This window comes from Streptomyces sp. CHD11 (genome assembly GCF_018638295.1).
Lineage (GTDB): Bacteria > Actinomycetota > Actinomycetes > Streptomycetales > Streptomycetaceae > Streptomyces.
In genome coordinates, this window is record NZ_JABTTS010000013.1 from 1 (window position 1) to 57,671 (window position 57,671).

The window sequence follows — 57,671 nt, forward strand, 5'->3', positions numbered from 1 at the left end:
GGCCCGCCACCTCCCGCAACGCCCCCGCCGAACGCCCCGACACCACCACCGGCACCACCGGAAGCGACCCACCAACCACACCGGCCACACCGGAGGACGCCGGTGCCTGCTCAGCACCCGGCTCCGACGCCGCCACGGACGCCGGTGCCTGCTCCAGGACGACATGGGCGTTGGTCCCGCTGACACCGAAGGAGGACACCGCGGCCCGCCGGGGCCGGCCGGTCACCGGCCACGGCCGCTCCTGGGTGACCAGTTCGACCGCCCCGGCGGACCAGTCCACCGCCGGCGACGGCTCGTCCACATGCAGCGTCCTGGGCACCACACCGTGCCGCATCGCCATGACCATCTTGATCACACCGGCCACACCGGCGGCTGCCTGCGTATGCCCGATGTTCGACTTCAGCGACCCCAGCAGCAGCGGCTGATCGTCCGGCCGGGACTGCCCGTACGTCGCCAGCAGCGCCTGCGCCTCGATCGGGTCGCCCAGCGCGGTGCCGGTGCCGTGCGCGTCGATGACGTCCACCTCGGCCGGGGACAGGCCCGCGTTGGCCAGCGCGGACCGGATCACCCGCTGCTGCGAGGGACCGTTGGGCGCGGTCAGCCCGTTGGACGCCCCGTCGGAGTTCACCGCACTGCCCCGGATGACCCCGAGTACCGGCAGTCCGCGCTCCTGCGCCACCGACAGCCGGGCCAGCACCAGCATCCCCACGCCCTCGGAGAACCCGGTCCCGTCCGCCGCGGCCGCGAACGCCTTGCACCGCCCGTCCCGCGACAGCCCGCGCAGCCGCGAGAACTCCACGAAACAGTCCGGCACCGGTATGGCCATCGCCCCGCCGGCCAGCGCCAGCGAGCACTCGCCGCCCCGCAGGGCCGCCACGGCGTGGTGGACCGACACCAGCGACGCCGAGCACGCCGTGTCCATGCTGACCGTGGGACCCTCCAGTCCGAGGGCGTAGGAGATCCGGCCGGACGCGACGCTGGTCAGCATCCCGGTCATCGCGTAGCCCTCGATGCCCGTCGCCGTGGCGCTGACGGTGGAGGCGTAGCCGGTGTACATCACGCCGACGAACACACCGGTGTCACTGCCCCGCAGCGAGCGCGGATCCATGCGAGCGCCCTCGATGGCCTCCCACGAGGTCTCCAGCAGCAGCCGCTGCTGCGGGTCCATCGCCAGGGCCTCGCGCGGCGAGATCCCGAAGAACGCCGCGTCGAAGCCCTTGATGTCGCTGAGGAATCCGCCTTCACGCGCGTAGAACTTGCCGGACGCGTCGGGGTCCGGGTCGTACATCCCCTCGACGTCCCAGTCGCGGTCGAGGGGGAAACCGGTGATCGCGTCCACACCGTCGGCGGCCACGCGCCACAGTTCGTCGGGCGTCGACACGCCTCCGGGGTAGCGGCAGCTCATGCCCACGATGGCGATGGGCTCGGACCGGCTCGACTCGAGTTCCTCGACCCGGGCCCGGGCCTTGTGCAGGTCCGCGGTGACCCACTTGAGGTAGTCGAGGAGCTTCTCGTCCTTGTTCTGGTTGCCACTCACTTTGAGACCGCCCGATTCGAGTGCTCCGGTCCCGCCGTGGGACCTTGTGTGGTCAGTACCGATGAGCCGAGCCGCTCCGCCAGGTACAGCGCGAGATGCAGGCGCAGGCGGTCCTCGCGCAAGGAGCGCCCGAGCAGTTGTTCCGCCTTCTTGACCCGGTACACGACGGTGTTCTTCGCGATGTGCAGGTGCTTGGCGGTGACGGCGACGGCCCGTTCGTTGTCCAGCAGGCACCGCACGGTCTCCCGCAGGGCAGCCATGGACCTGGTGTCCTCGGTGAGCGGACCGAGCTCGCGGCGGACGAAGTCGGCGGTGGCCTCCGCGTCGTTGCCGAGCAGTATCACGAGCTCCAGGTCGCCGTAGTCGTACAGTGTGGACGCTCTGGGCTCGGTGAGACGACTGACCCGCTCCGCGGTGATCGCCTGTTCGTGCGAGCGCTGGAAGCCGGCCACGCCGTCGCCCGGCAGCCCGGACGCGACGTGGATGTGCGCGGGCACGTCCACCGGTTTGTCCGAGCGCCGCAGCTCGGCCGCGCGGTCGGTGGCGCGGCCGCCCCAGGCCCACAGCCGTCCCGGACCCGCGGGGAGCAGCAGCATCGAGGAGCAGCCGACCTGGTCCAGCAGGCGCAGCGCCGTGGTCTCCAGTTCGCGGCCGCTGTCCGGGGTGATCTCGTCCTGCCACAGGACCAGCGCGACGTGGTGGAGCGTCAGGTCGTACCGCAGCTGGTTCAGCGCCTGCAGGGTGTCGACCGGCTTGTCCTTGAGGATCGCGGAGACCAGTTCGAAGCGCTCGCCCACGGAACCGGCGAACCAGCGGCTGCGTTCGGCGGTGAACTTCTCGGTCACCGCGGCGGAGAGAATCTCCATGCCTTCGAAGAGATCGGCCGAAATGGTCCGCATCATCGCGGGCTGGTCCTCGGCGGGAATCATCGTATTGCGGAATTCGAACAGCTCGCGGGTAAAACTCGCGTGCACTGCCCGGACGTAGCGGAGCAGGAGATCGACGGTCGTATTGTCCGCGATGCGTTCGCGTATGGCGTTCGTGATCTCCGCGGAGAGCAGTCCGGTGATTTCTTTCACGCCGCCGAGCCTCAGGGCGATCCAGAGCGCGATCGCTTCGACCAGCCGTGCTTCACTGTAGGAATTCTGGTCGAAGCGGACGAACGGTTCCCCGGCCATCTCGGCCATTAACAGGCGGCTTCTTTCGATCGCCCAGCCGGTGGTGCCCGCACCCGCCCTGAGGATTACTTCCTCGACGAGTTGTGGGTTTGTTGCGGGCGATTGGAGTACAGAGGCGTCGGCGGGGTGCAATAGACGCAGGAGCGAGTGCGTCGAGGTGATCTCTGCTTGTGCGGGAATAGTGACCCTTATTATGGGGTAGCCTGACAACGAGTAGCCTCCGTATAGTGAAGCGGACGCGACCGGATGTCATCAGTTTCGCATGGTTTCACTTGAGGCCGGTAACTGTCCGGTAATTGCGGCCCGACGGCGGAATTACCGCGTGGTATGCAGCATTCATCGGTGCCTGTCGCGGGAAGCGCGGAGCGATATGGGCGCGGGTGGTCCGGAAGGTGCCGCCGAGACCGGAAAAAATGATGAAAATCATCAGAGAAAGGGACGTCTCCACGCCCGTGCGGAGAAGGGTCGCACGAGCGTGGAGGAGTCCGGACCCACCTGCCGTGCGGGAGGCGCCGGATGCGGGCGGTCCCCGCCCGGACCCGCGGCGGGCCGGGGCCGGGACCGCGGCGGTGTTCGGCGTCCCGGCCGGCCTGGGACCCGCCGGTCGGTGCCTAAGTAGCCGCGGCAGGGCTGAGGGAGAGCCGGGCCGACACCTCACGCAGTACGGCATCGGTGTGCTGGAGCAGGTAGAAATGGCCGCCGGAGAACACCGTGGCCGTGAAACCCCCGGTGGTGTGCTCTTCCCAGAGCATCACGCGGTCCACGTCCGCCTTGGGATCGCTGTCGCCGGTGAAGGCGGTCACCGGGCAGCGGAGCGCGGGACCGGGTTCGTACGCGTACGTCTCGACGGCCTGGTAGTCGCTGCGGACGGAGGGCAGGATCATCTCGAGCAGCTCGGGGTCGTCGAGGAGAGCGCCGTCCGTGCCGCCGAGAGAAGTGACCTCCGTGACGAGTTCCCTGTCGGTGGCGAGGTGCCAGCGGTCCTTGGTGGTGACGGACGGTGCCATCCGTCCGGACACGAACAGGTGGACCGGCTGTGTCCCGGCCGCCTCCAGGCGACGTGCCACCTCGAACCCGATCAGCGCGCCCATGCTGTGGCCGAAGAGCGCGAGCGGTTTGTCGTCGTACGGCGCGAGTGTTTCCGCGATCCGGTCGGCGAGCAGTCCGATGTCGGGGACCAGCGGTTCGCGCCGCCGGTCCTGGCGACCTGGATACTGCACGGCCACCACGTCGGCGCCGGGTGACAGCGCGCGGGCGACGGGGACGTAGAAGGTGGCCGAGCCCCCCGCGTGGGGCAGGCAGACGAGGCGGACGGGGGCGTCGGCGGCAGGGCGGAAATTCCGCAGCCAGGGAGATTCGCCGGGGAGGGTGTTCATGAAGGTGCCTCTCGAAGTAGGTGAACCAGGATTGGGAACGGCTGTTCCGGGCAGTCGCAACATCCCCCGATCGCCTTGCGCGAAGAAAAGTAATGGCTCCGGGTTGCCGGGGGATCCTCGCCGTTGGTGGCCGTTTCCGTCGCGACGACGGACTCGCTCGTCCTGAGCCCGAAGCCGCTCGACGCGTATCCGCTCGGTCAACCCGAATCGCCGCGGGACGGCTCCGGGGTGAGGCCGTAGGTGCCTTGTTCTCGGCCGCCGCCGCATCGCGGGATGTGACGGGTCCGCCCTTTCGGAGTTCTACCGGGCAACATCGTACGTCGCGCAGGCGCTTCGGTGTTCGAGAACGTGGTCGCGGACGAGAGTAATTCACACAAGCACCTGCGGTCGCGGAAGATTCCTGTTCAGGATCCGGGTCCGCGGGAGGAAGGCCGGGCCGACGAAAGGCAGGCGGCCGGCGGTGACGCGGGCAAGCGGGACGGGAAGCCGGAACGGCTGCGGAAGTTCACCGAGGAGCAGGTGACGATCGGGATCCCACGGAAGCCGGTGGTTTTCTTCGCGTCGATATCAGGGTGTTGGGGATTGGTGGGCGTGATGTCCCGGTTCATCCACGGGAGAAGGTAAACCTGACGGTCGTTCACTTTTGCCGGCACCGAAGTCGACCCGTCACGGCACGGATGAACCCCCGAGGCGGGCCGGCCCGTTGAAGTCCGAAGCCCCCGGAGAACCGCACCCCCGGCCCCGCGGCCGGGGGCGGTGTCGATCGGGCCGAAACGGGTGGGTCGACAGCGCGCTTCGGCCGTTGACCTCGGGGACGGGCGCGCGAGCGACCGCTGGGAGGAAACCAGTTGATCTCGGCACGCACCGGCAGTTCTCTGCTCCGTCGTCCGGGGCCGTGCTGTCTGTCGTCCGGCGGACCGGTACGGCGCCGGACGCCGCGAGGGCGGCAGGGCCGACTACCCGCTCCTCTGGTGCCGGCCGGCGCCGGAGCCGCGGAAGCGGCGCGCCTTCACTTCCGCTCCACCGGTGCCGTCGTCGCCGAAGGCGGCGGCGAGCGCCTTCGCGATCAGGTCGGACAGCTCGGTCCGGCCGTCCTCCTCGGTCCAGCGCACCAGTGCCGTGTGCATGGCGGCCAGAGAGGCACTGGCCACCACCTCGGTGTGGAACACAGTTTCGGGATCGGTTCCGTCGTCGGTGAGGGCACCGACGATCGCCTTCTGCAGGGCGTAGTGGTTGTCCAGGTACTTGGCCCGCAGGGCCGGCGTCACGATCATGAGCCGGAGGAGGGCGAGCAGGAACTGCGCCTCGGTCGTCAGCCCGGGACCCCGGCTGCTGCCGGTCACCGTCCCGGCCCAGTCGATGAGCGCACCGCCGATGCGGCCGACCGGGGACTGCCCGGCGGGCGACGCGCCGATGCGCTCGGCGATGAACCTGCCGTGCTGGTCGAGGAGCACGAGGTGTTCCTTGGTCGGGAAGTGCCGGTAGACGGTCATCGAAGACACCCCCGCGGCGTCGGCGACATCGTTCACGGTCGTGGCGTCGTATCCGTGCTCGGTGAACAGCCGTACGGCGTGTGCCTGGATCGCGCGCTGCGTCTCGACGCGGCGCTGAGCGCGCAGGGTTGAGTGCCTGTCAGTCATGTGGTAAACACTATCGTGTAGGTAGTCACTACCACTTTGATAGCGACTACCATTTCTGCGTGATCAACGGATTGCGATGGCCGGCGTGAGTGGCCTGGCCGACGGGACGGCCCTGGCGACCGGAGCGTCGAGGGGCATCGGGCGGGCGATCGCGGTCCGGCCGGCGGCGGAGGGCGCGGAAGCCGGTCGTGCGCCTCGGCAGGGACGAGGGTGGCGCGGCGGTGACGGTCGAGGAGATCGAACGGGAAGGCGGGACCGCGTTCAGGGTCGAGACCATGAGCATGACGCCGGTGACGAACTCGGGAGCCGGGGGGATCACGGTGAACGCGGTCGTTCCCGGCGCCACCCGGACGGCGGTCGACGGGGCGTCTTCGAAGTGCCGCCCCTGATCGCCTGTTCCCCGGTCCGCTTCTCTGGCCGCTGACCACCGGCGGAACATTTCCTCGCCGGTGGTCAGCGGAAGGAAACTCCACCGTCGTGCCCGGCGGCGAAGAGCGGCGATGTCCGTATGTCATTCATGCCCGGCCGCATCAGGATCGTCGAAATAATTCGTCTCGCAGAGGGCGAACCAGAAAGGTCATACGCTGATACGATTGAGCTGATATCGCGGACAAGGGATCTGGGAAGGATTTTGAATGGTGGACAAAACCAATGGCCAATAGTTCTCGGACTCAGACTCTGACGCTCGGCCCTGGCTGTTTCTGGTCCTTTGATGCGGTGATGCGCCGGACGCCTGGAGTCACGTCAAGCGTCTCGGGGTTCGCGGGGGACGACGGACCCCCGCCGGACTATGCGGCCTATCAGCGCCGGGGGCTCAACCCGCAGAAATTCGTGGAAGCCGTGCAGGTGACATTCCGGCCGGAGGAAACATCTGTCGAAGAAATATTGATCCTGTTCTTCCAGAGTCATGATCCGACCACGCCGAACCAGAGTGGAGCGGATCGCGGCTCCATCTACCATTCGACGATCTTCTACGCCGACGAGTACCAGCGCGCGGCCGCGGAGAAGGTGATGGATCTGGTGCAGCAGAAACTCGACAACGAGATCGTGACCGATCTGCGACCGTACCAGCAGTTCATCACGGCGGACGTCGATCAGCAGGACTTCTACAACAGGAATCGTTTCGAGCCGTACTGCCGGGCGGTCATCGAACCGAAGCTGCGCACACTGGGACTGGAAGTCGACTGAGGGACCGTCCTGTCCGGCCGGCCGGTGGTGACAGCGGCCCAGACGTTCGCAGGGGTGGACCTCGGATGTCCGTGACGGCCCGCCCGTTGTCCTGGCGGGCCGTCACGGTACGGGAGGCGAGGGACCCTTACCCGAACGCGGCCGTCCAGTCCACTGCGACCCCGTGCACGTAGGATTCCGCCAGCGCGGCCAGGAACCGGCCCATTCCACCGTCTTCGTTGCGCAGGGTCCCCATCAGTACGGCCGAACTGCCGAGTCCGTCGACGATGTCCTGCATGCCGACCGTGAGCACCGGTTGCGCGCTGCACTCCACGAAGATCGTGTGTCCGTCCTCGGCCAGCGAACGGACGGCGTCGTCGAACCTGACCGTCTGGCGCAGGTTCCGGTACCAGTACTCCGCGTCCAGTGCGTCGGTCTCGATGCGCTGTCCGGTGACCGTCGAGCAGAACGGCACGTCGCTCCGTACCGGTGTGGCTCCGGCCGCCAGGTCGAGCAGGGTGTCCCGCAGGTCCTCGACGTGCGCCGAGTGCGCGGCGAAGTCCACGCCCGGCAGCCGCCAGCGCATCATCCGGGCCGCGGACAGCGCCGCACCGAACTCGGCCATCGCGGCCGTGTCACCCGACACCGTGATGGTGGCCGGCCCGTTCACCGCGGCCACCGACAGGACTCCGTCCCAGTCGGCCAGCATGGTCCGCACCTGGTCGTTGGGGGCCAGCACGGTCAGCATCTCGCCGCGGCCAGAGATTTTCATCAGGGCCTGGCTGCGCAGCGCGACGATCCGTGCCGCGTCCTCCAGCGACAACGCGCCGACGACATGCGCGGCCACGATCTCGCCCTGCGAATGGCCGACCACCGCTCCCGGTTCGACGCCGAAGGAGCGCCACAGCCGGGCCAGTGACAGCATCATCGAGAACAGCACCGGCTGCACGACGTCCACGCGGTCCAGCGGCGGAGTCCCGGGCACACCCCGCAGCACGTCCTGAAGGGACCAGTTCACGTGGGGCGACAACGCTCGCTCGCAGTCCTGCACCGACCTGGCGAACACGGGCGAGGTCTCCAGCAGTTCCACCGCCATGCCGACCCACTGGGTGCCCTGTCCCGGGAACACGAACACCGGCCGGGTGTCCGCCGTCCGCGCCTGTCGCGGCGCCCGTCCGCCGATCACGTTCGGCGCGGCCCGTCCCTCGGCGAGCGCGCGTACCCCGGCGACCAGTTCCGCACGGTCGCGTCCCAGCACCACGGCCCGGCACGCGTTGGCCGCGCCGGCCGCCACCAGCGATCGACCCACCTCGGCCACGTCGTCCAGGACGTCGCGCGCCGAGTCGGACTCGAGCCGGGCCAGCAGACGGGCGGCCTGGCTGCGCAGGCCCGCCTCGCTCCGCCCGGACAGCACCCACGGCACCGTGCCGGGTGCAGCACCGACGTGAATGTCTTGTGTGGCCGGATCGGTCACGAGAACTCCTCATCACTGCCAATGAGTCGACTGCGAGCGCACAATATCCCGGCTTCAAGTCGCTCCGCCCACCGCGCGGTAATCCAACTCGCAGAACGCGGTTACCGGATAATTACCGGCCGCGGTCGAATCGTGTAAAACTGCTCATCCCCAGTCATCTCCGTTTGCGACAGGGAGGTTACTCGTTGTCGGTCCCTGCCGTGCCGTGCCGTGACGAGTTACCATCCCTGCGTTCTCGTCAGTCGCGTCCATCAATGCTCCACCGGGACCGCCGTGCCCTGACGTCGGCAATATCGCAGTCACGGCATCTTCTGCCGCCGGGCGTGAAATCACCAGATCCCGCTGAATACCCCAGCCGGCGAACGCCCGTGGGCCCTTCGAACTCGTCGCACGAGCGCGGGTCCGCACATGGGAATCATCGACGAGAACCTGTACTCGCTCATGGTCGTCAAGACCGTGGTGACAACGACGACGGCAAGGAGATGGGATGAATCACCGAGATGACTGCCGGTGCGGGTGCGCCCTCGCATCCTGGGCGGTGGGCGATCCCTCGGACGAGGTGGCTCCGAGCGCGACGTCGACGCCCCTCTTCTACCGGGACGCGAGCCGTGGAACAGCGGCCAATGGAATTCTGGGCTGCGGTGCGTACTTGCCCGAACGGGTGGTCGACAATGAAGAGGCCGGCGCCTCGGCCGGAGTGACCGGGGAATGGATAGCGGCCAGGACCGGTATTCTCGCCCGGCGGTACGCGCATCCGGACCAGGCCGCGTCCGATCTCGCGGAACAGGCCGCACACGACGCGCTGGAGGACGCCGGCCTGCGGGCCGACCAGCTCTCCCTGATCATCGTGGCCACCTCCACACCCGACTCGCCCCAGCCGCCGACAGCATGTCTGCTGCAGGACAGGATCGGAGCGCTGCACGCCGCGGCCTTCGACGTCAACGCCGTCTGCAGCGGCTTCGTCTACGCGGTGGAGGCGGCCTGCCGCATGGTGCCGCCCGGAGAGTTCGCGCTGGTCGTGGGCGTGGACCTCTACTCCCGGATCATAGACCCGGCCGACCGGCGCACCGTTTCCCTGTTCGGTGACGGCGCCGGAGCGGTGGTCATCGGTCCCGTGCCGGAGGGCCGGGGGGTCATCGCCACACAACTGACCAGCCATGGCGACCAGCACGACCTGATCAAGGTGCCGGCGGGAGGCAGCCGCATCCCCGCGTCCAAGGAGTCCCTCCAAGAAGGACTGCACTACTTCACCATGAACGGCTACGGAGTGCGGATGTTCGTCAGGGACAGGCTGCCGGGCGAGGTGCACCGCCTGCTGGCGAACGCCGGGGTCGGGCAGGCGGCGGTACGCCACTTCATCCCGCACCAGGCGAACGGCCGGATGATCGACGAACTGCTGCCCGAGCTGGATCTGTCCCGTGCCGTCGTCCACCGTACGCTGGACCGCTACGGCAACACCGGTGCGGCGTCCCTCCCGGTGACACTGGCCGCCACGCGCGGGGAGATCGCCCAGGGCGATCTCGTCCTGCTCGCCGGCTTCGGCGGGGGCATGAGCACAGGGCTCATGCTGCTGCGGTGGTGACCGGCCGCAGGGAAGCAGTCGCCGCCGCACCCGATGCCGCAGTCCGCGTCGCCCGGAGGCCATGACGGGGAAGGAGGCCCCCCGACGCCAGGGCCGGGAAGGAACACGGGCCGGCAGGATCCGCTGCCGACGCCGTCGTGGGCAGCCCGGCCCGGACCGTGCGACCTGCCCACGACCCGCTCCCCGACATGCGGCGGTCACGTGCGGGGCGCGTGGACACGTCCGGTCCGTTGCCGTGTCCGTAGGTGCGGAAGCCGGCGTGGAGCGGTGAGTGAGATGAAGCCCCCGCCCTCCCGTGCCGCTGCGACACCTGCCCGCCGAGGACACCTGCGTAGTCAGCCATCCGGAGAGCTGACCGGGGCGCGACCGCACGGTGGTGGAGAAGGACACCAAGAGCATGGCGGGCGAACGCGTGCCGCCGCTCCCGGGGCTCGTGCGTGAGGCGCTGAAGGCGTTCACGGCGCAGCGGGCGAAGGTCGTGGACGAACTGGGGCCCCGCTGAACGGTCGGCAGCTCCGGGTGCGGGCCTGCAAGGTCATGGACGAGAACGGCCTTCGCAGGCTCCGTCTGTACGATGCTCGGGCGTTGTGCTTGACCTTCCTGGCGAACAACGGAGTGCCGGATCACCTGCTCGCCATGCGGGCCGGGCACACCAACGTGAAGACAACGAAGAAGTGGTACGTGAAGCCGGACGTGGCGGACCTGCTTCCAGCGGCGGAGGCATGGGGAGGTCTCGCAGGGGGCGTGTGACAGATCGTGACAGACGAAGGTGTGAACCCGTGAGCGAGACCAAGATCAGTACGCTGCAATACCGCTTTGACGGGCCAGAAGACGCCCCGGTCCTGATCTTGGGGCCGTCCCTCGGTACCACATGGCACATGTGGGACCGGCAGGTGCCCGAACTGATGAAGCAGTGGCGTGTGTTCCGGTTCGACATGCCGGGACACGGGGGCGCCCCCGCGCATCCCGCGGGCTCGGTCGCCGATCTCACCGCGCGGCTGCTCGCCACCCTCGACGGTCTCGGGGTGCAGCGCTTCGGGTACGCGGGCTGCGCGCTCGGCGGCGCCGTCGGCATCGAGCTGGCGCTGCGCCGTCCCGAGCGGCTCGCGTCGCTCGCGGTGATCGCCGCCTCGCCCCGCTTCGGCACGGCGGACGAGTTCCGCCGGCGCGGGGTGGTCGTACGGACGAACGGGCTCGATCCCGTGGCCCGCTCCGCGCCCGAGCGCTGGTTCACCGGCGGATTCGCCGCCGCCCAGCCGGCGATCACCGAGTGGGCCGTGCAGATGGTGCGCACCACCGACCCCGGGTGCTACATCGCCGCCTGTGAGGCACTCGCCTCGTTCGACGTGCGCGCCGAACTGGGCAGCGTCGGTGTGCCGACCCTGGTGCTGGTCGGCTCCGACGACCAGGTCACCGGCCCCGCCGAGGCCCGCACCCTGGTCGCCGGTGTCCCGGACGCCCGGCTCGCCGTCGTGCCCGGCGCCTCCCACCTGGTGCCCGTCGAGCAGCCGGCCGCCGTCACCGACCTGCTGGTACGGCACTTCTCCACCGCCTGGCAGCCCGCCTTCGACTCCGCCACCGGCCACACCGCGCTGCCCGCGGCGGCCCTGGAGGGCCGGCCGGCCCCCGTCGCCACCCCGGCGCCGTCCGCCCCCATGGCCGAGATCGCCCCGGCCCCGGTGCAGCAGCAGACGCCGGGGGGCCGGGCCGATCCCTACGACACCGGGCTCAAGGTCCGCCGGGACGTGCTGGGCGACGCGCACGTCGACCGGGTCCTGGCGGGGACCGACGAGTTCTCCGGCGACTTCCAGGAGCTGCTCACCCGGTATGCCTGGGGCGAGGTCTGGGACCGGCCCGGGCTCGACCGGCGCACCCGCAGCTGTGTCGCGCTGACCGCCCTCGTCGCCGGCGGCCATGTGGAGGAGCTGCCCGTTCACATCCGGGCGGCGCTGCGCAACGGGCTCACGCCGGCCGAGATCAAGGAGGTGCTGCTCCAGACGGCCGTCTACTGCGGCGTTCCGGCGGCGAACCGGGCCTTCCGGGTGGCGCAGCAGGTCGTCCGCGAGGAGACCACACCCCAGGAGTGAGCCGGGAGCGCTCCGCGCGGGCGTGTACGCGGGGGCACGATGGAACCATGAAGCTCACGAAGAAGTCGCACTCCTGCGTCCGGCTGGAGAAGAACGGTCATGTCCTCGTCCTGGACCCCGGCGGGTTCAGCGAGGAGGACGCCGCCCTCGGCGCGGACGCCGTCCTGGTCACGCACGAGCACCCCGACCACTTCGACGAGGGCCGGCTGCGCGCGGCGATGGAAGCGAATCCGGCGGCCGGGATCTGGACGCTGAAGTCCGTCGCGGACCGGATCTCGGCCGCCTTCCCGGGCCGCGTGCACACCGTCGGCCACGGCGACGCCTTCACGGCGGCCGGTTTCGACATCCAGGTCCACGGCGAGCTGCACGCGGTGATCCACCCGGACATCCCGCGCGTCACCAACGTCGGCTACCTCGTCGACGGCGGAAAGCTCTTCCACCCCGGCGACGCGCTCACCGTCCCCGATCACCCGGTCGAGACGCTGATGCTGCCGGTCATGGCGCCCTGGAACAAGATCTCCGAGGTCATCGACTACCTCCGCGAGGTGCGTCCGCGGCGCGCCTACGACATCCACGACGCCCTGCTCACCGACCTGGCCCGGCCGGTCTACGACCGCCAGATCGGCGCCCTCGGCGGCGCGGAACACCTGCGGCTCGCACCCGGCGGCGCGGCCGAGCTGTGAGGCCGGCGGGGCGCGCCGGTGGGCCGCGGGAGGAGGGCGACGGGCCGCGGGAAGGCGTTGTCGGACCCTGCGGGTAGGTTGTGGGACATGCGCATCGCGACCTGGAACGTGAACTCGATCACCGCCCGCCTGCCGAGGCTCCTGGCCTGGCTGGAGAGCAGCGGCACGGACGTGCTGTGCCTCCAGGAGGCCAAGGTCGCCGAGGAGAAGTTCCCGGTGGAGGAGCTGCGCGAACTGGGCTACGAGTCGGCGGTGCACGCGACCGGCCGGTGGAACGGTGTGGCGGTGCTCTCGAAAGCCGGCCTGGCGGACGTCGTCAAGGGTCTGCCGGGCGATCCCGGCTACGACGGTTCGGTGGAGCCCCGCGCCATCTCCGCGACCTGTGGCCCGGTCCGCGTCTGGTCGGTGTACGTGCCGAACGGGCGGGAGGTCGACCACCCGCACTTCGCCTACAAACTCCAGTGGTTCGAGGCGCTGAAGGCCGCCGTGGCCGGTGACGCGGCGGGCGGCCGCCCGTTCGCGGTGCTGGGCGACTACAACGTGGCACCGACCGACGACGACGTGTACGACCGGGCCGCCTTCGAGGGCTCCACCCACGTCACCCCCGCCGAGCGTGCCGCTCTCGCCTCCCTGCGCGAGGCCGGCCTGTCGGACATCGTCCCGCGTCCGCTCAAGTACGAGCACCCGTTCACGTACTGGGACTACCGCCAGCTGTGCTTCCCCAAGAACCGGGGGATGCGCATCGACCTGGTGTACGGCAACGCGCCGTTCGCGAAGGCGGTCGAGGACTCCTACGTCGACCGCGAGGAGCGCAAGGGCAAGGGCGCCTCGGACCACGCTCCGGTCGTGGTGGACCTCGACGTGTAGACGTCCGTCGGGGTGCCGCCGGCCGTCGGCCGACCCCCGCGCGCCTGTGGTGCCCGGGGCGATACGAATGACAGGCTGTCGGTATGAAGATCCCTTTCCTGGGCAGCCGACGCCGCAAGGGCCGGCTGCCCGACCCCGAGGGCATCGCCGAACTCCTGGCCGAGTGTGAACTGTTGCGCTCCCAGGCGTACCGGGCGGGGGTCCGACTCGACGACTCCCCGGCCTCGTTGGCGGCACTGGACCAGCTGGTACCGGGCTGGCGGGACGACGAGGAGGCGTCGGACTGGCTGGGCAACGACGCGGGACTGTATCTGGGCACCGTCATCGTGCGTACCGTCGCGGGAGCCGCGTGGGAGATCCGCTCCGACGGGCAGCCGGTCGTACGGCTTGCATCCGGCCGGGAGTTCGACGTCGTGGACTCGGGACACGAGTGGGCGGCCAGCGGGGCGCCCGAGCTCTCCCAGTTGTACGCGGAGGTCGCGGAGGCGTGAATCCCGGACCGGCCGCCTCGCCCCTCCCCACCACCCGGTGTAAATACGGCTAATGCCCGGAAAGTGCGTGTCGCGTGCGTCCGGTGATCCCGCCTGGATACGTTGCGGCGACCACCGCACGGCTGAGAACGGACAAGGGTGGGTATGACCGTCGAACCGCTGGACGAACCGCGAGAAGGCGCTGCGTACTTCGGGGACCGGGAGGCGCTGAGGAACATCGCCCTGACCATGGGCGGCGCGCCGGCCCGGCTGCCACGCGCCGATGCCGACGAAGAATCCCCCGCACTGAGCGGGTGACGCCGACGGGCTCGTTCGTCCGGACCTCGACTACGATGTTCCCTCCGTCCCGGTGGGAGAGGGGACTTCGCGGCAGGAGCGCGGACGCCGCCGCCGGGAGGGGCCCACCGCGGAGCTCGCCCGCGGGGGCGGCGGTCACATCGGCCAGTCCCGTCCGGCGGCAGCCGGAGATCACTGCTCGCGCGGCGAACCGACAGTACGACGGTCCGTCCGCCGACGAGGAGAAGGTCAGCTGCGCGCCGGACGGGGAGAGCCGGTGGACGTTCCGGGCCGAGGGCAGGTGTGAGGGTCCGTGCGAGGGCGAACGGGAACGCCGGCCGGGTTCACTCCGCCCGGTGGGTCTTGCGCGGGGCGGGAGCGGGCAGCGGAGTCTGCGCCGACTTGGTCACGTCCCCGACCAGTTCGACCACATCGGGGCCGTAGGCCTGGGAGTTGATCACCTTCAGCAGCAGGACGAAGGAGTTCGACCCGTGCTTGCGGGCCAGCCGCTCGTGGTGGCGGGCGAGATAGCGGGTCGCCGCCTGGTTGGTGATCGCGCGCTGGCCGCAGAAGAGGAACACCGGCCGTGTCTCGTGCCGTTCGCCCGCGGTCAGCCGGGCCAGCAGAACGTACTCGGTGATGCCCGGGTCCATGCGGTAGCGCTCGGAGCCGATCTGGAACGCGCCCCGGTCCGGTCCCGGCTCCGGGTCGACATTGACCCGCACCCCCGGCAGCATGGCCGCCATATGGGCCACCATCCGCCGGTTCGGACGCATTCCAAGAGTCCCACCTTGAACTCACCTTCATGACAGGCGCTTGACCTGCGCATACGAAAGGCCCTCGTTGCGGCGACGGCCTTCGCAGGGAGAATGCAGGAGCCACGGGGGCCGGTAGCTGGGGTTCGGCAGGTGTACGGCCTGCACGGCGCTGGGGTGAGTGGGGTGGGTGTCGAGGGAGGGAGTCTCGTTCATGTCGGGTCTCGTCACTTGTCCCGGAAGAGACTAGCCAGCTTTGTGACCTGCGGCGATGGGTGGTCAGGGGGTGCTGACCTGCGGGAATGGCCTTTCGGTTGTTTCACGCTCTTGCCTGTTGATGCAGCCGAAAGTCCCAGAAAAGTCCCAGGAGACCCCAGCGTCAGCGGATGATCTTTGCGCCTTGTATGAGTTGTGCAGACGCGTGCACTCCGGTCTTGCGACGGCTACGCGGGACGGAGGCCCGACGCAGGGGGTTTCACGCATGCAGTCAAGTGCTGCCGCACTCGTCTTCACTCAGACCCGAACTTACGCGGGTGGCCGGACGGCCATCTTGGGGCGAGCATGATGGTCAGGGTGACTGCGTTGTGGACGTGTAGCTGGTCGGCTCCGCTCTGTTGTGCGATCGAGCGCGCGTCGGTGGCGAGCTGCGTGTAGATACGGGGGGCGGGGTCCTGGTCGAGAGCGAGGGCGAGCGGGCGAGCGATCTCCCGGGCGACCCATCCGAGGAAGACACCCTGGTGCTGAACCTGGATGGCGTTCGGGTCGGCCTCGTTGCCGGGGTCGCGAACGAGGTCGAGGGGAGCGCCAGCCGGCAGCTGTGCGAGGGTTGCGTCGTTGCCGCTGTGGCGGACACCGCGCAGGGGGCAGGTGAAGGTCCCGGCGCCGCTCAGAATCGCGGCCTGGGTGGCGCGGGGGCTTCGACGTTCGGTGCTGCGGATTAGGAGGCGGGCGGTGTCCGGGTCGGTGAGCGTGGTGATCTCGTCGGTGGTGAGCTGGCTGAGCCAGTCGAGGAACTGTCGGAAGGTCGGCTCCGGGTAGGGGCAGTTCGCGGCGAGGTTGGTTGCGGTGGCGCGGTCGCGGATGCCGATGCTCGAGGCGTAGCAGGCGGCGGGGCTGCCCACCCCGTATTTGATCATGGCGGGGAGTGCGGCCATGTGGCCCTCGGCGGGAACGCCGCGCCGGAGTTCAAGGAGTTGGAGGAGCGCGGAGACGACCCAGGCGAGGTCCTGGACGATGATCTTGTCGATCGCGCTGGTTGTCGCGGTGATGTCGGGAGTGAGCAGGTCCCCGTGATGCCTCTGGTGGAGGTCGGCTGCTGGGAGACCGGCGATCCAGTCGGTGGCCAGCGATATGAGCGCGGGGCCGGCGACCTTCTTCTGTCGGATGCCGCGCTGGACTTCGTACACGTCCGTGGCGAGGGACAGGATGAGGCGCTGCAAGGCGGGCCAGAGCTCGACGGTGAGCAGTTCGGGGCGTACGTCGAGGACGGTCTGGATCTGCTCGGCGGCGGCGAGCGCGTCGATCCCGCCCTGCACGCTGAGGCCGGAGCGGACGATCGCGGCGCGGGCGAGTCGGTCGGGCAGACGGTGAGCGATGGCAGCCACGCGGCGGGCGGAGAAACGTGCCAGCGGGGCCAGTGACCAATCCTGGGCCCCGAGTTGGTGTCCGCCGAGGGTGTCACCGAGGAGTGCCTCGGCAGCCTGCTCGAGGAACTGCTGGTCGGGCGTTTCGACAACCTCCTCGGCGAGCAGGGCCAGGAGCTGGATGTCCAGTCCCTCGGCCCACTCGGCCAGTTTCCCGCCGGCAGGGTCGTTCAGGTCCAGGGCCGTGAGATCCTCGCCGCCGCCGGGCCGACGGCCGAGACGTGCGGTGACCAGCTCGTAGTAGAGCCAGCCGAGCGTGGAGACGACCGGTTCGATCTTGTCCCTGTCCAGATAGCGGCGGCGTAGTTCCTGGGCGGCACTGGAGTCCTTGGCGATCAGGACGACGTGGCCTTCGGTCTCCTGGCCGGCGCGGCCGGCCCGCCCGGCGGTGTTCCAGAAGTCGCGGACACTGACCCGCTCGCCCTGGCCGCGCCAGGTGTCGGGGACGAGGACCGTCTTGGTGGGCAGGTTCATGCCCTGGGACAGGGTGCTGGTCGCGCACAGGACCCGCAGCGCGCCGTTGCGGTAGGCCCGCTCGAGGCAGGTGCGGACGGCTTGGGGGACTTCGGAGTGGTGGTAGGCATATCCGCCGAGGACCATGAGGGCCAGCTCGTGGCTGTTTCCGATGTGCCGGCCGATCTCGGCGGATGCTTCGAGGCGCCGGCGGGCGACCTCGGCGCTGAAAGAACCGTCCGCGGTGCCGAGTTTGGGTGCGCCCTGTTTCTTCAGGGCCTCGCCCAGAGCCTTGGCGGCGGCCCGGGCCTTGACCTTGGTGGGCTGCGCAATGAGGACGGGGCCGAGCCGGTCGAAGTGCAGCGCGAGGGCCGCGGCGACGTCCTTGGGCGCGCTGGGGAAGAGGTTGACACGCTTTTTGTACCGGGTCAGGACGCGAGGGAGGAAGAACTCGCCGTTGCTGCCGTTGCCGTAGTCGATGGCGCCTTGTTGTCCGTCGGCGTTGCGGCCGCGCCAGGAGAAGACCCCCACCCTCAGCCGGGAGGGTGACCAGTTGATCTTTGCGAGGTTGGTGGCATCCGCGTCGGGGTCGAGCCATCGGGCTAGGTCCTCGCCGTTGGGCAGGACCGCTGAGAGCAGCAGGAGACGGGAGTCCGGGGCGGTGCGGCGGATACGGGTCAGCAGCATCTCCAGGCGCAGTCCGCGTTCGGAGCGATCGATGGCGTGACTCTCATCGACCAGGACCAGAGCGAGGCGTGCCGCCAGTTCGGGCATGTTGCGCAGCAGCAGGTCGAGCTTTTCGCTGGTGACGACGAGGACGTCGGTGAAGTCCAGGAGCTGTATCTCGTAGCGGACGTGTTCGGCGCCGCCGAAGAGGGAGGAGACCCTCAAGCCGAGCAGTTCGAGGCTCTCGGCCAGGTGCCGCTCGACTTGTGCGGCGAGAGCACGGGTGGGGACGACGTAGACGGCGAGTCGGGAGACGAGCCACCAGCGGTTCTCGTCGCCGGGCCGAGGGGCCAGAGCGTGCAGGATGGCCCACTCGGCGATGTGGGTCTTGCCCGCCGAGGTGGGCATAGTCACCGCCATGTTCCGCGCTGCGGCGTCGAGCAGGCCGGCGTCCAGGGCGGCGCGTTGAGAAGGCCACACCTGGATGACGGGCCGCTCGGCAACGATCAGAGCCTTGAGGTAGCGCTCCCACAGGCGACCCCAGGTGGCCGCGCGGCGCAGCAGCAGCCAGGGTGAGGTGGCGACAATGTCCTCGGTGACGTGGGCGAGGGAGTCGATCAGGGTCCAGGTGTCGGCCACCGAGGCATCCAGCAGGATGGAGGATGCCTTGCGCAGACCAGCGACGGCGGCCCGGCCGGCGTCCCGGTTGCCGGTACGCCAAAGGATGGCGAGGTTGCGCGCGGCGCGTCCGGTGAGCCCGTAGGCGGCGAGCACGGCGGCGTCCGCCACGTCGGCCTGTCCCTCGGCGGTTTCCCCGAGGAGCCGCCGCCCTAGGGTGGGAAGGTCGTCGGCAGTCTGCTGGCCCAGGCGTGAGACCTCGTCGAGGTCACGGCGAAGGACGGCTCCGGTCAGTTCGGCGATCCGGAACGGGGCGGCCGTGGTGGGCGTCTCGAAGACCTCGTTCTCGCCGCGGGCGAATAGAGAGCGTGCCTCGTGGGTGAAGGCGGCGGCGAGGGTGGCGGCGTTGGCCTGGTAGCCGGCCAGGCTCCACATCGTCGCGGCGATCGCCAGCAGCTCCACGCGCCGGGGGTGCGCGATCTCGTATCGGTCGGCAAGGTCGGCGTACGCCTCGGCGATCTCGGTCAGCGGGCCGGGATCGGCTCGGCGTTCGCGCGGGGTGCGGGTGAGCTGGCCCAACCGGGCGAGGGCCAGGCCGTTGCGTATGCCGTCGAGGTCGTAGGTGTAGGCGACGGGGGCGCCTTCAAGGCTGATCTGATCGCCCAGGACGTGCGAGCGCAGCTGGGCTCGCAGGCCGGGGGCGGCTTCGCCGTTGGTGAGGACTTCCTCGCCGAGCCGGTGGATGGTGCCGTTGTAGTCCTTCACGCCGCGGTGCCCCTGTTGGTCTCGGTACGGCGGGGTCCGGCGCCGGTTTCGGCGGCCCGGTAGACGCGTGCCACAAAGTCCTGCAACCCGCTGATCTTGACGACCGTCAGCTCGGTGCGCTGGGTCACCACGTCGGCCAGGAGGGCTACGACGTCGTCTTTCCAGACGAGGGCTTCATGGACGAAGACCATGTGCCGCTCCACCACCCGCTCCTCGGGGCGCCGCAGCAGCGCTGCGAGGTGCCGGACGAGGAACTGGTGGTCACGCTCGGCGCAGCGGACCAGGGCGAAGTGGAGGCTCTCGTCAAGGCGACCGAGGACCTTCTCCAGACTGTCGTGCGCCTCTGTTCCCAGGGCACGTTTGCGCGTGGCGCGGGTCTTGACCTCGGGCACAGCGATCACTGGCGGCGTCTGGCGGAAGCGGAAGGCCAGCACGTCCGTGCCCTGCACGGCTTGGTTCGGGGTCTGCTTGTAGCGCAGCTTCAGGATCGGCACACACCAGCGGCGCACCCTCCGGTATAGGCCGGCGGTGACGATCTCGCCGAAGTCGCCGTGACGGACCTTGATGTCGGCCGGGAACTTGTTGGCGCGCAGATAATCCGCGACCTCCGGGGACCCCAGATCGTCGAACACGAGTGCGAGTTCACTCGGATTGAGGTAGTTGCGGGCCACATCGCGGCCGAGCTGGTCCACCAGCTCCTCGTCATCGAGCTCTCCGGACTCGACGAGGGCCTCATAGTGCAGCTCGCTCTCCAGCTGCTCCACCGGCTCCTGCTCCAGCCACTTGCCGAACATACGCACCCCCGAACTCGCTGGTTCTCCCTCCGTCCTCATTGTCACGTATGCCACCCGAGCACGAGACCCGCTTATGCGCAGCCGGAAGCAGAAGCCCGATGCCTGCCTCGACCCCATGGGAGCGCGAACCACGGTCCTGCTCGTGTCAGACGGAAGGCAGGCCGCCCACCGCCGCGTGAGCGGCCAGGAAGGCAAGTCGGCTTCGCGGCACCGCGGTCTGGATGTTTCGCATCTATTCGTCGGCAGCTTCGTCTCCCTGCCCCTCGGGAGGCGCCGACCGTCGGTACTGGGGGTGGTCGAGGTCGAGCTGTTTGGCTGCGTGCAAGGGGACGGGGTAACGGGAGCGGTCGGACCAGGCGATGGTCTGGTGACACAAGCGCGCGGTCGTCCGTGCGAGCATCGTCCGGTCGACCCCTTCGGCCACACCGACTGGGTAGATCTCGGTCGCTGTGACGGCCCACCACGGAGCCTTGAGCTCATTCGTCTCCCGCGCCCCCTCCTCCCCGCCCTTGCCCGGGTCGGCATCCCAGCGAGTGATGGCCTTGCCCAGGTCTCCGCCCTTGGCTTGGTAGTTGCGCGGGATGTTGAACAGGATCCAAAAGGGGTTCCCGAAGTCCACGTCGGCGCGGTGCAGTTTGGCCGATGCGAACAGGATGGACTCTTTCTCAGTGTCCGGATCGCTCTCGCGAGGGACGGGAACGTACTGGGGCACTTCGTCCGCGGCGACGTTCATCCGGATGACCGCGCTCGGCTTCTTACGAGGTGCGTTCCTGGCTTTGCCCCACCCCGGCAGCCAGGTGCGTGGATCGGTGATGTCCTCTTCCTGGTAGCTCTGATTCTCGTTGTGCAGGCCCGTCCACATCCGTCGGCAGGCGTGCCCGTCGACCATGACGACATAGCCCATGTCGGGTTCCAGCTCGTCGCGTACGAGGCTGGAGAGTGCGTCTTCGACGTGTGCTGCTGCTTCCGCCCAGCGTTCCTTGTCCGTTTCGCCCTTGCCGTCGACGTGGAGTGCGTAGTCACTGGCGTGGAAGGCAGCGATTGCTTCCCGGTAGGGCACCCAGGCCCCGATTTGGGGCGTCCACGCTCGCATTGTCCAGGCATCGCCCTCCTCCGGCGGGAACAGGGCGGTGGCAACGATGATGCGTTTGGTGTGCTTGCCGTCGGCGGTCTTGGCCTGCCGGCGGGCGTGGATCCCGCAGTAGACGAGTTTCCCCGCCTCGTGGCCCTTCTTGTCCTTCGCGATGGCCCGCGCGAGGCGCTGGTCGATGATCCCGAGTGAGCGGTACAGATCGAGGAGCGCCATGTAAGCGGCGTGGTCTTTCCCCGGCTTCGGAGGACTGATCTCTGTTGCGGGGTTTCCGAACGTCCCCGGCTTCATTCCCGAGGTGAACTGGCAGACGAAGTCCTTCTTGGCCAGGAAGCGGCGGACCTGGAACTTCCCATCATAGCGCTCCTTGCGCAGCAGGAATGCGTTCCGTTTCTCTCCATCCTTCTTCTTCAGAGCCGGGATCTCGGTCTCGCACCACGCGCCGACCATGACCTGCGACTCGCTGTCGGCGAAGTCGTCTTCGAGGGATTTGAACTCCACGGTCCGGTTGATGTCGTCGCCGTGTGATAGGAAGCGCTCAGCCTGACGGAACACCACGCTGATGCCGGGAGTGAGGAAGACCTCCTCGCCTGGCCCCGGATCACCGATGGGTGGGCCGTCCGGGAAGGCAAGGGATAGTGCGTTGATCATGCGCAGGCGGGTGTTCCAGCGGTACCACAGGCATACGATCCGCAGGTGTTCGAAGCCCTGGGCCTTCACGGAAGCGGTGATTTCTTCGGGCGGGGGAAAGCCGATGGTGTGGAGAAGTTCGCCGGCTTCGATGCGGCTTGCACGCTCCTGCGGGGCCATCTTCTGTTTGTCCGTGGGGCGCGGCTCGAAGGTCATCGGTTCTACCGCGAAGTCGACCCAGGTGGGTTTCTCTCTCAGCACCTTGGAGACGTGCTCGGCCAGGAGCCGCAGATGCAGGGTGCCAGGTCCCGTGCCGACAGCGAAGTTGTCGTTCCTCGGCATGAGCGGGCGGATGACGCCGGCGTCAGGAGTAATGAATGAGGGGAATTCCCCCTCCTCGGCGGCCTTCTCCAACAGGGTCCGCTCTTCAGTGACACGCGTCTGCAGTGCTTGCAGGACGCTGATGTCCATCTCGTCACGTGCGAGCAGTTCCAGGGCGCGCTGGTTGACGGCTCGGACGCTGCAGTTGCGTACCAACTCGGTGTGCAGAATAGGAAGGCCGTCGCTGCCCTGGTAGATGTGCGTGGACTTCGCATAAACCATGTTGCTGTGCACGCGGGTGACATGGGCGTCCAGGAAGATGACCGGGTGGACGACATTGGGCTCGGTCTTCATGACCACCGATAGCCGGGACATCGCGTACTGCGCCTTGGTGGCCTCGTTGACCTCGGTTGCGTCGTCACGGAGGTTGTACTTGCGACCGAAGGGGTGATCCCAGGCGATGAGGCCGCCCCGGCTGTCGGGGAGGTATGTGACTTCCCTTTTGTTCGGATTGGCTTTCCAGCCGATCGTGCGGTTCTTGTAAACCTGTCCGCCGTCGGCGTCGAGCTTGGGAGAGCCGTCCTTCTCCTTCGCAGCGACCTTCTCAGTGATCGGGACGAGGTCGTAGATGGTGAACTTGTCCTGGGCGAGCTTCTTGGAGATCACCCATGGCACGGCCACGTACATCCAGTCGGGACACTTCGGCTGCCTGCCTGGCACCGGCTTAAGGAGCCGCGCCATGTCGAATTCCTGCTCGGGAGTCTTCGCGATGGCTTCGGCCACCGGCGGTACGTCGAGGAGGACGGCCTGGTCGGTGTTCAGCCCCTTGCTGTAGCCGACGACGCACCGGAAGACGTGGCGCAGGGTCTCGTCGTCAATCTTTTCCAACGAGACCAGGAAATTGAGGTACCGGTCGAGGTGGACGTACCCCCCGGTCTTGAATTTCAGGTAGGTCAGGGCGGTCGAGTACGGCAGGTTCCTCTTCTCGTCCGGATGCTGCTGGCTCTTCTGCTCGTCGTCTCCGTCGCCCTTCAGCTTCTCCCATTCATCCCGCACACTGCGCGGGAAAATCCGTACGTACACCTTCTGCCCTTGCACGAGTTCGGGGGTGCAGCGCAGGGTGAGGGTGTTCGGGAGGGTCTCGGTGGTGTCGCTCAACGCTGTGATCTCTTTCGGGAAGAAGTGCTGGGCTATGCGGAGAGGGCGAGGTCGACGCCTGCGTAGGTCAGGAAGGCGTTGACCGCTTCGCCGTACAGTTCGGCCATCTGCCGGCGTTCTTCCGGCAGCCACCGGGAGGCCATGCGTTCGATGATGCTGGCCAGGTCGGAGCTCCATGTCTCGTCGTGGAAGGCGTAGTCCACGAAGTGCAGTTCCATGTTGGTGCCGCCGCGTCGTGCTCGGCCGGCTAGCTGGATGAGGGACACCAGCATTCCGGCGACCATCTGTTCCTGGAGGACGAGGTCCATCGTCGACAACTGTGGGGAGGAGCGCAGGATGGTGCTCAGGTGGTTGCGTGATGCGGTGTGGGCCGCCTGTAGAGCCTGGACGGGATCCGATGTGCCGGACGCGGGGAACGAGTTGATGCCTGCTGCGTTGACGCTCCCGTACATCCAGGTGGGGTCGTCGATGATCAGCGGGGGCCTCACACAAAGGTAGATGGAGTGGATGGCTGAGCGGAGATTGACGACGATGTTGAGTCCTCTGGCGATGTTAGCCAGGGGGGCGATCAGGATGTCGCCGAATTGGGGGAATTCCTCGACCTCTTCGACGGTGATGCGGCGCACTAGTGAGGGGTCGGGGAGGTGGCGGACGTTGCTGAGGCGGTCTTCTTCCCGGACGAGGACGCACACCCGGTGGGAGAGCCCTTTCGCCTTGGCGATGCCGGTGGCGATGTGGCCGCATTGTTCGTAGCTGTTGGCGGTGAGGATCACGCGGGCGCGGGTGCGGGTCGATTCCGATTTGGCCAGGCGTGTGAGTTTCCTCGACAGCTTTGTCTCGTACAGACGTTCGCCAATTTCGCGCAGGGCTTCGGGTTTGTCGGAGGGGAACTGGCCGGCGATCGGGATACGTTCTCCGGCCTTGCGGTGGCCGTTACCGTAGGTGACGGCCGAGGACTCGACCAGGATGGATTCTTCCTGGGCGTCGGTCATCCACCACATCACGGGCGCGTGGACATGTTCCTTGACCGCCTGAGGGAAGTGGGCCGTGGCGGAGAGACCGAAGATGGGCCGCTCCACCCCGGCGGTGATCAGTGAGACGAGTCCGCCGAGTTCCGATACGTAGGTGTGCGGGTCGCCGGCCATGTGCTGCGTGGAAAGCTTGGCGTCCTTTTCTGGGTTCTTCATGCCGGTGACCCGGTAGCCGTTGATCGGCCTGCCGATTGTTCCGTGCGGCAGTACGTCGGCGATGCCGCCGGAGCGCATCGAGTCGATGATGCGGTTGGCGGTGAGCAGCCCAGAGTGACGCAGAGACTGGGCAGTGTCGCGCAGAACGGCGAGCGACACGTCCAGTTCGCTCATCAGCGTGCGGATGAGGAGGTGGTCGATGGCCCGGTTGCGTGCGCGGCCGTCGCTGATCATCGGCGCGAGGGCCTCGTGGAGCCTGAGTTTGAGCGCGTCGCGCTGGTTGATGCCGCGCGGCGACACGACGGCCCCGAGGACGCTGCTGACTCGTTCCCACTCGGGGTCCAAGAGCATGGGCGCGGGAGCCGTCTCGTCGTCTTCGCCGAGGTCGGGTGCCGGTACTAGGGCGTTGAGCCGGTGAATGGCCTCGGAGGGAAGCGGCTGGCCGTCGCTGACCTGGTATTCGGGGAACAGGAGGCTGATGAGTTCGCGGTCCTTGGAGCGTGGCAGGCGCCAGCCTTCGTAGTCGTATTCGTGCCGCAGCCGCGGGACTCGGGCGTCGTCGTGGTGGTTGAGGCGGAATGCCTTGGTGCACAGGCCGGTCAGCAGGGACTCGGCCATCAGCCGGACATGGCTGACCGGTTCGATGAGCTGGTCCTCGAAGCGCAGAGGAAGGTGCTTGGCCGCGGTGTCCAGGACCTGCGGTTCCGCGGTCCACGGGTGCCGGGAGTGCAAGTCGACCGTGGTGGCGCAGCGGTCGACGGCGACGGCCTGGAAGGCGTCGATCTCGTCGATGATGACGAAATCGCTGGCGCGGAGTACGAATTCGCGGACGGTGACGGACCGGACTGGGCGGCGGTCGATCTGGATGCCCACACGCATGGTGCCCTGGATGAAGTTGTGGTGGTTGGTGACGATCACCGTGGCGTCAGCGGCCTGGTAGGCGAGGGTGAACTTGCCGCAGGTCGGGATCCAGGGACAGGCCAGCATCTCTCCGCCACCGCGCAGGCTCAGGCAGTTCTCCTTACCGGGGCGGTAGCTACCCGCGGAGTCGAGCCAGTGCTGCTGTGCACACCCGTAGGCGAGGTGGTCGACGTCACGGCGGCCTCGCTTGCCCCATTCCCCGGGGGCGTCGGGGTCCTCCTTGACGAGGGCCGCGTGCTTGAGAGCCCGCTCGTGCCGCGAGGACGGCGACATCAGCGGAGCGCACGTCGCCAGGTGCTCGGTCTTGCCCGCCTCGTGCAGGATCTCGAGGTCGCGACTGATGTCCCAGACGGAGGCGAGCGTGGCCTTGACGTCGGGGACGAGCAGGGTGACGCGGTAGTCGTTGAGCGCGGCCCACGAGCCCAGGAGTCGAACCAGCACAGACTTACCGGTGCCGGTCGGTGCATGGAAAATCTGGGTCCGGCCAGCCAGCAGATCAAGCACGTCGACAGTGTCGGTGTCGCGTGCCTTCACCCGGTTGAGTAGACCCGTCAGCACCTTGTACAGCCAGGGGCCGGCCTCCGTGTCCTGGTACTGGGTGTCCAGGAGCTGTGCGATGTCCTTGAGTTCCTGGACGGTGACCCGGACGGTGCCGAGGCTGGGCCGGGTGGTGAGGGCGGGAAGCGTGTCATGGCCGAGGGGCTGGGTGAAGGCGGGGAAGCGGGGGATGGTCACGCGGCCGTGGACGATCTCGTTGCCGTCGGTGCGTTCGTTGGTCTCGTACGTCTGGCCTGGCGCTGCGAACTCGTGGGGCTTGCGTCTGCTGCTCGGCCGCCGGTAGGGCGTGAGAAGGCTCTTGGCGTAGCCGAGGTAGTCTCCTCCCAGCAGGGGGTAGGCCGCGGTGGCGGTGAGAGGATCGCCGGCCAGGGTGAACAGCTGGAGGGTGGTCTCCTCGTCCTCCTCGTCGGCACTGTCCATGGCACCCAGGAGGATCCGCGCGGCGGAGGCGAACCGCTTTTCGTCGGCGAGGTCGGGGTTGCTGAGCTTCATCACCTCGGCCACGAGCAGGCGTTCCTCACTGCCCAGCTCATTCCATCTCTCCCATACCTGGGGTTTGCAGCTGGCGAAGAACGCCGCGTGGCGGAAGGAGGCCAGCGGCTTGCCGTCGTCATCGTGCTGCGGGAAGTAGTGGGCGGCCAGGGCCAGCGCGGCGCGGACGAAGGCGTCCCTGATAGTCATCTGGCTCATGCCCACACCACCCCGGCGCTCTGGCAGACCATCTTGGCGAAGTCGGTCATGGTCGCGGCCTTCATTCCGTACTTGTGGCAGGTCACGGTCAGCAGGGGGATCTGGTCGGCGCGGTGGTCGGGAACGACGAGCCATTCGGCGCCGCCCTTGTCGCCCTCGTTGCGGTGCAGGCTCTCGGCCAGGACACGGCCGTGGGTGTAGTCCTTCACATCCACGGTGAAGACGTGGGTGCTCCCGTCAGGGCCCTTGACCTCGATGCGATGGTCGTAGGCATCGCTCATCGGCCAGAGCTTGACGGCCTCGTCCACATCAGCCAGTGCGGCGGCCAGCCGCTTCCGCAGAACGGTGTGCAGACGCAGCTCGTGCAGGCCGGGCACGCAGGTGTAGCGCCACACGCCGCGCTTGAGGGCCAGGTGTCCCTCAACCGGCTTCGCCTCCGGCACGGCACCGGTGGTGCCCAGCGCGAGCGCCGCCTCGTGCGGAGGCGGGGTGTCGGGGCTGTCCGGATGCAGCTGCGGCGCGTCTCCGGACGTGGGCCGGAACACGAAGCTGGCACCGGTATCGGCGTGACGGCCGTAGAGGCAGGCGACGCGGTAGTACTCGCGGCCCGCACTCATCCGCTTGCTGATCTTCATGGGCCACTTGCACACTGTGCAGGGGAACCACCAGGTGCGGTAGACGGCGTGGTAGGGGATCGGCTCGTAGAATCCGATCGCGTTGAGGGGCAGGCCGCGCTTATTCAGTTCGGCGGCCGTGCCGGCCGGGCATTCCACCAGCGTGGTGCGGTCCTTGACGTACTGGGCGTCACCGCGGCCCTTGAGGATCTCGTACATCTGATCCTGGTCGATCTCGTCCTGAAGCTGCTCCTCGGTGAACCGCATCCGGCCGATCCGCCGAAGCCGTTTCAAAATCCGGTGCAGCTGGGAGGTCTCCCACTGCAGATCGAAGGCGTTGCCGGTGACGCAGCCCTCGGCGTCGACAACGGGAAAGTCGAGATCGCCGAAGCCGGACCGGTCCAGCCACGGCGGGAGCAGGCCGTCGATGGGACCGCGCAGCCTTCGGCGGAACTCGCCGAACGACAGCGGCACTCCGGGGCCGTACGCGGCGAGCAAGTCCCCGTGGTACCGCATCAGCTTCTCGGCCCGGTCCCTCGGGCTCAGGTCCGGGGCGGTGATCGTCTGACAGGCTTTGATGAAGGTGAAGTTGATCAGGCGGAACGCCTCGAAATGCGAGAACGTCAGGCCGTCATCATCGACATGGGTCGTCACGGGAGACGACGGTAGAGCAAGGGTCTGACAATGCCCCCGGAACGGCCTCGGAGCGCCCTAAATGATCATTGTGCTGGAGACGTCGCAGCTGGGTACATCTCCGCATAGACGTGCAGGTAGGAGGCAATGTGCTGCTGCCCGAGACCGGTGGTGTGCCACCGGTACTCGAGGACGTGCGTATCACCCGGCGCCATCCGGGGACGCAGTTCGATGAAGCCTCTGCTGGGATGCGCCTGGCGCTTCGGTCGATAACCGACAGCCAAGTAGAAAAGGGACTTACCTGTCAGCTCGCTCTCGTGGAGACCCTCCGGGCCAGCCGCAGCAACACGCAGTAGAACGCCCCACAACCATTCAGACAGCAGATGCGCGGGAGGCGCCGACTCCGAGGGCTCTCCCAGCCCAGCGCGGGCACAGGCACGGCCGCGGCGCGTAATCTCCACCAGGGTCCGGTCTACCTCACCGACCCCCGGAACCTCCACGCGGTCCTTGGTCACTTTGATCAGTCCCAGCCGCACCAGGGAGTGGAGAGTGGCCCCAGCCCCTTGATTATGGACGCCAGCGCGCCGCAGGCGCTGCTGAAGGCGCGTGTGGCCGACTACTTCGGTGGGTGCGTCGAGAGCGAACGGCAACTTCCGCCACTGCTTGGCCGGCGGAACCCCGACCTGGTTCTGCCGGCGCATCCACATCTCCGTTTCAGTCATCTGGTCATCGCGCAGGATTTCACCTAGATAAACCCGCTGCCGTTCATTCAGCCCCTCCCAACCCTCGACCGCTGACGTCGGCGGACCGTGCCGCTCCCGCTCGGGCAGGTGCGGGGGCTCATTAGCCGGGCGCGTACGCATCCAGGCGTCCATCACCATCCGGACCGGCACCTCGTATACGGCGGCAAGCTGCTGCACGAGCCGGCCCGTGTGTCCCGGCTTCCTCCAATTCCAACCGGACACCTGGCGGCCCCGCTCCAGGCAGCGGACTTTGTGCGCGTCCACGAACAGATCACGGCCTACGGCAGTCGCGCGAAGGCGGGTGGCGACCTCCTCCGCGGTGAGACCAGCGGCATACCGGAGGTCAACCAGCGTCTCGGACCCGCTGGGCGTACCCGTGAGGTCGGCGGTGGCGCAGCCCAGAGCATCGGCGAGCCGCCGCACGTTCCTGGCTTCAGGCACGTACCTGCCCTCCTCCCAGTACGCGACCACGCGGTACGTGACCCCCACGAGATCAGCAAGCTCCTGCGGAGTAAGCCCAGCCTGCTCGCGTAGGGCCCTGATCTTGGTGTGCTCAACGGCTAGCAGATGCCTCGGCATACTCGTATAGAACCTCAGTGAAGACTTCATGGCAACTGATCAGCGCCGGGCGGCTGTCAGCGTGGAGATGAGTTCAAGCGAGTGCGGGATCGTGCCTGGAGCCCAGAGACCGTCATGATCGTGTCCCGAGATGGAGTTGTTGGTGGTGAGGGCGTAGACAGTGCCGCCAGGGAGCGCATCGGGACCGAGTCATGCACCTGCCGGGCGGGCGATCGAAGAGGTGACCTGTCGACCAGAGGGGCGGGCGCGCCAGACATCACATAAGGGGGCGGTCGCCGGACGGGTCCGCGCCGTCGGAGGGCCAGGTCCGCGGCGTCGCTGTGGCGCCCTCTCCGTCAGTCCCTCGGAGCGTCGCCCGCTGGGCACGTTTCGTGGTCCTGGGGAGGGATATCGTTGGCGGGTCGTCCGCACGGGGATGCGACTACCCGCGCATGTCCAGTCGGCGGCATGTCCGCTGGATGCGCGCCCGGCATCCCTTACTAGGCGGGCTGATAAGAACACCACGACCTTCGGGTCGCCGCCCTGTGACGAGCAAGGACACCCCCGACTGATGGCAGTAACGCAGCAGCAGATCGAAAACCGGTTGTGGGACGCCGCCGATGAGCTGCGCGTGGCGATGCCCGAAGCGCAGTACGCGTCGGTCGTCTTCCCGCTGATGTTTTGGAAGTACCTGTCGGACACCTGGGAGCACTATCACCAGGAGTTCCTGGCCGAGAACGACCTGGACAGCCTCTCCGCGGCGGAAGCCCGCGAAATCGAGTACCGCGACTACCAGTCGTTCGAGATTCCGTTCATCTACCCGGGCACCGTTGCCGAGCGGCGCGCCTCCTGGTCGTCCATCCTCACCACCATCACCCAGCCTGGCCTTGGCCAGCGGGTCCGCGCCTCCTTGCAGGCCATCGAGACAGCCAACCCTGGCAAGTTCTCCCGCATCTTCGGGTCCATGGCCTGGACCTCCGAAGAGGTGCTGGCGGGGGACGTGCTGGCGGCGGTTATGCGGGCGATGGACCGCACCCCGAAGATGCACGAGGGCAACATGTCCCACGACGTGCTCGGCGGAGCGTACGAGTACCTGCTGAAGCGGTTCTCCGACGGGTCCGGCACTCGCGCCGGCCAGTTCTTCACCCCGCGCGAGGTCGTCGAGCTGCTTGTCGAGATTTTGGACCCCCAGAACTTCGAGTCGGTGTACGACCCGACTTGCGGATCCGGCGGCATGCTCATCGCCGCCGCGAACCTCCTGAAGGCCCATGGCAGGCGTGGCTACACGCTCAAGCTGTACGGGCAGGAAGCCGTACCGGACACCGCAGGTGTGGCCCGCATGAACCTCTTCATGCACAATCTCACCCAGTTCCAGGTCGAGGTCGGCGACACCCTGAAGGACCCGCGTTTCAAGAAGCCGGACGGGTCCGTCGCGCAGTTCGATGTGATCGTCGCCAACCCGCCCTACAGTCTGAAGTGGAAGCCCTGGACCAATGACCCGCGCGCCCTCGGCGGAGTCGCCCCACAGTCGTCGGCGGACTGGGCGTTCGTGCAGCACATGATCGCCAGCATGGACCAGAAGAACGGGCGCGCCGGCGTTGTCTTGCCCCACGGCGTCCTCTTCCGGGGCGGCCAGGAAGCAGCCATCCGTCAGCGCGTCCTGGACGATGACCTGCTCGAAGCGGTCATCGGTCTGCCAGCCAACCTCTTCTACTCGACCTCCATCCCCACGGCGATCCTGGTGTTCCGTGGAGTCGGCACCAAGGCCGACGAGCGCCAGAAGGGGGTGCTGTTCATCGATGCCTCCAAGCGGTTCGCCAAGGGCAAGAACCGCAATGTCCTGACCAAGGCGGATATTGCCGACGTCGTGACCGCCTACCACTCGAACTACGATTTCGACGGCAACCTGGTGGATCCTGACGGCGACGGACTCGCGGCGCGGTTGGTCCCGGCCACGGAGATCGCGGCGAACGGGTACGACCTCAACGTCGGCCGCTACATCAAGCAGGCCGCTGCAGAACAGGAGGATCTCGGCACCCTCATCGACGCCTACAACATCGCCAGAGCCGAACGGCAGAAGACTGAGGCTCGCATGCTCGCTGCCCTTGCTGATGCCGGGATCGAGGGCTTCGATGAGTGAGTGGAAGAAGGTGCGTTTGGGCGAGGTTGCTGAATCATTTCGCGTGCGAGTTGATCCTTCGGATCTCGGGGACGCCAAGGTCGTGCATTTCAGCATCCCTGCTTTCGACGTCAGGATGACTCCGACTGTCGAGCCAGCGAGTGGCATCCACAGCCACAAGTTCCGCGTCGATGAAGACAGCGTTCTTGTTTCAATGTTGAATCCGAGAATTCCTCGTGTGTGGTTCGCTGCGGGAGCTGAGAACGCCCTAGCCTCAACTGAATTCGCCGTGCTTCGCCCGAAAGATCCTCGGACGAGCCTTGCCTTCCTCTATTGCCTTTGCCGGTCTAGCAGCTTCACTTCGATGCTCGATGAGAGATCGACCGGCACCACAGGCAGCCGAAAGAGATCGAAGGCGGCGGATGCGTTGGCATATACCTTCTTCTTGCCTCCACTGCGGGTGCAAGAGCGGATCGTCGAGGTCATCGGGACAGTCGACGACCAGATTGTCGCACTGGACGCGGAGACGGAAGCGCTAAAGGGTATGTACCGGGCGGCGACATCTCTGCTCTGGTGCACTCCTGCGGGCGAAGAGGCGGATTCCCGACTCCTCAGCGACGTGATGCGCCTCGATGTCCTGCGGGTCCCGATGGAAGCTGGAACGACCTACCACCTTGCTGGAGTGCTTAATGCCGGTAAGGGACTTGTGGATAAGGATGCGTTCGACGGGGTGGACACCGAGTACACCGCAATGAATGTCCTTCGGGAGAACCAGGTGGTGATGCGGAAGCTGACTGCTTGGGAGGGGCCGATCACGGTGGTTCCGGCAGGGTTCGACGGCTTCGTGGCGAGCAACGAGTTCCCGACCTTCACCCTTGCCAGTGACATCGCTCCGGGATGGATGAAGCACGTATGCCGCACGCCCAGGCTGTGGGCCGAGATGCAGAGCCGCGTCGTCGGGACCGTGCAGCGCCGTAAGCGGCTCAACCCCGACCAGCTTCTGTCGGTGGCGCTTCCCGTCCCCTCCCGACCTGAGCAAGAGCAGGTGGCGGAGGCACTCGATGCGATCGAGGAGCAGATCGCTGCGATCCACGCGGAGGCCGCCCGTCTTCGTGAAGTCCGGGCACGGCTGCTGTCGGGGTTGCTGGACCGCACCATCGACATCGAGTCCGCCGAGCTGGGGGTCTGAGCCGTGGCGAAGGGCATTCGGGAGCGTGAGTTCCAGAACCTGATGATCCAGTGGTCCCTCCCGATGGGGTGGGGCTTTACGGCGGGCAGGTCGTTGCCGCGTGCGACGACGCAGACGGTGGTAGCCGGCCAACTGCGGGACGCCATCGTCCGGCTCAACCCTGAGGTGATCGACGGGTTCGACGTGGACGTAGTGGTCGAGGAGATCGTCGCCACGGTCAACGCCGTCGAGGGCGGCCTGGTGCGGGCTAATGAGCAGGTGCTGCGCCTGCTGCGCGGGCGTAAGGAGTTCCGGGACGCCGACGGCTTGTGGCACGCCCTTCGCCTGATCGACTTCGAGCGCCCGAGCGCCAACACGCTGGTCGTGTCGGACGAGGTGGCCATCACCGTCCCCGGCAAGACTTCCCGTCGGTTCGACCTCGTGTACTGGGTCAACGGCCTGCCCTTGGTCGTGGTCGAGGTGAAGTCCCCGACCTCGAAGTCCGGGTGGGTTGACGCCGCCCGCGAGATCAACGACGTGTACGCCACCGAGTACCCGTGGTTCTTCACCCCCAACGTCTTCGCCGTCTCCTCCGACGGGCTGAAGCTGCGGTTCGGTGCCGCTGGCGCACCCACGAACCTGTGGCAGCCGTTCCGGTCCACCGCCGACGACGAAAACCTGTCCGGGCAGGCCGACGTGCAGCGCTCCGTCGAGCTGCTGATGAACCCGGCCACGATCCTGGACATGCTCGCCAACTTCGCCCTCTTCGACACCTCCGGGGGTGGGGTGGACAAGAAGTACCTGCCCCGCTACCCGCAGATGGAGGCCGCGCACCTGATCCACGAGCGGGTGCTGGAGGGTGGGTCGAAGGGCCTGATATGGCACCACCAGGGGTCCGGGAAGACGCTGCTGATGGTGTTCGCCGCCTCGCTGCTGCTGACCGACACCCGCACTGAGTCGCCCACGATCATCCTGCTCTCGGACAGGACCCAGCTCGTCCGGCAGACCTCTGGGGTGTTCACCTCCGCGATGGGGGACGCCTACTTCCACCAGCCCGCCACCAGCGCGGAGCTGCGGGCGCTGCTGGCCGACGACGTGCGCGGCGTCATCTCCACGACCGTCCACAAGTTTGCCGACGCCGGCAAGAACCTGTCGACCCGCGACAACATCATCGTGCTGGTCGACGAGGCACACCGCACCCAGTCCGCCCGGGAGAAGTCCCTGGCCGGGCAGATGCGCGCAGCGTTGCCGCACGCGAAGTTCTTCGGCATGACCGGCACCCCAGTCCGCAATCTCGCCACCGACACCTTCGCCCTCTTCGGCGAAGAGAGCGACCCGGGCAGGGTGCTGCATCGGTACTCGGTGTCCCGGTCCCTGCTGGACGAGGCCACCGTCCCGGTCATGCTGGACCCGCACCCGGTCTCCTTCGAGATGAACGACCAGGCGTTGCAGGCCGAGTTCGACCAGTTCGCCGACGACTTCGACCTCGACGACCCCGACCGCGAAACCCTGTCCCGCAAGTTCGGGCGCCTCACCAGTGTGTTCACCAACCCCAACCGCATCCACGCGGTCTGCCAACACATCGTGGACCACTACTTGGCCGGCGCCTACCGCAACGGCCTCAAGGCCCAGGTCGTCGCCTACAACCGTGAGCTGGCCGTGGCATACACGGACAAGATCAACGAGCTGCTGGTCGGTTTCGAGGCGTCCCGGGTGCTCGCCGCGGTCGGGAAACATGACCGGATCACCGCCGAGGTGAACATCTCCGTCTCGGACTCCAAAGACGAAGACCCTGCCATGCGGAAGTTCCGGCTCTCGGAGGCCGAGGAGGAGGAGCAGAAGCGGCGCTTCCTCACCCCGGACGACCCACTATGCTTCCTGGTGGTGACCGCGAAGCTCATGACCGGGTTCGACGCCCCCAACGAGGGTGTGCTCTACCTGGACAAGCCGCTGAAGGCCCACACCTTGTTCCAGACAATCACCCGCCCGAACCGCACCTGGATCTCCCCGACCGGGTTTGTGAAGACCACCGGCGTAGTCGTGGACTACATTGGCCTGGCCGAAGAGGTCCAGCGGGCCGTCACTGACCCCACTTCGGGAAAGGCCGACAAGGGCGGAGGGTTCGTCACCGACCTGTCCGAGCTGGTCGCCGAGTTCCGCACAGTCTTCGCCCGCATCGAAGACCTCTTCGTGGACGTGGACGGCCTGGACCTCACAGTTCACGGATATGAGTCCGTGCGATCCATCAACGTCTTCCTGGACGCCAACCCGGGCGCCGCTGAGGTGTTCTCCAAGGACTACCGGCTCCTGGCCCGCCTGTATCCGCTCATCAGCACCGACAAGCGGGTTGCCAAGTACCGGGACGGTTTCGGGCTGTTCGGGTCCGTGTACACGACCCTGTTTAAGAAGTCGCCCGACGAGGAGAGGAAGGAACGGCTGGCCGAGCTGGGGCCGATGGTCCTGGAAATTATCAACGCCCACGTCCACTCCTTCTCTGTGGTCGCCTCTCAGGAGGAAGCCCTCGTCCTAGACGCCCAGGGCATCGCTGTACTCAAGGAACTGCTGGCCCTCGTCCGCCCCAAGCCCGACAAGGACGCCAGCGAGGACGAGACGCCGCCGTCCGCGGCGGAGATCCTGGATCGCATCAAGGCCGCCCTCGACAAGGGCGTCGAACCAGGCTCCGTGAAGTACACCGCCCTCGCGGAGCGCATCAAGCAGCTGCGGGACCGGATCATCCAGAACGCCCAGGACGCCCTGGGATTTCTGTCCGAAGCACTCCGGGTCGCCCGTGCCATTGTGGACGCCGAGAAGCACCCCGACGAAGCCGTTATCGTGCTGGACGATGACCACGTGGGCGTCCTGTCGCGGATCATTCACGATCACGCACCGGTCGGCCTCACCGTTACGGAAAGGAACCTAGCTGAGGAGATCGATCAGGTGGTCACCCAAACTCTCGCCCGGTCCTGGGACAACGCGGACGCTCGCAACCGGGGTGTTCGCCGCGCCACCGCCATGGTCTTCCGCCGGTACATGGTGAAGCCGGTGGGGGAGCCGTATGATTCCACTGTCGCCTACATCGAAGCCCACTACCTGGTTGATTGACGAGCCTACGGAGGCTCAGCACCGTATGGCCCTTTCCGGGCGTCGTAGTGAAGGGCGCCTGCATCCCGCAAGCGTGGAACACGCGCTGCTATTTAGAGCGCTTGGAAGGCACGTGCTCTATCCGCTGAGCTACGGGGGCTGACCTGCGTAAACGCAGCCTCCGAGCGCTGCCCCCCAAGTCGCGGGGGACACATGGGGGAATCGCGGATTCCCGGTGACCGGGGGACGCGAGCGCTCCCCGATCGGACCGTACGTAGGGTCTCACATTATCTTCACGCCCCGAAGTCTCTCGCGGAAACAATTCCGTACCTCGTCGGCGTTGGTGATCTCCGAGCCGAGGAGGGGAAGGTGTCGGGCCTGAAACTGTTCCGCACGGACACGACGAATAGCGGCATGACGGAGGTCATGCCGCGTCTTGCTGAGGTCGAGGCCGATGTGCAGGGCCTTGTCGAGGCGCACATGGAGACGCTGCTGGGCGTCCGGTTCCTGGTGAGCGAGTACAGCACGGGGCCCGTCCACGGGGGCCGGATCGACTCCCTGGGGCTGGACGAGAACGGATCGCCGGTCATCGTGGAGTACAAGCGCGGTACGGACGCCGGCGTCATCAACCAGGGTCTGTTCTATCTCTCGTGGCTGATGGACCACCGGGCGGAGTTCGAGCGCCTGGTCCGCGACCGGCTCGGGGTGACGGCCGCGTCCCAGGTCTCGTGGAGCAGCCCGCGCTTGATCTGCATCGCCGGCGACTTCACCCGCTACGACATGCATGCCGTGCGCGAGCACCGGCGGTCGATCGACCTGGTTCGCTACCGACTCTTCGGCAGGGACTTGCTCGGGCTTGAGACCGTGGCCTCCGTGAGTAGCGGCATGCAGGTGGCCCGCCTGGCACGGCGCGGGGCGGTCGCCCGGGCGGCGGCTGATGTCCAGGGTGCGGCGATGCGCAAGTTGGCGGGTGCGGTCGACGAGGTCTTGCTCGGGCTCGGGGACGGCGTGAACCGGGTGGAGCGCAAGACCTACCGGGCGTATCAGCGGCTGCGGAACTTCGCCTGCCTGTGCCCGCCGCAGCGCAGCAAGCTGCTGGTCTACCTGAAGGTCGACCCAAAGGATGTCGACCTTGTTCCGGGCTTCACTCGGGACGTGTCCGGTCTCGGTCACCACGGGACGGGTGATCTGGAGGTGCAGCTGCGTACGCCGAGGGACCTGGAGCGGGCCCAGGAGCTGTTCCGGGCAAGCTACGCGGCGGCGTGATCGCCTGCCGCTGCCGGCCTCGTGGCGCGCGCTGCGCTACGTGTCGTGTCTGTGGTCGTGGAGGAGCCTCTCGACGTGCGGGCAGGGCGTGGCGGTGGACTATCTATGGTGCACGGGATCGCCGGTTTGGCCAACCGGCGATCCCGCGCTATGTTGCCCCGCTCGTGCGGGCCGATGATCAGCGTGAACGGCTGGCGGGTCGGCGGGCCTTGGCCGCCGGAGCCGCCGACACGCTGGTCGCTAGGCAGGTCATGTGTTCATGGCCCGGCTGCGTCTGGCGCGTGCCGGTCTCGTGGGCGAGAGTTTCGGAGAGGTCGGCCAGCAGCGTACTCGGGGTGTGCGGAGACGCGGTGATGGCCCAGGTGGGGCGATTCGAGTCGGGCCCGGCCCAGATGGTCCAGGTGGCCAGGTTCTGACTCGCGTGTTGTGCGGCGAAGGCGTCGAACTGGACGCCCGCGTCCCCGCCGGGGGAGGTCCAGCGGATCCATCGCCCGTTCACGGTGTGCTTCCATCCGGCGTCGGAGAGCGGCTGGGTGGCTGCGGTGACCGTCTTCTCGTCCACCGAGGCGCTGATGACCGTGTCCCAGCCGTCGCCATCGGCGAGGTGGATGAACAGATTCTGCAGCACTGGTGCAGGGGTGGCGCCGGTCGCGGTGAGGTGCCACATGCGGTCGGAGACGGGTGTCTCGTAGGCGGCCACGGTCCAGGCGGTCTCGCGGGCGGGGGTTTCGTGGACGCGTTCGATGCGCAGGGTCTGTGATTCGTGGATGGCGTGGGTCGTTTCATCGGACCAGGTACGCCACTTTTCGAACTCGCCGTGCGCGTCGAGGAAGCTGTCGAGGAGCGCGTCGTGGTCACCGGCATCGGCCAGGTAGACGGGGACGGCCTCCGGCTCCGGGCGGGACGGTTCGGACTTGGCTGTGGTGACGTCGAAGACGGAACGCGCTGCGATGGCGGCGCGTTCGGTGTCGGTCAAGGGCGCCGGTCCGGGGCGCATCTCGGCCGCGTGAACCTTCTCGAAGGCCACCAGTGCCTCCGCGGGTGAGTCGAAGGTGTCGGCGACCTGACGCAGATGATCCTCGCCGTGCAGGTAGACGGACTTGCCGCCCCGGTGGAGGTATGTGCCGACCGCGACGGTGGTGTGGCCGTCGTGGGCGTGGGCGTGAATCAGGAGGTGGCCGTTGCGGATGTCGTCGTGGATCTTCTGCGCCTGGTTGGAGACCTCGCGGATTTCGCTGCGGGTGAGCCAGGGCATCGGGTAGTTCGCCCAGGTCCATTCCTCGTCGATGGCCTCCTGGAGCCGTGGGGTGATTTCGACGGTGATGCCTTCGGCGGTCAGGTGCTGGGCTGCGTCGGCGGCCCAGTAGGGCTCCTCGTGATCGATGCGAGCCAGGACCAGGACGCCTGTGGCGGCGGCACTCCAGCCGGCAGCCTCCAGAGCCATGAAGGCGACGCGGGCCTGTGTGCCGGTCAGGACGGCCTGCACGGCGCTCGGGTGAGTGGGGTGGGTGTCGAGGCGGACATGGGCGTCGATGGTGGGAGTCACGTGGGGGTCTCATCTGTTCTGCCGGTGGCCGGGCCTTCGGGTCCGGCCACCGGCGTACTCGGGAGTTATCGGGTTGCTCGTGGGGAGCGGGCGGCGGGTGCGGCCGTGGTCGGCGGGTCGGCGCGGATGGCAGGCGCCGGTCGCCGCTGCTGGGGCGGGGTGGCTCCGGTGGCGTTCTGCCAGCGGGAGCGGACGGCGGCGATGTCAGCGAGGGCGCGGCGGGCGCCGACGACGAGCTGGAAGGGGGTGTTCGCCGGGTCGCCGACGTACGCCTCGATGCGCCGGCCGGTGTGCTCGGCTGTGGCCAGGAGGGAACGCTGCAGGGCGCGTTCGCCCCAGTGCCCGACGGATCCGGCCGGTTCGGCCAGCATGCGCAGGACCTCGCCTGGTTCACTGCCGCCGTCCAGCAGACCGCGCTGCTGGGCTTCCCACAGGACCGTGACGGGGTCGATGGGCTCGTTGCGGCGGGCGAGGGTGGTCAGGCACTGCCACAGGCCGGCGTGCAGCGGCAGGGTGAGGTCGTCGGGGATGAGCCACCGGACGGAATCGATGTCGTCAGGGCGGGCGGTGGCGGTGGCGAGCAGCAGTTGCTCCTCCTCGACCGCCTCGATGTGGTCAGGGGCGGCGGCGGGCGGTGCCGGGGTGCGGGGGAGGACGCCGGAGCGCGGGGGAAAGCGGTTCGCGATGTCGTCCACGACCGCGGCGAGCGCGTCGACTTCGGCGAGCACCGTCTGGACGGGGAGCGGGAGGCTGGCGTCGTGGACGGTGTGGACGAGGCGTTCGGCGGCCGTCAGCAGGCGGCGGCGGGCGTGCTCGGCCTCGACCATCCGGGCGTAGGCGGGGGCGTGGCTGGGCCAGGGACAGACCTGGACGAGGGTGTGCAGGTAGGTGACGGTCAGACCGCGCGCCTGCTCCCGCCCCGCGGTGAGCACGCGGTCGAGCCACTTGGTGTTCTTCGCGTGCTCGGCGGGGTCGGGCCGCGGCAAGGTGCTGATCGCGGCGTACAGGGCGGCGTGCGCGGCGGTGGAGAAGGAGTCGGCGGTGATGCCGTTCACGTCGTCCAGGCGGTGCGGGTCGAGGAGGAGGGCCCCCAGGAGGGCCTGCTCGACGTGGAACACCGGCTGGGGCGGTGGGACGGCGTCGAGGTCGTCTTCATCGGGTTCAGGTGCGTGAGGCATCAGGCGGCGAGAGTGAAGCCGTCGGGGTCGAGGGTGACACCGAGGTGCGGGGCGAGGAGGTGGCCGGCGAGCAGCGGGGGCACGGCGTTGCCGATCTGGGAGAACTGCTGACCCTTGTTCCCGGCCCAGGGGTAGTCGGCGGGGAAGGTCTGCAGAAGGCCCGCCTCGCGGGCGGTGATCCGGATCGGCTCGGGAACGGCCGGCGCATCACCTTCTTCGGCTGGCGGTGTGGCGGGTTCGGCGACCCAGGTGGACTCGTTGGCGCGGTGCCCGAAGAACAGCGTGCCAGCCGGCTCCTGGATGGACCGGACGGTGGCGTTGGCCTGGTTGTTGCTGCGCAGGGACCAGGACCAGCGGTGGGCCTCGGCGGTGAACGTGGGCGCCGGAGCGTCGGCCGCACGGTTGTCTCGGGTGCCGTGCCGGGCCGCCCATCCGGCGCCTTCGCGGCGGGACTGCAGGACCACTCCGTCCGGCCGGGGCATCCAGGTGCCGCGCTCCCTGGCGTCGGACAGCGTCTTGCGGGAGCCCGATGGGAACGGTTCGGGCCCGCCGCCGGGCCCACCTCCTGCGCAGACGGTGGGGACGGGCCGGTCGGTCGAGCCCCATCCCAGAGCTTCGGCCATGCTGACCCAGCGGGCACGGCCCGGACCGAACAGCGATTCCGGCTCGGCGAGCTGGGCGTGCGTGGGCGTGGGCGGCTGCGCCGTACGGACGCGGGAGGCCAGCAGGATCGCTCGCTTCCTGGTCTGTGGGACGCCGAAGTCAGCGGCGTTGAGGATCCCGCACCAGACGGAAAACCCCCACCCTCGCAGGACGGCCGCGTACTGCTTCCACAACGGCAGCACATCCGGTACTTCCTCCATGGCTACCCAGTCGGGCTCACCGACCGTGTTCAGCGCGTACAGGTAGCGCATCGGCTCGGCAGCGAGCAGGGAGCGCTCGTCACGACAGGCGGCGAGGAGGCGTTCGCGGGTATCGCGCCCGGCGGCCAGATCCTCGACCGCCGCGTGCACCTGTGGCTGGTCGAGAAGGCCAAGACGCTTGCCGGCCATGCTCCACGCCTGACACGGCGGCGAAGCGATCACACCGCGGGTGCGGCCGACGAACGGCCAGGTCGGATACCTCGCCACGTCGCACCGGATGGTCAACTGATCTGTCGCTGCGCGGGTCTTGCACGCCCACGGGTCCCATTCCAGCCCGACATCGCGCACGCCCAGGACCTGCAGCGCCCTGCTCCAGCCGCCCGGCCCCGCGAAGAGGTCGAGGATCACGTGGCCAGCCCGAAGTCGTCCCGCGTCAACGCGTCGGCGTCGCCGCGGCACGCCCAGGGCGAGCAGCCGTCCTCGACCCCCTTCTCCAGGACGTCGGCCTCGTCCGCGCTGATCTGCAGGGCGGCCCGCTCGGCGGCGGTGACGTGGTCGATCGGCGCCTGGCTCAGCGGGACGCGGGAGCGGTGCAGGAAAGCCTCGCCGAGCAGGCGGCTGCCCGAGGCGTTGGCACGGGCATTGCCCTGCCGGATGGCCGCGTCGAATTCGACGACGTCCGCCCACTCGGACGGAGAGGTGTCCCTGATATGCCGCCACTGCGCATTCCCGTGGAACGGGCACCCCAGGCAACTCGACTTCGGCGTATTGGCGAGACCAAGAGAGGTCAGGTAACGCACGCAGTCGGTCCTGCTCCAGGACATGTCCAGAAGAGGATGCCGGTTGCGCATGTACTTGACGTCCGCATCCTTCGCGCGGTGAAATTCATCCGTGGAAATTCCTACCCACTGCTCGACGAAAACGCTCTTCGGGATGCGGGCCGGATAGGGGTAGCCGAGTAGTTCGCGAACCTTCTGCTTGATCGGCTTAACCTTATATTCCCCGGTGCACTGCCGTCGGGTCATTCCAGGCCGCCCGTCCTGATTGAGGATGTGGAGAGGCATGGATGCGAACCGGTGGTCCGGGTTCAGCGCGTCGTCGCGGATATTTCCGGCCGACACGCGGAGTACGGGTATCCCGGCGGGTGCGGCTATCTCTTCTTCCAGGCGGTCAAGGTGCGCATAAACCGCTTCGGGCTCCCATCCGGTGTCGGCGAAAATCGCGTAGTCGACCCTGGGGAGAATACCCTCGGCTGACAGGGCGAGAAGCGTGCTGGACTGAACTCCCGCGCCGAGGGAGAGGGCGCGGAATCGGGGCTGATTTGAAATGGTCTGTCCTGGGTGTAAGGGAAAAGGGAGGGCGCGCTCGCATCGCGGCTGTCGCGTCAGCGGCAGGGGGATTCCGGCCGGTCGCGGGATACGGCGTCGCAGAGGGCGAGGATGCGGTCGAGGAGGCCGACGGCCGACTCGATGAACTGCTGCGGTGCAGGCCCGATCAGGACGACCCGGCATGATGTGGCGTGGGTCTGGCGGCGTTGGTTCTCCACGGCGCGGGCCAGGGCAGCGGTCAGTTCGGCGTCGGCCCGTGCGATCAGGTCGAGCTGATGGCGCTCGGCGCGGGCCGGATGCAGTCCGGCGGGAACGAACACGCCGAGCGTGCATCGGGGTTGGGCGAGGAGGGTTGAGGGGAGTCGGTGGTGGCCAGGAGGGGCCTTTCTCGGGGGGCGGGCTGTCGCGGCAGGTCAGCGGTGGCGGGTGGCCGGTGAAGGCGGGGAGGCCACGTCGAACAGGAGGCTCTCGGGCTGTGTCGTCATACGCGGCGCCGGGCAGCGGGCGCGGGCGGCGCGGAGGGCGCTTTCTGCGGGCTGGGCCCTTGGGCCTCGGCGATGAGCTGGCGGTCCTCAGTACGTGCCGAGAATGAGGCGAGGCGGCGGGAGAGCCCTCGCGCCACGGCGCGGTAGGTGGTGGCCGCTCGCTGCATTTCCACACCGGCACGGCGGAGTTGATCACGGCTGGTCGCGGGGGTGGAGTCGGCGTCCTCGTACAGCAGGATCTCGGTGCGGTGATGGATGGCGAGGTTGCACAGTGTGGCGGCGAGTGAGATCTGGGAGCAGGCGCCGGCGAGGTGCGCCAGGTTGTCGGCCCCGTCTTTCATCGCGGGGTACTGGCTGACCGACAGGTCGTGAACCTGCCGAGTGCACTGCATCGCCAGCTCGTGCACCCGCAGGCTGAGGGGCGCGATCTCTCGGACGGGCTTGGCGATCTCGCCCTCCCCGATGCGTGCCGCCTCCGCGGACAGTTCCTCCAGGGCGGGGGCTACCTCGCCGAGAAGGCGAGTGTGTTCGGTCAAGTCGACGGTGTGCAGGACAACTCCGGGAGGATGCGGGCGGTACGGGGCAAGGTGAAGATGGTTGGTCCGTTGATGTGCAGGAACGGAGCCGGTCAGAGGGCTTCCCACAGCAGGCGGGTGACGTGGTCGTTGCCGTGGCCGGTTCGTGGGCGAGACGGGGTGTGCCAGCCGGCGCGGGGCGGCCGGCTGGCGATGACGCGCCACCCGGCGCCGCGCAGTGATGCGCCGCTCTCGCCGTCCTGCGTGTAGGTGACCAGTCGCCGGTAGCCGAGGGCTTTCGCCGCCCGCCACGCGGCGCCGTAGAGCAGTGAGTTGGCGTTGCGGGCGCCGTCGGTGGCGGTCCGGGTGACTTCGAGGGTGGCGCCGTCGTCCAGGTGACGGGCCACCGGCCGGCCGACGATGGCCACGGCGCGCAGCGTGCCGGTCTCGTCGGCGGCGCCGACCGCGAAGATCTGTCCTGCGGGCGGCGGATGGTGACGGTGCCAGGCGCGCACGAAGTCCTTTGCCTCACGGGAGCGGACCGGCACCAGGTACAGCGAGGCGTCGTTCACGCGGCTTTCCCGAAGTCGGACTGGGGCGGCGCGTGCTTTGCGACGGCGCGCGCGGTGATCGCCTTCGACGCGCGGGCGGACGCCGCGGACAACTCCTCCGCTCCAGGCTCCCGGTACCACGGCCGCAGGTCGAGCATCGCGGCCCGCATGCCGGTGGCGAAGCACAGCGCAGTGCCCTTGGGCAGGGCGCGGATCGCGTCGGCGGGCAGGATCCGCTCCTGGCGCATGCTGACCGAGGTCGACTTCCCGGACTCCGAGTGTGAGGTGGACGTGGTCTCGACGTCGTGGTCGCCGATCAAGCGGCTGAGCTTGTCGGCGAAGTCGGGGTCGTCGATGCCGGAGCCGATGACCTTGACGGTCGAGGCGGACCACATGGCGTCCATGCCGGCGTCTCCCCAGACCTTCTGGCCCTGGCGGTAGGACTGGAGGATGGTGATCGGGATGATTCCGCGGCTGCCGAGGTGGGAGTACAGGTCCGGCAGGTCGCTGATCTTGCACACGTTGGCGGCCTCGTCGAGGATCGCCAGCATGGGCGGGTCCAGGCGTCCGCCGGCGCGTTCGGCCTGGGCGGTGGCCGCGCGCATGACGGAGTCCGCGCACGCGGCGATCAGTGCCGAGGCCCCGCCTCCGCCGTCCTTGCTCAGCAGGAACAGTGTGTCGGTGGAGGTGACGAACTCCGAGGGGCGGAACTCGGGAACGTCCTTCTGCGGGGTGACCCAGGCGGCGATCTCGTTGTTCAGCAGGGCGGCGGCGTACTGGCGGGCGGTCTCGTAGATGCCGTCGCGCGTCTCCGGGGGGCCCTCGACGGTGCCCTTGAGCTGTGCTGCGACAGCGGCGAAGTCATGGTCGCGGAGGATGTCGAGCGGGGTGCGGTCGGCGGGGAAGGCGAGCCACTGCATGATGTCGGTGATGGGCCGCTCGTCGAGCGCTGCGGCCAGCAGCAGTTGGGACAGGATGTTGCTGCCGGCCTTGGACCAGAAGTCGCCCTGCTGGGAGGCGTCCACCGAGGCAGCGAGGAAGTGTCCGGCGAGCCGGTTCGCCCCGTCCAGGGTTTTTGCGCTGGCGAGGGGGTTCCACCACATCTCGCGTGCGGCGTGCGCGATCTGCTGGGGGTCCATCGTCCACACCTGCCCGACGCGGGAGCGGGCCTCGTTTGTGGCGGTGAATGCGTCGCCTGCGGCCTTGTTCGAGGTCAGGAGGACGGGGCCGGGCGCGGCGAGCATCGAGGGGATGGCGAGCGAGGTGGTCTTGCCTGAGCGGGGCGCCATGATGGCGACGGCCACATCTTCGTAGCCCATGCGCACCTCGTGCCGGGTGTTCTGCAGGTTGCCCAGGAGGATGCCGGTGTCGCGGGCTTCGATGTGCTTGGCGTCTTTCAGGCTCGGACGCAGCGAGCGGGCCTTGTCGGTGATCGCCTTGGCCATCAAGGGCTCGATGTCCCTGGCCTTGGCCATGCCGGTGATCTTCTTCCGGCCTCCCCCGCGGTTCTTGTGCCGGAGCCACAGGGCGACCGCCGTCACCCCGAGAGCCAGGAGGAGCAGAACGGGAACGATGCGTGCCCCGATGAGCAGGGCGTTCTCCCCGGCCTCGGGCCAAACCTGCTCGGGGCGAAGCAAGGCGTTGGTCGGCTGATAGGGGGCCCAACTGTCTCCGGTGAGGGAGGCAGTGAGGTTGCCGCACAGCCAGGCCAGGTGGGACAGGGGGACGACGATGGCGAGCACGCCGAGCAGGAGGCGCAGGACGAGGTCGTATCCGTCGGTGTTGCTGCTGGAGGAGGAAGAGGGCAAGGGCTAGGTGCTTCCAGGCGGGGACGGAGGGATCAGCGCAGGCGGTGGCGCTCGGCCTGCGGCCGTTGCGGAGGATGCGTACTCGTCGCCGACGGGCCAGATCGGCGTGCGGCGAGGGAGCGGATGCGTTCTTCCAGGGCACCGGCGACCTGCTTGGCGGGTACCTCCCGGGGAGAGAGGGTGATGAGGTCCGGGTTGCGAGTCGGGAGACTGGAAGGGCCTGCGGTGCGCGGCACCGGTCGGGGGTCGGCGAGCGCGGCGGTGAACGCGGTGATCAGGTGCGGTGGGGTGTGCTCGCTGAAGTGGGCTTGCCACAGGAGAGCCCGGAAGTCGCGGAGGGCGGTGTCGACCCACCAGGCCCCGGTTGTCTCGTCGGCCTCGACGCGGACGGTGCCGTAGGGTGAGGCCAGCTGGCGGTGGCTGTAGGCCGGAGACCAGCCCGCTGTCAGAAGCGGCTCCTGCGGATCCCAGTTGCCTGCCTGATCGGCAGTGGGATCGCTCAGCGCATCGGTGAACGCAGCGATCATTTCGACGGGGGTGCGGGCATCGAAGCAGGCGAACCAGGCGGGCCGGCCCGGCGCGGGGGCGTGCTGCAGAGTCCACCACCGCCCGTCGGGGTCGGGCTCCAGCCGCAGGAGAGCCTTCTGGTCGGGGCTGGAAAGCAGGACGCGGGGCATCAGGGGGTCGTGACCGTAGCTCCAGCCGCAGGCACGGTGGAGGGGGACGGTGATCCAGGCGGGATCACCGCCGCCGGCCAGGTGGCGCGGGGCGATGTAGTCGATGTCGACGTTGGCGGGGCCGTCGGGCATGGTCACCGTCCCCTCGCGCCATGTCCGCTGCGCCGGGACGTCAGGGCGGGAAGCTGCGGGTGCTTCGGCCGGGACGGTGCTCGGCGTGCGGCGGCCTGGATGTCGAGGATGACGCGGCCGTGGCAGGCCCAGTCGTCCAGATAGCTCCAGCACTCGGCGTGGTGCTCGTCCAGCGCGTCGACGTACGCTTCGCTGCCCGGTCCGGCGCCCTCGGGGAGCTGGGCCCGGGTCTGGCGCCACTGCGCGTCCAGGGTGTCGAGGTGGCTCAGTGCCTCCTCCAGGATGGTCAGTTGCCCGGGCCAGCTGTCCCGCGTGAGGTGTGCGGGCAGGTGCTGGAGCTGGAGCCGGGCGGTGGCCAGCAATTGGCGGGCGCCAGGGCGGAGGCCGGCGAACGCTGCGGCGGTGTCCGTGTCACGGACGGCGGCCCGGCGACCGTAGGCGTCCTCGTCGAAGGGCCAGCCGTCCAGGTCTGTGTTGCACTCGGTGAAGGCGTCCCAGGACGCCAGGATCCGTTCACTGTGGCGCAGGTAGCGGTTGAGGCGCCGCAGTGAGGCGCGGCGGCCGTGGTTCGTGGTGCGGGAGATGGAAGCATCCTTTGGTCAGCGGCGGGCGGCCGGCTGGACGACGGTGGTGGGCGCCGGGGCTGTCGCGGGGGCGGTCTGCTGACAGCGCACGGCGCGGGCCTGTGCTCGGATCGTCTTTACCCGGGCGGTGTGCGCGTCAACTACCTGCTGTGGGCGCAGCGGACTGGGCTCCTGGACGGCTCGGTGGTGAGCGGTGCGGTCGAACATGCCGCGCTGCAGGGGCCGGAGGTCGGCCAGGGCACCGAGGAAGGCGCCGGCCAGGTGATCGGGAACGTGCTCGTCGAGGAAGGCATGCCAGATCCGCGGGACCGGGAATGATTCGTCGCTGCTTGTCCTGACCTCGATGTGCCAGGACGGCCGTTCATGGAACTCACTGATGGGGCGGTGCTCGATGCGGCACAGCGAGTCCGGAGAGAGCGCTGTCCCGGCATCGTCGTGCTGCCAGCCTGCGCTGGTCACCGGCTGCCAGGGGTCCGACTGGGGTGAGGATGGTGCGATGAGGGCGTCGGTGAGGCCGGCGAGGACCTCGGCCGGCACGAGTTCACCGAACTCGGCGTACCAGCCATGGTCGTTGTCGCCGGGGGCGGCCCGCAGCCGCCACCAGGCGGAGGTGGCGGACTGCGGGTCGAACTGCAGGCGGTAGCGGTGATCGGGGCTGGCCATCACGATCTCGGCGCTCAGCGGGTCGGAGACCGTGGCCCATCCGGCCGCGGCCAGGCCGTGGGTGACGTGGCGGGCGTCTCCCGGACCGGCGAGGTAGCGAGGGCTGGTGTCGAAGGGGATCTGCCCGGCGTGCTTGTCGGCGAAGGCGTCGAGCTGGCGTTCGCTCAACGGCACCGGCTGCACCCCTGCTCGCTCTCGGCGTCGTCGTGGAGCGAGCGCAGCTCGTCCAGGACGTAGTGGAGGGTGTGCTGGTCGGTCTGCTCCCAGGCGGCGGAGCGCAGCTCGGCGATCAGGAGGTTGACGTGCGCTGTGCGTGGGATGGCCTGGTGTTCCTGGATGGTGCGGGCGAGGGCACGCAGGGTGTCGGCGAGCTGGACGGGCAGGCCCGTGTACTCGTCGAGGAGCGGTTCGACGAGGGCGAGGGCTTCGGCGGGGTCGGGGCTCTCGCGCAGGTACTCGGTGACGTCCGACAGCGTTTCGGTCAGGGTGCGCAGGGTTTCCGGGGTGGGGGCAGGCATTGGACTCCTTGAGACGGGGATGGAGGTCAGCGGCGGGTACGGGCGCCGCCGGCCGGGGTGTAGGGACGGGCGGTGGTGCGTGGCCGGGTGCTTCCGGCGGTGTTGCGGGCCCAGGTGGCGGCGCGGGCAGCGGTGATCCGGGCCTGTTGCCAGGCACTGAGCTGGGAGGGCTTGACGGAGACCGACCAGGTACGGATCTGGGCGCTGTGCGGGACGCGTCCGCGTGGGCGCATCACGGGGTCCGGGCCGGCGAGTTCGGCTGAGAAGGCTTGGACCAGGTGCATCGGCGTGTTCGGCGTGAAGTGGGCAGTCCAGCCGTTGCCCTGCTTGTCCTGCGCTCCGGTCCACCACATCGCCGAGCCGTCGACGCCCTGGTGGTACTGCATCCATGCGGTGCCGTCGGGGCTGGTCGCCGTATAGTCCTGGCCCTCGAACCGCGTGTGCCAGTTCTGCTCCTGCAGAGGTGCCCAGACGTTGGGGGCGTGCGCGGAGCGGGGACGGGTGAGGGCGTCGGTCAGACCGGCGACGATCTCCACCGGAGTCTGCCGGCCCAAGTGCGCAGACCACTCGGCGTTCGCCCCGTTTGCCCGGCCGTGGATGGTCCATCCACCGGGCAGGACGTAGGGATCGTAGGCGACACGGACGGCGCGGTCCGGGCTCTCCATGAGCAGCGGACCCCCCGTTTTGGACTTGTCCCGCCAGCCCGAGGCGCGCAAAAACTCCGAGACGTGCCGGACATCGCCCCCGCCGGCCAGGGCACGGGGCTGGACGAGGTAGTGCTGCTCGGCCTGCTCGCCCGGCCCCCAGCCCTGCCACTGCTTCTTCTTCACCGGCGCCGCCGTACGACGAGCGGTGCGGGCGCCGGGGGCTTCGCCGCCGCAGTGGTGGCGGGCTGGGTGCCGATGCGTTGAAGGGTGTCTTGGTGTTCGTCCAGGTCGAGGGTGATGTCGTGTAGTTCGTTCGCGGCGCGGCCCAGAGCGAGCCACACCTCCGCAGGGAGAGTGCCTTGCTCGGCCTGGTCCTTGGCGAAGTGGCTGCCGGTGGCGACGAGGTGGGTGACGCCGCCGAGGACTCCGGCGTCCGGGTCGAGAATGCGGGCGATGACCTGTGCGGCCTGGGGCGGGGGAAGCTGAGAGAGGTGGTCGGCGAGCTGGCCGAGCTGGCGGGTGATCTCGTCGGCCAGCCTCACCGGGTAGGGGGCGGGGTGGGACATGCTTCTCCAGGGCGGTGGACGGTCAGTGGTGGTGGCGCTACCCGACGCGCTGCGTCTCGATGAGGACGGCTTCCGGACGGGCGCCGGCCAGCGGGGCGGCGTGGTCGGGGCCGGTGGGAATGCAGGCGCGCAGATAGCGGCGGAACAGGGCCGTCGCGAGGCGCGGCTTGAGGCGGTGGCTGATCGGCGGGAGGGTGCGGACTGCTACGGGTTTCTCCGGGAGTCGGGGCGGGGCGGTGGGGGGGGGGCCGGGGGGGGGGGGCGGGGGCCGCCCGGGTGTTTTACGGGGTGCGGAGCGCGAGGGGGAACTGGCGGGCACCGGATGCTGTGGGGCGGGGGTGGCGCGGTTCGCCAGGCGTTTCAGTTCCTCGGCGTCAAGGTGGTCGGGCACGGTGTGCCAGATGTAGAGCGGCTCGCCCGTGGGGTACGCGTGGCCTTCGAGGCCGAGCTGTTCCAGCAGGTCGTGGAGCCCAGCGGAGGCGCCGGTAGGAGTGTCAGCGTGAATGTTGGTCGTCAGAGCCTTGATGTAGATCTCGACGTCCGTGCCGTACTCGTCGACCAGATTGGCCATACGTTTCTCTCCGGGGTCAGCGGCGGCGGGATACCGGGGACTGCGCGCGACCCGGTGCCGATGTGGTGGCCGGCGGCTGCGTCGGGCGGGCGGCGTGGTTGCGGGCGTGCAGGATGACGCGGGCGGCTTCGCTCAGGGAGTTGGCGGTGCTACCGAGCCGTGCGATGGGCTCGGGTTCCTCGCCGGGCGCGGCGCCTTGGAGATCACTGGAGGCGATTCAGGATCGGACGATCACTTCTCTGGTCAGGGGCAGTAGCCCGTGCACGGGCGCAGCGACCTCGGTCAGGACCTCGGCCACCGCGCTGCTGGTTTCGGCGGCCGAGGCCCGCTCGGCGAGTTGGGTGAGGTAGCGCAGGGCTGCGTCACGGTCGCCGTCGGGGGTGGCTGGCATGTTCAGGGTGGGAACGAGGTGGACGCTGTGGCCGGCGGCGAGCAGGGCGTGTGAGGCAGTGGTCGCCTTCAGGCGCTGCTGCTCGATGGGCAGGCCGTGCGGAAGACGGTGGTAGTCCCCGCGGGGCCCGGGAGCGGTGAGGAAGCCGCCGGTCCGCTGGAGGCTGTCCGCTGCCTGCTCGGTGCCCCCGATGGCCACGACCAGGCCGGTGCGGGAGTCCTTGGTGATGGTGACGTACTCCAGAACCCAGAAGTCGGGCTTTGTTTTGTTCATCGCGTTCTGGTGGCGGGTGTGCGGGCGCCGGCGGGGGCCGGCGGCATGGATGCCGGGGCTGCGGTGGGTGCGGTCCGGGATGCGGGGTGCTGGAGGGCGGTGCCGATACCGAGCGCGTCGAGCTGCGGGCCGATCTCGCGCAGCGCACGGGCCTGGGTTTGGGTGTCGTTGCCCTCCAGGCGGTAGATGCCGCTGTGCGGGTCCTGGACGAAGCCGTGGGCGGCGAGGATCGTGCGGGCCCGGTCGTCGGCGGGGGCGGTGGCGACGCTGCCGTCGGGCTGCCAGGTCAGGACGACCCGGTCCGGCTGGGAGGGCTGGATGCCGTCCAGGGCGTTGTGCCGGACCTGGGCGAGCGCACGGTCGTAGCGGACGAGCAGATCATTTGCGACCTGCTCGGCGCCGAGGAACGGGTCGTCGGTCAGGACGATGCCGTTGGGCTCGGGGACGGAATGGTACGCCTCGTCGGGCAGGGCGTGCGGGGCGACGGCGGCGAGGAGGAAGCCGTCGCGTTCGTCGTGCCGGTCGATCAGGACGAGCTGGGCGCCGTCAGGGCGGCTGAGGACGGCTGCCTGCTGCAGGGGGTGTTCGGCCAGGGAGGCGGCGACCAGGTCCAGGTCCCAGATGCGGTCGGTGAGTTCGGCGAGGTCGTCCTTGTCGTCGGCTGTCAGGTGGGTGCTGGTCCAGGTGTCGGGGAGTTCGCCGGCGAGGACGTCGGCGTAGGAGGCGAGGCGCTCGGAGGCGCTGTGGTCGTGCATGGTGTCCTTGGGCGGTTGCAGGGCTCAGCGGCGCAGGCGGGTGGCACCGACGGCTGGCGGTGCCGGGGCCGGCAGTGCACGCGGCGGGGGCGGGCAGGCGCACACCGTGGAGCGTTCGGGCTCGTGGTCGGGGACGTGTTCGGCGCAGGCGCGGCGGCCGGGGTGAGGGGCGTGCCGGTCGGCCAGTCGTTCGCGGGTGTGCGCGAGGTCGGAGTGGATGACGCGGACGTATGCGTCGGCGAGGTAGCGCAGACGCCGGGCGGTGTGCGTATCGCTCGCGTCGCCGAGGCCGTCGAAGAACTCCGCCAGGGCGCCGAGGGTTTCCTCGAACCCGGCGAGGATGCCGTCGTGGGGCGCGGTGAGTTCGGTGAGGATGTCGGCTGCCTCGGCGGTGTCGGTGGCCTCGCGGAGGCGTTCGGCGAGGTGGGAGACCGAGGCGCCGAGCGTGGGATGGCGCGCGGGGCGGGCTTCGGTGTCAAAGCGCTCGTCGCGGTCGACGTGGTACCCGACGGCCCGCAGGCGCCCTACGGCCTCGGTGGCGAGACGGGACTCGTCCGCCTCGGTCAGGCCGGCGGGGGCGCGGTGGTAGCTCTCGTGGAGGCGGACGACAGCGACGAATCCGGCGCGTTGGAGAATGCTGTGTGCCTCAAGGTCTCCGCCGCGGGCGAGGAGTTCGCCGGAGTGCGGGTCACGGCGGATGTCCAGGAAGCGGTCGGTGGTGCGGGGCAAGGAGACGTTTCTCCTACGGAGATCTGTGGGCGGCGCGCTGGGCTGCGGCAGGTGCGGCAGGTGCGGCGGCGGCTCGCGGCTGGACAAGGTGGGCCGCAGTGGCGTCCAGGTCCTGCTGAATCGCGTGGAGGCGGCGGGCGATCAGCTCCAGACGGTGCGCCGTGTCCGTGCCGGCAGCCCCCGGCTGGCGGGCGATCCGGTAAGCGGTGTGCTCGACCAGTCCGCGGACCGTGGCCAGCGGGCCGGCCTGTTCGTCGGCGAGCTGCGTGAGGACGCCGGCGAGCTGCGCCGATGCGGTCGGGACCGTACGGGCAACGGACCACTGCGTGGTGCCGGTGCGGACGGGGATCAGGTTCAGGTCCTGCTCGATGCGGCGCGCTTCACCGGTAAGGCGCTGCAGGATGTCGGCGGGCGGGGTGCGCCAGGTGCCGTCGAGGTGGACCAGGTTGGCGAGCAGATCCAGACGTCCGGGCTGGCCCTGGACAGCGATCCACCGCCAACCGTGCTCCGCGGCGCCGGGTACTTCGATACCAGCGGCCCGTGCGAACCGGCGGGCAGTTTCGGACCACTCGGGACCTGTCAGCTCCCGGTCGTCCGGGTGGAGCCGGACGTCGAGATGGAGGATCGCGTGCCGGTCGTCGTCCGGGCTGGCAGCGAACGGATGCTCCAGGTAGGGATCTTCGAGGTGCTCGGCCCACTCAACGGACGTCCAGGTCTTCTGCTCGTCGTCCGGGGTGTAGTAGTCCAGACCCGGCCAGTGGGCGACCACGGTGTACTCCGTCAGGCCCTCGTTCCGGGAAAGGGGCCGCCCGAGCGCCTCGGCCAGTGGTTCGCGCGGCGAGTGGGCCCTCGCGTGCAGGCGGGGGATCATGACGGCACCCCGCTCGACGTGCGGGTGGGTGACCGGTGCTGATGAAGGCCGCGGGCTGCACAGGTCAGGGAGCGCTCGCGGACCAGGTCGGCGTGAACCGATGTGTCTCCTGGCGGAAGACAGTCGATCGCCCTGTCGATGGCGCCCAGCCCTTCGTCGTACCGGCCCAGCCGGCGCAGGGCACCCGCCACGCGGAACAGGACGATCGGATCGGTGCCGGTGGCGAGGGCCGGCCGGGAGCTGAGGGCCAACAGACGCTCCGCGCCGTGGTCCAGGTCTTGGCCGAGCCACAGTCCGTGCAGCAGGACGTGCAGCGTTTTGGGGTGCTCCTCGGCCTCGGTGAGGACCTCGTCCATGACCGTCAGGCCCTCGGGGCGGGACTGGCCCAGCAGCGAGAAGGCGTACAGGGCACGGGTGTAGCAGTCCAGCGGCTGACGTGCGGTCTCCGCGAGGTGCTCGACGAGGCGCTGGAGGGTGGGGCAGCGGAAGTCGAACCGAAGGGCGCTCAGGTACAGATGCGCCAAGGTGCGGGCGGTGATCGGATCACGGTCTGTTGCGAGGACATCCTCCGGGGACAGCAGGCCCAGGACGCTGCGGCCGGCTGACCGTGCCGCCCAGGCAGCATCCGCGCACACCTCGGCTGAGGTCTTCCAGTCGGCCCGGATGCCGCGGAGGTCTTCGGCCAGGTGCAGCGGCCAGGAAGGATCGTCCGGAGCTGCGGTGGCTCGGCCCCTGGCCTTGTGGAGCGCCGCGGCACGGTCTGGGCGGTTCGTAGGGGGAGTCACCGGCCGCCCCTGGTGTCTGCGGTGTGCACGAGCTGGCCCAGGGCAGTGGTGGTGTACCAGCCGCAGTCGATCAGCTCGTCGCGGCCGGCGAACCGTGCGAGGAGGGCGTCTTCCATGGCCCGCAGGTAGATCAGGCAGTCCGGGCAGCGGCGCGAGAGGTGCACGAGGTAGCGGGGGTGAGCGGTGACGTAGGACTGAGCACCGCCGGTGGGATCACGCAGTCGCCATCCGTCCTCGTCGGTGGGGGTGTGCCAGGAGGGGGCGACGACGCGCATGGAGTCTCCCCACAGTTCTCCGCCGGCCACCCCCTTGAGGACGACGACGGTGTCTCCGGCCTGAAAGTGGGCGTGGGTGATATCTCGGGTGGGAGTGAGCGGGTCGGGGGTGAGGGCGATGACGGGGGTGGGCTGATGGTCCCAGGACGGAGGGAGCACGCGGTTCCTTCCACGCGATGGCTGGCGGGGTGGGAGCATCAATAGTCCGGAGGAACGCCGGTTTGGCTAACCGGCGTTTCCCGGCTATGTTGCCCCGTCGTCAGCGGAACGGGTTCTCCGTCCCGCGGTCCGCCTCGGTGGCTGCGTCGAGGAGTTCGAGCAGGTCAGTGCCTTCGGCGTCGCGCTGGTCGATCCACCATCCGGCACGGGTGATCGAGCGGGCCCTCTCCTCCAGCTCCGCCCAGTCCGCCTCGTCCCAACTGCCCTCTATTACCAGGACGGTGTGCGCGGCCGTCATCAGCTGATGGCGGGAGCGCTCACCCCAGTCCAGGGCCTTCTCCGGGCCCTCCAGCGGCGGCATCTCGAACTGCGTCGCCCAGGCAGCGGCTGCCTCCCGCTCCTCGGCGCGCTTCGCCGCGAGCCACTCCTCCTTGGACTCGGAGTCGGCGTCGCGCGCCGCCTTCCAGCAGTCGGTGCAGTCCTTCGACGCGAGCCAACGGGCGAAGCCGGCCCGCTTGTCGGCGGGGCGGTTGGACAGGTCATGATCTACCCGGTGGGAGCAGGCGTGCTCCACGGTCCAGTGCGTACTCACCCCCGGGGAATTCCGTTTGATGGGCGTTACGTTCGAGGTCGGGCTGCTGGTCTGGGGCTTCAAATCGAGTGCCTTTCGTTGACGGTTGGGGTTGCACGATTCGGACGCTTCCGCCTTCTGCGTCGTCTCAGCGGGTCCTGCGGATGGCGTCTGTGGCCGCCGTGGCGATGGCGACGGGAGCGCTGGAGGGCTGGGGCAGGTGCAGCAAGGTGGTCCCCGGCAAGTGGCGGGATTCCGCGGTGAGGGTGAGCTGGAGTACGGCGCAGCCGGCGGTCGTGAGCTGCTTGACGCGGTTGACGGCTTGAGCGGTTTCGTCGCTGCCGTACCGGGCGTCGGTGACGATCACGAGAAGGCGGCCGGCGCCGGGGCGGCTGAGTTCGAGGCCGTGGTCGAGTGCGTCGATGGCGTCGCCGAGGTTGTGGTGGCCGCCGGTGGCATCGAACGTCGTCACGCGCTCTGGTGCTCGGTGGGTGGGCCGGGTCAGTGCGGTCAGGTGCCTGTCGTAGGCGATGGTGGCGGTACGGGAGTCGGGGTCGGTCAGTGCTGCTGCGCGTGCCACGATCCAGGCGGCGGATGCGACGGGCGCGCAGGCGGCACGCATGGAGCCGGAGACGTCGACGGCGATACCCACACGCAGCGGTGGGGTGGGGGAGTTGCGGCGGCGGGTGTGGGTGAACGGCTCCGCGGTGGGGACCGACCCGGCCGCACGCTGAGCGTCGCGGGCGAGGGCCGCGCGCATGTTGAGGCGGCCGGGCGGGGTGGGGCTGGTGGTCCGCTCCTCGGTCCGCTCGCGGTAGGCGGCGGCACGCAGGGCGCGGCTCAGGCGCGCGGCGGCACTCTGCTCGGCGGCGGTGGGCCTGCGGGTGCCGGTGACCGGGTTGCCGGAGGGCGCCGGTGTGCCGTCGGGGTTGACGGTGGTGCCACGGGCGTTGAACACCGACTTGGCGGTGGCGGCGGCTTTGCGTCGCTGGCCGGCTCGCTGGGCGCGGTCCTGAGCCTGCGCCTTGGACCGTGACGCCATGGCGTTGGCCGCTGCGTCCTGTGCCGCGAGGTCGGCGGCGTCGGTGGCTGCAGTGCTGTCCATGACGACCCCTACGGCGCCGGACAGTAGATCAGAGAGGCCCTCCGGCACGGGCAGGGCGGGGGCCGCGGCGTCCAGAGCGTCGCACCATTGTTGACCGCGCGCGAGCATGGTCGTGGCGTCGTGGTCGGCGCACTGGTGGGCTGCGGTCCAGATGCGGGTGAGGGTGGTCAGCAGGTTTGCGCCCAGCACCTTTTCGCACAGATCGGCGACGGCCCGGGTCTCGCCGGCGTCCAGGATGCCGACGTCACGGCGGCCGAGGATCAGGGCCGCCACGGCGGCGGCCTGCTCGATGCCCTGGAGGGTGAGGTGGGCGATGTCGGGCATGACCAGGGTTCGGGCACTGGTGCGCAGGTACGTGCGGTCCGTGGGCCGCGTGATCAGGTGTGCGCCTTCGACGCGGCTCTCCTCCAGTAGGAGCGCGGCCTCGACGACACGGGGGTTCGCTCCGGCAGGCTGTGTCCAGACGGAGTGGGCCGCGTGCGCGGCCTCGTGGACGAACACTCCCCAGGCGGCGGGATACCGCTCCTCGTTGCCCACGATCCGCGGATGGATCTCGTGGGGCTGGAGGGGGGCGAACAGGCGGGCGTCGAACTCGACCTCGCCCAGGGTGGGGAAGAACGCGGCCGGTGCGCCGCTGCGCGTGCCGGGGCGGCAGGTGACGAGGAGGTCGTTGCGGCCGGAGAGTTCGACCAGCCGGTCGCCGAGTTCGGCTCCCACGCGCAGCCACGCGGCCGGGGAGGAACGGGGTTGCGCGGGCGGGGCGCCGTCGTCGTCCCATCGCGCGAGGTCGGCGTCGTCGTCCGGCGTGGTGGCGAGGGACTGGACATGGTGGTGGGCGCTCATCGCGGGCGGCCCCGGTGTGCGGAGCCGGTGCTGCCCGGGGGCTGCCGGGCGGCCGAGGCGGGGAGCTGCTTGCCGAGGGTGAGAGGAGCGATCTTTTTGACGCCGACAGCCTTCATGACGGCGTCGGCGACGGCGTCGCGATCCTCCACAGGAGCGATGCCTACCAGGTTCGCGAGCGCGGCCTTGGTGCCGAGGACGGCCTCGGTCTTCTGGTAGCTGAGCAGTTCCCGCAGTTGGGGGGCCCAGCCCAGCTCGCCGAGTTCGACCTGACGGGAGAGGTGTCGGGCGACCCGGACCACCCGGGCATCGATCCTCAAGGCCAGGGCGAGGTCATAGTCCGTGCCGATCTGGATCTGCACGCTGAACCGGCTCGCGAGCGCCTCCGTCAACACCGCGCCGTGGACGCCGGGATTGTGGCCCGCCACCACGTAGAAGCCCGGCTCGGCCTTGATGGTCTCGCCCTTGTGGGCCTTGACCTGGATCTGCCTGCGCCCGTCCATCGCGGGATACAGCGCCGCCAGCACCTTCGGTGAGATCAAGGTGGCATCGTCGATCAGCAGGGCGCGGCCCTCGGTCATCGCGGTGACCAGCGGACCGTACTGGAAGGCGTAGCCTCCGCTGTCGGCCTGCGTGTACTCGCCGATCAAGTCGCCGACCGTGGTGTCGCCGTCACCGGCGACGGTGAGCAGGTCCGGGAACGCCGCCTCGACCAGACTCGTCTTGCCGGTGCCCGGAGGGCCGTAGAGCAGCACCGGCACGTCGGCGTCGCGCAAGCGATTCAACGCCTCGACGTCGGGCAGATCGGCCAGCTCCCGGGGGTGGTAGAGCTGGCCCCCCGCGCGGCGGATCGGGCCGGTCTGCCTGGGCGTGGCTGCTGCGGTGTAGGTCGTACGGGCCGTGGCCGCCTGGGCGCGGGGAGAGTGGGTGCCCGGTGGGCTGATCACAGCGGTCTGCGCGGCTGCGGCGGTTTTCGCGTTCGCGCGGAACTCCGGTTGTCCGGTCCCGCTTTGATCGGCCTCGCCGCGTCGCACCAGGGTGAGGGCGGCGTTGCGTACGGCGCCGTGGGAGTGACCCAGCTGCCTGGCCATGTCCCCGATGGTGAGCCTCTCCGCCGGCCGGTCGGCCAGCAGTCGGGCTACCTTGGCTCGTAGTTCACCGCCCTTGGTGCGCGCTGGTCTGGTAGGCCCGGGTGTGGTCAAAACGAGACCCCTTCAACAGGTATGGGTAGGGGCGGGGTTGGCGATGCGCTGGAGAGGCTGGCCGCTCGCGGAGCGATCACGGACTGTGCCGACATCGGCGACCGGGCCAACCGGGGCGTACCGTCGGCGCTCACCGGCCGGCCGAGGGCTCGGTCCAGGTGCACGGGATGGCCGACGACGAGCAGCTCGCTGGCTGCCGAGCAGGCCCGTGCGTCCGCTCCGTACCGGGTTCCGTCGCTCGGCAGGCGCAGCCTGGCGTCTCTTCGAAGCCGTCCTGGAGCAGGATCCGCCGGG

The 57,671-nt window shown here is 68.8% G+C and carries 51 protein-coding genes and 1 pseudogene (1 of these 52 running past the window's edge); 14 read left to right on the top strand and 38 right to left on the bottom strand.

Translation table 11 applies throughout. The annotated features are described in order from the left end of the window. The 4 genes from HTV45_RS15905 to HTV45_RS15920 form a co-directional block, all read right to left on the bottom strand. Positions 1-1,537 (bottom strand): beta-ketoacyl synthase N-terminal-like domain-containing protein (locus HTV45_RS15905; protein WP_215206436.1); only part of this gene is annotated, 1,537 nt, incomplete at its 3' end. Continuing rightward, a complete protein-coding gene (locus HTV45_RS15910) occupies positions 1,534-2,724 on the bottom strand; it encodes a CdaR family transcriptional regulator (RefSeq protein ID WP_215206437.1) in 1,191 nt (396 codons plus the stop codon). The genes HTV45_RS15910 and HTV45_RS15905, both read right to left, overlap by 4 nt. Positions 2,725-2,983: 259 nt before the next feature. Next, a complete protein-coding gene (locus tag HTV45_RS15915; protein WP_215206438.1) occupies positions 2,984-3,142 on the bottom strand; it encodes a hypothetical protein in 159 nt (52 codons plus the stop codon). Between the two features lie 184 nt (positions 3,143-3,326). Continuing rightward, positions 3,327-4,091 carry a thioesterase II family protein gene (locus tag HTV45_RS15920; protein ID WP_215206439.1) on the bottom strand — a complete coding sequence of 255 codons (765 nt, stop codon included), beginning with the start codon at positions 4,089-4,091 and terminating at the stop codon, positions 3,327-3,329. A gap of 336 nt (positions 4,092-4,427) precedes the next feature. On the opposite strand from HTV45_RS15920, the gene HTV45_RS15925 reads away from it, so the two are divergent. After that, positions 4,428-4,715, top strand: coding sequence for a hypothetical protein (locus HTV45_RS15925; protein ID WP_215206440.1), 288 nt, complete (start codon positions 4,428-4,430; stop codon positions 4,713-4,715). Positions 4,716-5,047: 332 nt separating this feature from the next. Here HTV45_RS15925 and HTV45_RS15930 read toward each other — a convergent pair whose 3' ends face one another. Further along, complete coding sequence (locus HTV45_RS15930; RefSeq protein WP_215206441.1) at positions 5,048-5,731, bottom strand: TetR/AcrR family transcriptional regulator; 684 nt, start codon at positions 5,729-5,731, stop codon at positions 5,048-5,050. A gap of 188 nt (positions 5,732-5,919) precedes the next feature. Here HTV45_RS15930 and HTV45_RS15935 point away from each other — a divergent pair, with 188 nt between their 5' ends. Further along, on the top strand, positions 5,920-6,120 hold the full coding sequence (locus HTV45_RS15935) for a hypothetical protein (RefSeq protein WP_215206442.1): 201 nt from the start codon (positions 5,920-5,922) through the stop codon (positions 6,118-6,120). A 262-nt stretch (positions 6,121-6,382) separates the two neighbouring features. Next, complete coding sequence (msrA, locus tag HTV45_RS15940; protein WP_215206443.1) at positions 6,383-6,919, top strand: peptide-methionine (S)-S-oxide reductase MsrA; 537 nt, start codon at positions 6,383-6,385, stop codon at positions 6,917-6,919. 127 nt (positions 6,920-7,046) lie between these two features. Here the strand turns inward: msrA and HTV45_RS15945 are convergent, their stop codons facing one another. Beyond that, complete coding sequence (locus HTV45_RS15945; protein WP_215206444.1) at positions 7,047-8,372, bottom strand: acyltransferase domain-containing protein; 1,326 nt, start codon at positions 8,370-8,372, stop codon at positions 7,047-7,049. 487 nt (positions 8,373-8,859) lie between these two features. On the opposite strand from HTV45_RS15945, the gene HTV45_RS15950 reads away from it, so the two are divergent. The 7 genes from HTV45_RS15950 (at position 8,860) to HTV45_RS15980 (ending at position 14,379) form a co-directional block, all read left to right on the top strand. Continuing rightward, entirely contained in the window at positions 8,860-9,954 is a 1,095-nt protein-coding gene (locus tag HTV45_RS15950; protein WP_215206445.1) for a 3-oxoacyl-ACP synthase III family protein, read from the top strand. A gap of 537 nt (positions 9,955-10,491) precedes the next feature. Further along, positions 10,492-10,704, top strand: coding sequence for a hypothetical protein (locus HTV45_RS15955; protein ID WP_368860842.1), 213 nt, complete (start codon positions 10,492-10,494; stop codon positions 10,702-10,704). Between the two features lie 29 nt (positions 10,705-10,733). After that, positions 10,734-12,041 (top strand): 4-carboxymuconolactone decarboxylase, encoded by a 1,308-nt coding sequence (gene pcaC, locus HTV45_RS15960; RefSeq protein WP_215206446.1) that lies wholly within the window; start codon positions 10,734-10,736, stop codon positions 12,039-12,041. A 47-nt stretch (positions 12,042-12,088) separates the two neighbouring features. After that, a complete protein-coding gene (locus HTV45_RS15965; RefSeq protein ID WP_215206447.1) occupies positions 12,089-12,724 on the top strand; it encodes an MBL fold metallo-hydrolase in 636 nt (211 codons plus the stop codon). Between the two features lie 87 nt (positions 12,725-12,811). Next, positions 12,812-13,591: an exodeoxyribonuclease III gene (locus HTV45_RS15970; protein WP_215206448.1), complete on the top strand. Its 780-nt coding sequence runs from the start codon at positions 12,812-12,814 to the stop codon at positions 13,589-13,591. 83 nt (positions 13,592-13,674) lie between these two features. Continuing rightward, complete coding sequence (locus HTV45_RS15975) at positions 13,675-14,082, top strand: DUF6278 family protein (RefSeq protein WP_215206449.1); 408 nt, start codon at positions 13,675-13,677, stop codon at positions 14,080-14,082. 144 nt (positions 14,083-14,226) lie between these two features. Next, positions 14,227-14,379 carry a hypothetical protein gene (locus HTV45_RS15980; protein ID WP_215206450.1) on the top strand — a complete coding sequence of 51 codons (153 nt, stop codon included), beginning with the start codon at positions 14,227-14,229 and terminating at the stop codon, positions 14,377-14,379. Between the two features lie 323 nt (positions 14,380-14,702). On the opposite strand, the pseudogene HTV45_RS15985 reads toward HTV45_RS15980, so the two are convergent. The 7 genes and pseudogenes from HTV45_RS15985 to HTV45_RS16015 form a co-directional block, all read right to left on the bottom strand. Next, positions 14,703-15,125: pseudogene (locus tag HTV45_RS15985) on the bottom strand (hypothetical protein); the annotation flags it as partial. A gap of 497 nt (positions 15,126-15,622) precedes the next feature. Beyond that, entirely contained in the window at positions 15,623-19,258 is a 3,636-nt protein-coding gene (locus HTV45_RS15990) for a DEAD/DEAH box helicase (RefSeq protein ID WP_215206451.1), read from the bottom strand. Then, positions 19,255-20,052: a Hachiman antiphage defense system protein HamA gene (locus tag HTV45_RS15995; RefSeq protein WP_215206452.1), complete on the bottom strand. Its 798-nt coding sequence runs from the start codon at positions 20,050-20,052 to the stop codon at positions 19,255-19,257. The genes HTV45_RS15990 and HTV45_RS15995 overlap by 4 nt, the downstream gene beginning before the upstream one ends. Before the next feature lie 232 nt (positions 20,053-20,284). After that, entirely contained in the window at positions 20,285-23,251 is a 2,967-nt protein-coding gene (locus tag HTV45_RS16000) for an RNaseH domain-containing protein (protein ID WP_215206453.1), read from the bottom strand. 32 nt (positions 23,252-23,283) lie between these two features. Beyond that, the gene (locus tag HTV45_RS16005) at positions 23,284-26,607 is read right to left on the bottom strand and encodes a hypothetical protein (protein WP_215206454.1); all 3,324 of its coding nucleotides are present in this window, start codon (positions 26,605-26,607) and stop codon (positions 23,284-23,286) included. Beyond that, positions 26,604-27,875, bottom strand: a complete 1,272-nt coding sequence (locus tag HTV45_RS35030; protein ID WP_215206455.1) for a hypothetical protein — start codon at positions 27,873-27,875, stop codon at positions 26,604-26,606. Before HTV45_RS35030 ends, HTV45_RS16005 begins: the two co-directional genes overlap by 4 nt. Positions 27,876-27,940: 65 nt before the next feature. Next, positions 27,941-29,206, bottom strand: a complete 1,266-nt coding sequence (locus HTV45_RS16015) for a helix-turn-helix transcriptional regulator (protein ID WP_308309666.1) — start codon at positions 29,204-29,206, stop codon at positions 27,941-27,943. 520 nt (positions 29,207-29,726) lie between these two features. Between HTV45_RS16015 and HTV45_RS16020 the strand changes: the two genes are divergently transcribed. From HTV45_RS16020 to HTV45_RS16035, 4 genes are all read left to right on the top strand, one after another. Next, entirely contained in the window at positions 29,727-31,295 is a 1,569-nt protein-coding gene (locus HTV45_RS16020; protein ID WP_215206457.1) for a type I restriction-modification system subunit M, read from the top strand. Then, positions 31,288-32,463 (top strand): restriction endonuclease subunit S, encoded by a 1,176-nt coding sequence (locus HTV45_RS16025; protein WP_215206458.1) that lies wholly within the window; start codon positions 31,288-31,290, stop codon positions 32,461-32,463. Before HTV45_RS16020 ends, HTV45_RS16025 begins: the two co-directional genes overlap by 8 nt. A gap of 3 nt (positions 32,464-32,466) precedes the next feature. Continuing rightward, positions 32,467-35,544 (top strand): type I restriction endonuclease subunit R, encoded by a 3,078-nt coding sequence (locus HTV45_RS16030; RefSeq protein ID WP_215206459.1) that lies wholly within the window; start codon positions 32,467-32,469, stop codon positions 35,542-35,544. Between the two features lie 348 nt (positions 35,545-35,892). Continuing rightward, complete coding sequence (locus tag HTV45_RS16035) at positions 35,893-36,789, top strand: DUF5655 domain-containing protein (protein WP_215206460.1); 897 nt, start codon at positions 35,893-35,895, stop codon at positions 36,787-36,789. A 178-nt stretch (positions 36,790-36,967) separates the two neighbouring features. Here the strand turns inward: HTV45_RS16035 and HTV45_RS35035 are convergent, their stop codons facing one another. The 25 genes from HTV45_RS35035 to HTV45_RS16160 all read right to left on the bottom strand — a co-directional run. Continuing rightward, positions 36,968-38,335 carry a DUF317 domain-containing protein gene (locus tag HTV45_RS35035; RefSeq protein ID WP_215206461.1) on the bottom strand — a complete coding sequence of 456 codons (1,368 nt, stop codon included), beginning with the start codon at positions 38,333-38,335 and terminating at the stop codon, positions 36,968-36,970. Between the two features lie 65 nt (positions 38,336-38,400). After that, positions 38,401-39,513, bottom strand: a complete 1,113-nt coding sequence (locus tag HTV45_RS16045) for a DnaB-like helicase N-terminal domain-containing protein (RefSeq protein WP_215206462.1) — start codon at positions 39,511-39,513, stop codon at positions 38,401-38,403. Beyond that, positions 39,513-40,784: a DNA cytosine methyltransferase gene (locus tag HTV45_RS16050; protein WP_215206463.1), complete on the bottom strand. Its 1,272-nt coding sequence runs from the start codon at positions 40,782-40,784 to the stop codon at positions 39,513-39,515. Before HTV45_RS16050 ends, HTV45_RS16045 begins: the two co-directional genes overlap by 1 nt. Further along, positions 40,781-41,704 (bottom strand): hypothetical protein, encoded by a 924-nt coding sequence (locus HTV45_RS16055; protein WP_308309686.1) that lies wholly within the window; start codon positions 41,702-41,704, stop codon positions 40,781-40,783. The genes HTV45_RS16050 and HTV45_RS16055 overlap by 4 nt, the downstream gene beginning before the upstream one ends. Before the next feature lie 56 nt (positions 41,705-41,760). Next, positions 41,761-42,024 (bottom strand): hypothetical protein, encoded by a 264-nt coding sequence (locus HTV45_RS16060; RefSeq protein ID WP_215206464.1) that lies wholly within the window; start codon positions 42,022-42,024, stop codon positions 41,761-41,763. Between the two features lie 161 nt (positions 42,025-42,185). Next, a complete protein-coding gene (locus HTV45_RS16065; RefSeq protein WP_215206465.1) occupies positions 42,186-42,725 on the bottom strand; it encodes a hypothetical protein in 540 nt (179 codons plus the stop codon). A 92-nt stretch (positions 42,726-42,817) separates the two neighbouring features. Next, positions 42,818-43,276, bottom strand: coding sequence for an XF1762 family protein (locus tag HTV45_RS16070; RefSeq protein WP_215206466.1), 459 nt, complete (start codon positions 43,274-43,276; stop codon positions 42,818-42,820). After that, positions 43,273-45,063 carry a type IV secretory system conjugative DNA transfer family protein gene (locus tag HTV45_RS16075; RefSeq protein ID WP_215206467.1) on the bottom strand — a complete coding sequence of 597 codons (1,791 nt, stop codon included), beginning with the start codon at positions 45,061-45,063 and terminating at the stop codon, positions 43,273-43,275. The genes HTV45_RS16070 and HTV45_RS16075 overlap by 4 nt, the downstream gene beginning before the upstream one ends. A 32-nt stretch (positions 45,064-45,095) precedes the next feature. Continuing rightward, a complete protein-coding gene (locus HTV45_RS16080; RefSeq protein WP_215206468.1) occupies positions 45,096-45,872 on the bottom strand; it encodes a DUF317 domain-containing protein in 777 nt (258 codons plus the stop codon). A 2-nt stretch (positions 45,873-45,874) separates the two neighbouring features. Further along, a complete protein-coding gene (locus HTV45_RS34285; RefSeq protein WP_251692171.1) occupies positions 45,875-46,234 on the bottom strand; it encodes a hypothetical protein in 360 nt (119 codons plus the stop codon). A 237-nt stretch (positions 46,235-46,471) separates the two neighbouring features. Beyond that, positions 46,472-47,293 carry a DUF317 domain-containing protein gene (locus tag HTV45_RS16090; RefSeq protein ID WP_215206469.1) on the bottom strand — a complete coding sequence of 274 codons (822 nt, stop codon included), beginning with the start codon at positions 47,291-47,293 and terminating at the stop codon, positions 46,472-46,474. Continuing rightward, complete coding sequence (locus HTV45_RS16095) at positions 47,284-47,637, bottom strand: hypothetical protein (protein ID WP_215206470.1); 354 nt, start codon at positions 47,635-47,637, stop codon at positions 47,284-47,286. Before HTV45_RS16095 ends, HTV45_RS16090 begins: the two co-directional genes overlap by 10 nt. A 26-nt stretch (positions 47,638-47,663) precedes the next feature. Next, positions 47,664-48,467 (bottom strand): DUF317 domain-containing protein, encoded by an 804-nt coding sequence (locus tag HTV45_RS16100; protein ID WP_215206471.1) that lies wholly within the window; start codon positions 48,465-48,467, stop codon positions 47,664-47,666. Beyond that, positions 48,464-48,850 (bottom strand): hypothetical protein, encoded by a 387-nt coding sequence (locus tag HTV45_RS16105; protein ID WP_215206472.1) that lies wholly within the window; start codon positions 48,848-48,850, stop codon positions 48,464-48,466. The genes HTV45_RS16100 and HTV45_RS16105 overlap by 4 nt, the downstream gene beginning before the upstream one ends. Before the next feature lie 37 nt (positions 48,851-48,887). Next, complete coding sequence (locus tag HTV45_RS34290; RefSeq protein ID WP_251692173.1) at positions 48,888-49,421, bottom strand: hypothetical protein; 534 nt, start codon at positions 49,419-49,421, stop codon at positions 48,888-48,890. A 217-nt stretch (positions 49,422-49,638) separates the two neighbouring features. Continuing rightward, entirely contained in the window at positions 49,639-50,085 is a 447-nt protein-coding gene (locus HTV45_RS16115) for a hypothetical protein (protein ID WP_251692174.1), read from the bottom strand. Then, the gene (locus HTV45_RS16120) at positions 50,082-50,840 is read right to left on the bottom strand and encodes a hypothetical protein (RefSeq protein WP_215206473.1); all 759 of its coding nucleotides are present in this window, start codon (positions 50,838-50,840) and stop codon (positions 50,082-50,084) included. Before HTV45_RS16120 ends, HTV45_RS16115 begins: the two co-directional genes overlap by 4 nt. A 24-nt stretch (positions 50,841-50,864) precedes the next feature. Continuing rightward, entirely contained in the window at positions 50,865-51,569 is a 705-nt protein-coding gene (locus HTV45_RS16125) for a hypothetical protein (RefSeq protein ID WP_215206474.1), read from the bottom strand. 13 nt (positions 51,570-51,582) lie between these two features. Further along, positions 51,583-52,440: a relaxase/mobilization nuclease gene (locus HTV45_RS16130; protein ID WP_215206475.1), complete on the bottom strand. Its 858-nt coding sequence runs from the start codon at positions 52,438-52,440 to the stop codon at positions 51,583-51,585. Beyond that, entirely contained in the window at positions 52,437-53,225 is a 789-nt protein-coding gene (locus HTV45_RS16135) for a hypothetical protein (RefSeq protein ID WP_215206476.1), read from the bottom strand. Before HTV45_RS16135 ends, HTV45_RS16130 begins: the two co-directional genes overlap by 4 nt. Beyond that, complete coding sequence (locus HTV45_RS16140) at positions 53,222-53,659, bottom strand: hypothetical protein (protein ID WP_215206477.1); 438 nt, start codon at positions 53,657-53,659, stop codon at positions 53,222-53,224. Before HTV45_RS16140 ends, HTV45_RS16135 begins: the two co-directional genes overlap by 4 nt. 100 nt (positions 53,660-53,759) lie before the next feature. Then, on the bottom strand, positions 53,760-54,251 hold the full coding sequence (locus HTV45_RS16145) for a hypothetical protein (protein WP_308309671.1): 492 nt from the start codon (positions 54,249-54,251) through the stop codon (positions 53,760-53,762). A 127-nt stretch (positions 54,252-54,378) separates the two neighbouring features. Then, positions 54,379-56,178, bottom strand: a complete 1,800-nt coding sequence (locus HTV45_RS16150; protein WP_215206478.1) for a VWA domain-containing protein — start codon at positions 56,176-56,178, stop codon at positions 54,379-54,381. Beyond that, positions 56,175-57,266 carry an AAA family ATPase gene (locus tag HTV45_RS16155; RefSeq protein WP_215206479.1) on the bottom strand — a complete coding sequence of 364 codons (1,092 nt, stop codon included), beginning with the start codon at positions 57,264-57,266 and terminating at the stop codon, positions 56,175-56,177. The genes HTV45_RS16150 and HTV45_RS16155 overlap by 4 nt, the downstream gene beginning before the upstream one ends. Before the next feature lie 241 nt (positions 57,267-57,507). After that, positions 57,508-57,671 carry the 3' portion of a hypothetical protein gene (locus HTV45_RS16160; RefSeq protein WP_189906652.1) on the bottom strand. It continues 58 nt past the right edge of the window, so only the last 164 of its 222 coding nucleotides appear in the window; the start codon falls outside the window, past its right edge — the gene reads right to left on this strand; the stop codon is at positions 57,508-57,510.

What these genes read in the sequence shown, in the direction of transcription:
- HTV45_RS16015 (WP_308309666.1), bottom strand. Translation starts at nt 29,206, where the DNA reads ATGAAGTCTTCACTGAGGTTCTATACGAGTATGCCGAGGCATCTGCTA.
- HTV45_RS15965 (WP_215206447.1), top strand. Translation starts at nt 12,089, where the DNA reads ATGAAGCTCACGAAGAAGTCGCACTCCTGCGTCCGGCTGGAGAAGAAC.
- HTV45_RS16025 (WP_215206458.1), top strand. Translation starts at nt 31,288, where the DNA reads ATGAGTGAGTGGAAGAAGGTGCGTTTGGGCGAGGTTGCTGAATCATTT.
- HTV45_RS16080 (WP_215206468.1), bottom strand. Translation starts at nt 45,872, where the DNA reads ATGCCCGACGGCCCCGCCAACGTCGACATCGACTACATCGCCCCGCGC.
- HTV45_RS16020 (WP_215206457.1), top strand. Translation starts at nt 29,727, where the DNA reads ATGGCAGTAACGCAGCAGCAGATCGAAAACCGGTTGTGGGACGCCGCC.
- HTV45_RS15950 (WP_215206445.1), top strand. Translation starts at nt 8,860, where the DNA reads ATGAATCACCGAGATGACTGCCGGTGCGGGTGCGCCCTCGCATCCTGG.
- HTV45_RS15970 (WP_215206448.1), top strand. Translation starts at nt 12,812, where the DNA reads ATGCGCATCGCGACCTGGAACGTGAACTCGATCACCGCCCGCCTGCCG.
- HTV45_RS15975 (WP_215206449.1), top strand. Translation starts at nt 13,675, where the DNA reads ATGAAGATCCCTTTCCTGGGCAGCCGACGCCGCAAGGGCCGGCTGCCC.
- HTV45_RS15930 (WP_215206441.1), bottom strand. Translation starts at nt 5,731, where the DNA reads ATGACTGACAGGCACTCAACCCTGCGCGCTCAGCGCCGCGTCGAGACG.
- HTV45_RS34290 (WP_251692173.1), bottom strand. Translation starts at nt 49,421, where the DNA reads ATGGCCAATCTGGTCGACGAGTACGGCACGGACGTCGAGATCTACATC.
- HTV45_RS15995 (WP_215206452.1), bottom strand. Translation starts at nt 20,052, where the DNA reads ATGTTCGGCAAGTGGCTGGAGCAGGAGCCGGTGGAGCAGCTGGAGAGC.
- HTV45_RS16155 (WP_215206479.1), bottom strand. Translation starts at nt 57,266, where the DNA reads ATGGCCAGGCAGCTGGGTCACTCCCACGGCGCCGTACGCAACGCCGCC.
- HTV45_RS15955 (WP_368860842.1), top strand. Translation starts at nt 10,492, where the DNA reads ATGGACGAGAACGGCCTTCGCAGGCTCCGTCTGTACGATGCTCGGGCG.
- msrA (WP_215206443.1), top strand. Translation starts at nt 6,383, where the DNA reads ATGGCCAATAGTTCTCGGACTCAGACTCTGACGCTCGGCCCTGGCTGT.
- HTV45_RS16130 (WP_215206475.1), bottom strand. Translation starts at nt 52,440, where the DNA reads ATGATCCCCCGCCTGCACGCGAGGGCCCACTCGCCGCGCGAACCACTG.
- HTV45_RS16095 (WP_215206470.1), bottom strand. Translation starts at nt 47,637, where the DNA reads ATGCCTGCCCCCACCCCGGAAACCCTGCGCACCCTGACCGAAACGCTG.
- HTV45_RS15980 (WP_215206450.1), top strand. Translation starts at nt 14,227, where the DNA reads ATGACCGTCGAACCGCTGGACGAACCGCGAGAAGGCGCTGCGTACTTC.
- HTV45_RS15920 (WP_215206439.1), bottom strand. Translation starts at nt 4,091, where the DNA reads ATGAACACCCTCCCCGGCGAATCTCCCTGGCTGCGGAATTTCCGCCCT.
- HTV45_RS16115 (WP_251692174.1), bottom strand. Translation starts at nt 50,085, where the DNA reads ATGAACAAAACAAAGCCCGACTTCTGGGTTCTGGAGTACGTCACCATC.
- HTV45_RS15910 (WP_215206437.1), bottom strand. Translation starts at nt 2,724, where the DNA reads ATGGCCGAGATGGCCGGGGAACCGTTCGTCCGCTTCGACCAGAATTCC.
- HTV45_RS16105 (WP_215206472.1), bottom strand. Translation starts at nt 48,850, where the DNA reads ATGTCCCACCCCGCCCCCTACCCGGTGAGGCTGGCCGACGAGATCACC.
- HTV45_RS16120 (WP_215206473.1), bottom strand. Translation starts at nt 50,840, where the DNA reads ATGCACGACCACAGCGCCTCCGAGCGCCTCGCCTCCTACGCCGACGTC.
- HTV45_RS15915 (WP_215206438.1), bottom strand. Translation starts at nt 3,142, where the DNA reads ATGATTTTCATCATTTTTTCCGGTCTCGGCGGCACCTTCCGGACCACC.
- HTV45_RS16045 (WP_215206462.1), bottom strand. Translation starts at nt 39,513, where the DNA reads ATGCCTCACGCACCTGAACCCGATGAAGACGACCTCGACGCCGTCCCA.
- HTV45_RS16005 (WP_215206454.1), bottom strand. Translation starts at nt 26,607, where the DNA reads ATGAGCCAGATGACTATCAGGGACGCCTTCGTCCGCGCCGCGCTGGCC.
- HTV45_RS16150 (WP_215206478.1), bottom strand. Translation starts at nt 56,178, where the DNA reads ATGAGCGCCCACCACCATGTCCAGTCCCTCGCCACCACGCCGGACGAC.